Raw genomic sequence first — 42422 nt, forward strand, 5'->3', positions numbered from 1 at the left:
GTCATACTGCAATTCGGTGTGAGATTTTGAGCTTCTGAGAACACCAAAATAGCGAGAATTTGTGGTAAGCTCATTTCCGTACGCAAATGGATAGATCCGTACGGGATCGGTGTGCACGACGATCTACAGTTATCGAGGAGTCTAGTCGTCGGTGAGCTCCTACCGGTAAACTATAGTATATAAATTTTTCGCCGTTCAACGGCAATCTGCACCGGGACGACGCCGATGTTGAGCTCCAATCGCTGCCACAGTCCGGCCCATTTCTACACCGGACCAAGCATTTGCATAGGGACACCACGAACGAATAGTCGCTAAGAAGCCCGTCGAACGGTAACGAGCCGTCGAACGTCGACGGCATTAGTTCATCGAAGTCCCTGTTCGATGTTATAAATTGCAACGTGTGTGATTGGTTTGTCCAGGCCATCGACAACTTCGGTGGTAGTATAGTGAGTTCGTAATACTGAATTGAATTCTAACCATAGCCGGATGTCAGCACTTGAGCAGCTGCCGCTTCGCGATGTAGGTCCTAACGGTGGCCGACCGTGTTTAACCACCTGCCCCGACTTGGCTGAAGCCTTTAGTGGCGGGCATCCTCGCTATTTACGACCCGCTGCCCGTTTTTGGGGTCGTAGGTGCAGACTCGGGATTGAACAATCCATTTATCTCACCACCCTGGCGGATCCCTTACCACGCTGACCGTGCCGATTGGTGAGATTCCCCCACAATAAATGGGGTTCTACAACCGACGTCAAGATGCAGCGAAGATTGACCGGACTCGCCAGGCTGCTTGGACAAAACTTCGGCACGGTACGAAAGCTTGTCAATCTTGCCTGTATTGTGGCTGGCATGAAGAAGTGTACAAGCTCGGCTATTCGTCACCACAGCCCGTATTACCGCGGTGTCATCCACACCTACTAAAAGTTTCCTAGATCTTCTGTTTCAGAATGATCGAACAGATGCCGACTATAGACTCTGATAACTACTGGCCCTCTAGATCCAAACCAAAGAAAATAGGGCTGAAAATTAAGAATCTCATAGACACTAAACTGTTGCGTGACAATTCGAGTACTGCTACGGTTTGATCGCACACAAAATATATACGAAATATGCACAATTTTTTGCTCGGTCCCGAATGTAACTAAGTAAACTGTGCTGCCACACTTGAGGTCCCGGTCTTCGACTGAAGTCTTGCTCTTAATCTTCAAATTTTAAGTTATTATCGTCGATTTCCTACCCTGCTTACGCTACATTCACCGACGAGTTGAAATCTCCATTCTAAGCGGAGTTTCAAGGAGATTTGACTTATCCTGCTCTACTTTTCTTCTCGGCAGAAAATCATCATGAACGTCGAGGTAGTACTGATGGAATCTTATCCAGCAGCCGCAACTCAGGACAACACGTGCATCATCGGATGGAATCGAGTTCGCGTCTGATCTCATTGGTAGAGGTCGGCCCGTCGTCCTGCAGGGGCACAATACTGGATATTAAGGATGTCGTCACGAGAAACTTCTTGGGCAGCAATAAAATTCATCAGATTCAAAATAGTAGTCAACTGGTCCTATCTTGTGGCTCGTGCCCCTGTGTAATCAGGTAGCTGCCTATATTATCGAAGATAAAACCTACAACACCGTATGGATCAACGGTATTTTGAGGTAAATTCTGTTGTACCACTAGCTCATTGCAGTTGGTCAAGGAGTTAATCTTCAAGCCTGACCACTTCGAGTTTATAGGTCATCGGAGTCGTACACGGCATGCTGAACCGGAGCTCTTCATCGAGTTGAGCATCGATGTTCGTCAGTAGCTTACCGATACCATCAACTAAAATATCCAGTCAAGGTTGATTAGACGTTACAAACTTACCTACTGATTCGAAGTTTCGTCAGGGTAGGCGAGCATCTCAGCTTAAACGTAGTCAAACGACTCGCCACTCTCGACACCCAGCATCGTCGCGTCGAAGCAACTCCCGTATCGTGTTATGCCGACGTCCGCTGCACCTCTTCGACGCAATTAGGAACGTCTCATCCTCTTGAGCAATTTTCTTGGCGAGTTCTACACTAAAGTCTTAGTCTCAGTAGGTCCAAACATGTGAAAAATTCGCCTTGCTATAGCTCTAGGGGATACAACTGCCCACCTTGGGCGAACAGAAAGACAGAGCAACGGTTTGTTACTCTCTGGAATTGGACGATCAGTTAAGGTACGTACGGTACAGCTCTTACGCAGCTCAACTCCATTGCGTTCGCCTGGGTCAGGTAATATAAGTCGCCAGCCCAATCCATAACGCCGCACAGTCTTAATCGCCGATATTCCAGTATATTACAATTTCCCATTAAGCAACGCCGTGTCAGTTTCCGGGGCGACTAACACGTTTACCTTAATCGTTGTACCACAGCTCCCTTATTTCTACGGTCAGCGATGTCAATATACTTTCATATCGGGAAAACTACGCGGGCTGAATTTCCTTCCAAGTTGTACGCGAAAATCTCCTATCCGAATTATCTCCTGCTTCAGTATCATTTCGACCCAGAAGATACAGTAGCCATATTTGGACGAAACAGGTACAGATGCTTTTACGACCAATTTCTGACCTCCACGAGCGATCGTGTGCACCTTGCCATGCTTGCAGCAGCAGGATTTCCTGGCTGGACAAATTTCCAGTTTCATTAGAAAAGGTTTATTAAGCGCAATTGTCTAGCATTCCTGTGCTATGCGTTTAAACTCTATCGATGATTTCGTCGAGCGCGTCTATAGCTTGCCGGAGTGCATCGTTATTCTGACCACAACGCGGATTGTTCTTGATAACCAGGTAGTGCATTGATGGCACGGCTCATCATGACCGAGATTATTCTGTGCTCCGGTGGCCCCTAGGAATGCAAGACGCCGTTCGCCTGCGCACTCAACCCAATGCTTAACAGGTCCGGTTCGCGGCCGATTGATTCTGGTTCGTTGAGTCGTTCGCGTATCATCTGCCTGCAGACTTGCGGCGGCACCGGAATCTGCTCGGGCGGGGCGGGCTGCCTGCGGTTGCACGCGTGCTGCAAACGCCGCTGCAGTTTTTCACAGTCTAATCCATGTGTCTCGAAATCCAACCCCTGTTCCAAAATCACGTTCATGGCGTTGTCGATGAGCGTGCCGTCATCTGGATCCAAGTAGAGATCGGAAAAATCGGTCAATAATCTTCCTGCGTGACATCCATATCTTGTCCGCAGGGAGAGTAGAACCATTCGTGGACCAGTTGCTGGTCTTCGTCATCGATATATTTGAAATCGTCCCAGAACCGATCGAGATTGAGCCCGACGTGGGAGACGATGATCCCCTAGTTTTAGGCGTGACCGGGTGCCGCTCTATACGTTGGCGCACACGGTCCTACCGACGAACTGAATACAGGGACTTAGCGATCGGAACGTCCGGAATACGACGACGAAAGGGGGGGTGGATGATCGAATTCCTCGCCCAACATCTGCACCTGCACGATCGCATACAAGCTGCCGTTGTGCACTTAGTGCGGACTGTCCTCTTACTCTCTCTTTCCGATGGCTGTCCGCTGTGCATCTCTCGGGCTTCTACACCGCACTCTTGGTGCACACCGCGGATTTGACGCGCATGATTCACTGAGCACACCGCTGTTACCATCCGATGTCGTAACTCATCTTCGTAGAAGTGTCGTAGTCCTTGGATCGAATGATCAACTACAAACATAGAATTCTAATACGCAAATATTGCTACTACCCTCGCATCTGCATGACTTCGTCAAGAACGTGATGATAGTTATCTTCGCGATACGTAAAGAAAAGTTCACTGGGCACGCTGGGCGACGATATCCTGTTGCGCGATGCGCTGCATAATTTTGCGGAAGGTGTAGCAGTCTATCGATCCCCCCCTTCGATCGGATAGCTCTTCTGCCTTGAAATCCTGAAATAGAGTGGCTGTAAGGATCAAAACACGCTTTCGAGGGAAGCTGTCGAATACGTTCTGCTAGCCCGGCGCGGGGTTGTGATGTCTTTCGTCGACCATGATCCATCCGAATATGTCAGCCATGTTGTTTAACTAAACCAACTATGTTGCCAACCGATCACTGCAATTTTGTCAATCTTCGCTGCATCTCGACAACTGATGTCTATTACCTTGCCATATTGGTGAATCGCGACAAGTGCAGTTGATGCGCAACAGTGACTGTCTTGGTTGGGCCGTTGCGATGCTTGGCGAGAATCAAGTCCGCCTCGCCTCCACGCGGGTCGTCGCGATCGAAGGCATCCGGCCGATGCAGCAAGATCACGACGTCGGCATCCTGCTCTAGGCTTCCCGACTCCCGCAAATCAGACAACATCGGCTTCTTGTCGGTACGCTGCTCGGGACCACGATTCAGCTGGCTGATCGCCACCACCGGGACCTCGAGTTCTTTGGCCAACAATTTGAGATGGCGGGAGAACTCCGAGACTTCCACCTGTCGCGACTCGAACCGCTTGCCTGAAGTCATCAACTGAAGGTAGTCGACCACGACGAGCTTCAAGTTCGTCTTTTGCCGCAGCCGGCGCGCCTTGGCGCGGATCTCCATCATGGTCAGGTTCGGTGAATCGTCGATATACAGTGGCGCCTCACTGATTTCGCTCATCCGCCGCGCCAACCGTGTCCAGTCATCGTCGGTCATCCGGCCCGAACGCATATCAGCAAGCTTGATTTTTGCCTCTGCCGAAAGCAGCCGCATTACGATCTCGGACTTGCTCATCTCCAGCGAGAAGATAACGCTCGCCAGGCGATGCTTGATCGAACACGACCGCATGAAGTCCAGCCCAAGGGTCGAGTTGTGCGTCGGCACCATCCCGCGACCAGCCAGATACAGATGTGCAGTATTGTCCACTTCGACACATCGCACCGGAACGCTGCGCACCCGTCGTACTGAATTGATGCGCAGCACCGGAGCCATCAATGCGGCCGTGACCAGTCGCCCGGCATAGCGCGGTATGGACCCAGCCACAGCGATAGTGTCCAGCCCACAACGTAACTGGGCCGACGTCCGGATGCCGTAACTCGTCGGCCATTGGTGCTGGGCGTCTGCGACAATGACGGTACCGTCGGAAAACTCGATCTCGTAACATGGCCGACCCAGCATGACCTCGGTCGCGGCCACCACACGCGTCGGTGTTTCGTCGGCGGCCAGCAACTCATCACCGACAGCAACATCACCCATCGCCGTCCAGCCAGTCGGTGTGGGCAGCGGTGTATCCAGCGCGAGCGCCTTGCCCACACCTGGGCGAGCCGCCACGATGATCATCTGTCCCGGATGCAAACCGTTGGTTACCTCATCGAGTTCGGTAAAGCCAGTCGGCGCGCCACGCGAGATGCCCCCGTTGGAAGCGATAGCGTCGAGGTCATCCATCGTCGGCTGCAGTAGATCCTCGAGAGATACGTAGTTCTCAGAAAGCCGGCACTCGGCTACGTCGTAGATTTCTGCCTGCGCGCGGTCGACCACCTCGGCCACGTCGGCACCCTCAGCGCCGGCGTAGCCGTACTGCACCACTCGCGTGCCGGCCTCCACTAGTCGACGCAGCAGCGCTTTTTCAGCGACGATGCCCGCATAGTAGCCTGCATTGGCGGCGGTCGGCACCGTCGAAATCAAGGTGTGCAGATAAGGGGCGCCACCGATCCGGCGTAACAATCCGCGGCGGTCCAATTCGGCGGCCACCGTCACCGCGTCGGCCGGCTCCCCACGCCCGTACAGATCCAGGATCGCTTCGTAGATATTCTGGTGTGCTGGACGATAAAAGTCACCAGAACGCAGCCGCTCGAGAACGTCAGCAATGGCGTCCTTACTCAACAGCATCCCGCCCAACACCGACTGCTCAGCGGCTAAGTCCTGCGGTGGTTGACGGCCGAAATCTTCACTGGGTGGAACTGCGTCCATGCCTGGGCGCGCCAGATCATCTACGACCGTCACTGACCCTACACCTCCCCCGCCACAAACACCCTAACACAAGCATTCGAACAGGCATTCGATACGCCAATGTTCGAAGCGTAGGTCAAGGTCCCCACACCCGCGCCCCAAAGCACCCAGCCACGTCGCGCCGGGATGACGGTAGACGTTGCTGGCGAGTACTCCAAGTAGCTACTGTTCATGAAGCTGTGCATCGTGTGTGCATACCCGTCGACACTGTGTGAAGCGGGGTGTGGAGAAACTATGGATCAGTCTGGCGCGCTATCACATCACTGCAGATAAACGTCCCATAAGACAACAGATATTGTGTGAAAAAGAATCTCTTCGGCGTGTCGAGCCAGGTTACTGTGCCGGGCGTGTTGGATTTCAGCCAGATTTTGGAAGCGTTACGTATTGGTAACGATTAATGACTCTGTAGTTGCCAGAAATAGTTCGCCAGGAAAACCCGACGTCCCCCCAGAACCACTCTCTGAAGACTGTCCACGCACGAACAAAACCCGGTAACAGCCGATCAGCAACTGTCACCGTAGGTCAACAAACGTTGCGTTCTTACCTCGCCGCGACAACGTCGAGTGACACCACGACATCGATTTCAGGGTGCAAGTGCACCAATACCAGGTGCGTCCCGACGGCCTTGATATGGGTTTTGGGTAGCCGCACGATTCGCTTGTCGAGGTTTGGCCCGCCCGCCTTCTTGATGGCGGTGACAACATCACTGGCAGTCACGGAGCCGAACAGCTTGCCGGAGTCAGCTGCTGTCTTCACCGGCAGCGAGATCGCACCTAACGCCTCGATCGCCACCTTGATTTCGTTGGCGTGCTCGCGGTCACGCATCGCCTTCGTTTCACGGGAGCGGCGGATCTCGGCAGCCTCTTGCTGGGCACCTCGCGAGGCAAGAATCGCCAGACCGTGTGGGAGCAAGAAGTTTCGACCGTACCCATCTTTTACCTCAACAATGTCACCGACGGAACCAAGGTGGTCGACGTCGGCCGTCAGAATCAGCTTCATCGTTTTCGTACTTTCCGTTGGGCTTGTAGCGGTTACCGTCGGTTATCTCGCCGAGGAGGTAAAGGGCAGCAGAGCCACCTCGCGGGCGTTCTTCACCGCGATCGCGATGTCGCGCTGGTGTCGCACACAGTTGCCAGTGACCCGACGGGCCCGGATCTTGCCCCGCTCACTGATGTACGTGCGCAGTAGCGTGGTGTCCTTGTAATCGATTTGCTGGTTTTTCTTGGCGCAGAAGACGCATTTACGCGCTTTGGCCGGCTTCTCCGGTACTGGACGCCGCTTGGTGGACTTGGCCATGTGTGTAATTCTTTCCGTTTAGTTGCTAGAAAGGGGGTTCTTCGTCACCGCCGCCGAAAGAGCCCGACATTGGGGCACTGCCCCACGGATCGTCACCTACTCCGCCGCTCATTTGCGCCGGCGCCTGACGGGATCCGCTACCGAAGCCGCCGCCACCACTGCGGCTGACCTTGTTGACCTTGGCAGTGGCATACCGAAGCGACGGGCCGATCTCATCGACCTCGACCTCGACAACTGTGCGCTTCTCGCCCTCGCGGGTCTCGAAGGAACGCTGTTTGAGCCTACCGGTAACGATCACTCGCGCCCCCCGGGTGAGGCTTTCAGCCACATTCTCCGCAGCTTCCCGCCAAATATTGCACCGAAGGAACAGCGCTTCGCCGTCTTTCCACTCACCGCTTTGACGATCATAGATCCGCGGTGTCGATGCAACGGTGAAGTTCACCACGGCAGCACCGGACGAAGTGAACCGCAGCTCGGGGTCAGCGGTCAGATTTCCGATAACGGTGATAGTGGTGTCGCCAGCCACAATTTCCTCCCTAAATTTGGCCCTGTTCCTCAGCCTTGGCGCGGACGTTGGTCATGAGCGTGTTTTCGGAGAGCCTACGCAAGGGCGTCGACTGCGGACGGCCGTTCGATTGGTGCCGTATGCCTGACTCGCCCCCGCTACGCGGGCCACATCGTCGCCAGACTAGTGCTTGTCGATTCGCATTACCTTGGTGCGCAACACCGACTCGTTGAGGCTGAGCTGGCGGTCAAGTTCGGACACCGTTGCCGGCGCAGCCTTCAGATCGATGACAACGTAGATGCCTTCGGCGTGCTTGGCGATCTCGTAAGCCAGCCGGCGCCGACCCCAGATGTTGACCTTATCGATAGCTCCACCGTCCTTGCGGACGATGTTGAGGAACGTCTCCAAAGACGGCCCGACGGTGCGCTCGTCGAGCGTGGGGTCAAGAATGACCATGATTTCATACGGACGCATAGAAACCTCACCACCTCCTCTGGTCTATACGGCCACGGTCGATCCGCAGCAGGAGGGTCGCCTGCATCAGCAACTACACCACCCTACCGGACGACGGGCTTACCGGAAAAATCCGGGCCGCCAGCCAATCGGTCACAGTTCCAGCTGCGTCGGTATTCGTCAGTCCTGGCTTTTCTGTTGCCGCGGCGGCCTGTTCCAGCGTGCCAGAGCCGAATAGCGGCAGGTCGTATATCGATAAACAGCATGAGCTGCCTGCGCTACTGGTCGATCGACAAGGAGCCCAACCGGCTGCAAGGCCTTGTCGATGCCACTGAAGGTCACCACGGCGGTGATGATCCGCTGCGGGGTACTCAACGACACGTTCGGGCACGTAGCGCGCACCCGATTTGTTGAGCAGGTCCGCAGCACTCCGGTGCGTCACCGTGGATCAACTGACAAATTCCCGCACCCTCGGGGAACACCATCTCCATCGGGTGCGTCGACTTCGTCGAAATTCGCATCGCAGGTTAGACCTAGCATCACGTTTTCGGTGTGCATCTTTTCTCAATGGTGCCCGACAAACACTACATTGATCAACGGAATACTTTGCAGCACTTTGTAAGGGCCGACGGCGTCGGGCGCCGTCGGCCCTTACAAAGTGCTGCAAAGTATTCATCACGGCCGTCGGGGGCTAGAAGCTGTTGCAGTGGAGGCCAGCTCGGTTTCAGTTACCGATGATGCTGCCAGCGTGACTACCCGCCGCATCCCGGCCGGATGCAACCAGTCCGGCAGCCAACACGGCGGAGCGTACGGGGCGCGATCGAAAGGCCCGCCCGCCGGATCATCCACCCGTCCACCCAGCCGCACCGGATCCTCGTCGGGACGATAAATTTGACGAATCACCAGCACGCACAGCATCACGACCGCGATATCGCGCAACAACACAGTCGCGGTGAACCACTGCTCCGGGAGCGAACGACTTGGATTGCCGTACAGGTAATACATCCGCGGCACCCACACCAGGGCATCGATCGTCATCCATGCCAGCAGCACCCGGCGCTGCGGCAGGGCCAGCACTGCCAACGGCACCAGCCACAACGAAAACTGAGGGCTCCAGACCTTGTTAGTCAACAAGAATACCGCCACCAGCAAAAACGCTAACTGCACTACTCGCGGCCGTTGTACAGCAGTCAGGGCAATATAAACTATTGCTGCACAACACAATGCGAACAGCATCGTTACTACGACGTTGAGCACCAGAGGTGGCTCCCAGAAGCCCAGCTTGGGATCGAAACCGCGCCAGCCAGTAAACGATTTCACGACATTATACAACGAGTCCACGTCGTCCCCACGGCGGGCGTTGAACCGGAAAAACTCCGACCAGCCGCGCGGGAAAAATAATAGCACAGGAAGATTCACCAACAACCAGGTTGTTGCCGCGGTCACCGCGGTGCAAGCCACACCTCCGAGGCGCCCGGTTCGGACGCCCAAAACAAACAACGGGACCAAAAAGAGCAGCGGATAGAGCTTGGCCGCGGCACCTAACCCGATCAACACACCAGCAAATACCGGTCTGTTCCGCGCCCACGCCAGCAATCCACTAGTCGCGAATGCTGTGGCTAACGCGTCGAAGTTGGTGAACATCTGAAAGATCACCAACGGAGACGCGGCGACCAGGGCTGCGTCCCAAATCCGGCGGCCAGCCAGCTCCACGGTGGCCCAGATAGTCGCTAACCAGGCCAACGCCAGCCCGAATGCGGCGACGTCGAAGAACATCACCACCTCAGGAATCACCGGTAGACTGAGCGGTTTGCTTAGTGTCGTGTAGCTCTTAGCCACCGCCATCGATATATACTGATAGATACCGGTTAGCACCGGATACTCCATATACCGCACCACCGGACGACCGTCGTAGCGGGTCTGCGGTGTGCCGCTACTGTCGGTTTCGATCCAGCTCGATTTGTACGGAAACTTGCCCTGGCTCAACAACTCTGTGCCGTAAAGTGGCACGGTATCAGAATAACACAACTCGTAATATGCGCGTTGGTTATCCCAATTGGGGACCCGCTGATCGCCCGGTCCCGTTCCAGTGGTTTGCAGGCAAGCTGCCTTCGTAGACCAACCGAGCGCCAGGAATACCAGTCCAATGAGAAACATCACCCGGAGCGGTGTCATCAGCCAACTACGGCCGATCATCGCATGGCGACCTACCGATCCGCCGATCACATCTGCTAGGGCGGCACCCAAATAATCAGTGCGGCTGGGGCAATCGCGGTTGTCGGCGCTCCGGCGATCGGCGGCCAACGGCTGCGGCGAGGTAATGGCACTGTGCTTCTGAGCGTTGATCACGGTGGCGTTGTTGAAGTTGTCGGTTCGGGTGATTCCTGTGTCGGCGCGATAGTGACCGTCGTGGGCGGGCCGACCGGTATGATGATGCCCGGTGCCACCTCGATGGTGGGCTGAATAACCCTTTCCGAAGGCGGCGACAATACCGCTGGCGGCAGTGACGGCACGCCCGCGTAGCCACCTACTTCAGTCGGCTTGGGGAAACTCTCGTTAGGGGTGCCCTCCAGGGCGCCATCCATAGTCGACTTCCAAATGTCCGACGGCAGCCCGGAACCGTAAATCGCTGCGCCTGAAGCGGTTATCAGCGGCACATTGTCTTCGACGGTACCAACCCACACCGCCGTCGACAGCGACGGTGTGTAACCGACCATCCAAGCATCCTTGTTAGCGGTGGTATCGCCCAGCTGGACCGTGCCTGTTTTGGCTGCCGACGGCCGCCCGCCAGACAAATTGTGGCCATGCGAATAGCCTGCAATCGGCTGCATCGCCGCAGTAACGTTATCGGCAACGGCTTTGACGATGCGCTGCTCGCCGCTGTTATCCGCAGTGCTGGCATCGAAAAGTACTCGGCCCTTAGCATTAACAACTTTTTGTACCAAGTGCGGTCTGTGGTAAACGCCGGATGCGGCCAACGTGGCGTATGCCGATGCCATATCGATCACACGGGTTTCATACTGGCCCAGAACGATTCCGTTGTTGGGCGGTCCTCCGTTGCCATCCTCAGACAGGGTGTGCGCTACACCAGGGAAGCTGCTCGCGATACCAGCTTGGTGCGCGGCATCCGCAACAGCCTGCGGTCCATTCTTGAGTTTGAGCATCAGACGGTAGTAGGAGGTGTTCAACGAGAGCTTGAGCGCCTCAGCGATATTGCAGGTCCCACAACTCTCGCCTCCGTTGTTGGTGATCTTGATGCCGTCGACGGTAAGCGGGGAGCTGTCGACCCGATAGCCCAGGCCGATACCTTGTTCAAGCGCGGCAACGAGCGCGAATACCTTGAACGAAGAGCCAGTTTGCAGCCCAGCCTGGGCAAAGTCAAAACCGTTGGCGTCAGCACCGCCGTAGTAGGCGCGTATCGCACCGTTATGTGGATCGATTGAAACGATGGCAGCGCGCATGTCGGAATCCTGTCCGTCAAGGTATTTCGATACCGCTTTCTCAGTCACCCGTTGAGCCTGCGGATCGATGGTGGTAATGACTTGCAGCCCCTGAGTGTTCAGGGTTTGTCGGTCAATGTTAAATAGTTCGAACAGCTCTTTGACCACCTGACGCTCGATGAGTCCATTGGGTCCGGTGGTCTGATTTTGTGCACGAGCCTGGTCAGGCGGTACGGTAGCGGGAAACAGCTGTGCTGACCGATCAGTCGGCGACAGGGCCTTGATGTCCACCATGCCATCCAGTACCCAGTTCCAGCGGGCCGTAGCACCCTTGAGATCGATAGCCGGGTCTAGGACCGACGGCCGCCGAATTAGCGCCGCCAACAGTGCCCCTTCGGAGAAGGTGAGCTGCTCCACGGGCTTATCAAAATAGGCCTTGGCCGCAGCTGAAATTCCGTAGGCTCCCCTACCGAAATAAATAATATTCAGATAAGACTGTAGCACGTCGTCTTTGGACCATGCTTCCGACATTTTGATGGCTATGACCAATTCCTTTATCTTGCGCATCAAACCGTTAAACCCCTGGTGTGCAGAACCGACTAACGCGTTCTTCACATACTGCTGGGTGATCGTTGACCCGCCCTGCAGATCTCCGCTGCCGAAAAGGTTGTTTTGCGCTGCTCGCACGAAGGCTCTGAAGTCGAACCCCGGGTTCGAATAGAAGTTGCGATCCTCTGCAGCAATAACCGCCTGGCGTACATGCACCGGCACTTGGCTGAGATTGACATCAACCCGGTTACCTTCGGGTGGAACAATTTTGGCGATCTCCAAGCCATTGCTGGCTAGGATCGTCGAGACCTGGTTAGTACGGATGTCACCTGGCCTGGGAACGTCCACCATAAAGTAGGTCATGGTGAAGGTGACGATAGGCAACAACACCACCACCACGGTGAGATACACCAAGTACCGCACCCAGCGCCAGCTCACCTGCCGGTTGAGGGGCAGGAGCCATGCCCGATTCGACTGCGAGCCAGGCACTCTCCGGCCAGGCCCAGCAGGGCCGCCAGGCTGTTCGGGTGGCGGTGGCCCGCTTAGCATACAGCGTCCGTAAACCGGCCTGCCACCGCCAACGGTGGCTGCCGACCGACCGTCCAGCGTGGTCGTGACCTCATTAATAGGGTCGCGCCGCGAGTACATGGACATCGGGAACGCCGAGCGGAAGGGTGTAGTCGACGGGGGACTGTCCAAAGCGGCCTTGACGGCCTCGAGAGGATCCACCCACCCGGCCAATCGCTCGTCGATGACGGGCGGGACGATCGCCGTCATACGTTCATCAAGTGGAGCCTGAAGACGCTGACCCGGCTGATCAGAACTTGCACGGTCCTCCACCCGCTCAGTCGCTGGCCCGCTCACATTCTTAAGCGACTGATCGCGGTGGCTGTCGTTATTCAATGGCCATGCGGGCGCCATTGCGCGCCGTCCGGGTGGCCCGGGTATCTCTTGGGCGGCGGTGCTGGCCGTGCTGCACCGAGCACATAGGACCTAACCAAGTAATTCCAGCTACAGGTACAGCATACCTCCACCACGTAGACTGCGAACTCCTCGTAACGTGTAGCCAGCAAGACTAACTCCTCGGCGGTACGCGCCGAACCGGAAACTGCACCCAAGTGATTGCCGAACACCCACGACACAAGTGTGAGCTGTTCCTTTCGGCAAATCGGGCACATCACCTGGCTCGGTTTCCCGTGAAATTTGGCCGCACGGAGCAGATAGGAGTTTGCATCACACACTTCGGACACGTCTGTACGTCCCGAGTACACCTCGGTCAACAGAAAGCGCCGCCGAAGGGAGTAGTTTACCACCTGACGCTGCAGTCGCACGGTAACCAGAGTACGTGCTCAACCGCACCACCGAAACGCAAACTCGACGCCGTTACCCACCCGTTTCCGGACCTAAGTCGCGGGTATTTATCACCACCTTGGTCGCTGAACTGCATACCATCAACCCCATGACCAGATGGCCCAGAAGCCTGCCGAATGACAGCAATAACAAGGCAACCCAGGCAGGACCCGAGCTAAAGACAGCAACCGCCAGGATACCCGTATGATCCTTGATAACACCCTAAGTGATGGCGAGCCCTCCACGGAAGAACACCGGGAACGGGGCGCTAACGTGACCAAACGCCCTGAACATTAGGTGATCTGCGCCCCGTAGTGGCCTATCTGCACGCCAACTACACTTTTCTCCATCAGGCCGCGCCCTTTTACTACCCGGTACACCGCCCACAAGCACTATCCTCAGTCGCCCTAGAGCTCGCGGGTAGGCCCATCCTTGGAGGGCCCAATTTCGCAGTGTCGGTGCTGCTGGGCGTCGGCATCGGCTGAGACCGTATACGAGAAGGCCAGATCGCTACTAGACTGCACCACCGAATCCTGAAACTAAGCTCGACGGGGGCGCCCATGGTGACTGCCCCCGTCGGGGTAACATCAACCGCTCGGCGAGCTCACTGGCCTGATCCTGATGGAGTAGACCTGCAAAAGATTTGGCTACACCCTAAGCCGCCAGTTGATGATCGACCCGGATTACGCGGCGCTCGATCGCCCCGATCCCACCGACGACCACCGTATGCTGAGCTACACCTACCGCAGTAGATGGGGAGATCCTACCAGCGGCACCAAAAGCAACAGGGAGAAATCCATGCCGGCTTAACTCGGCAAATTCGACCCAAAAACGACCGTGGGCATGTTACTTACGAGGTACCCCAAAAACCTTCAAAAACTTTCGGCATCAAACAGTCCGACATCCAAACTAGGCACCTGGCCATCGAGCCGATCACCGATCTGACCACACCCGGTGCGCTGTCACACTGGATGCCTCCAGCGATTTACAGCACCGCTACCTCATTTTCACCGGTGACAGCACCGACAAGCAGATGAATTACCCCTCGTAGCGACAACATGCACCGGGTGAATGTTGTCGTAAATATATCGAGACGATATGATGTTGGAAAGCGTTGAAACATAATACCTAGCGTCACAACTAGCCAAGGGGGGTGACCCGATACTCGAGCTCGCCATCCTGGGTCTCCTTATCGAATCGCCGATGCACGGTTACGAGTTACGGAAACGGCTGACCGGGTTGCTCGGCGCATTCCGGGCTTTTTCGTACGGCTCGCTTTACCCTGCTCTGCGTCGAATGCAAGCCGACAGGCTAATTGTCGGGCACGTCGCACCGGCCGGGACCCCGGTGCGACGTGCGCGGCGAGTTTACCAACTGACAGACGCGGGCCGTCGGCGCTTCGGCGAACTGGTGACTGACACCGGGCCGGACAACTACACTGACGACGGTTTCGGGGTGCACCTAGCGTTCTTCAACCGTACACCGACGGAAGCGAGAATGCGCATCTTGGAAGGCCGCCGACGCCGGGTCGAAGAACGCCGTGAAAGTCTGCGCGAGGCAGTAACACGAGCCAGCAACTCGTTCGACCGTTATACCCGCCAACTGCATCAACTCGGGCTCGAGTCCAGCGAACGCGAAGTCAAGTGGCTCAACGAACTCATTGCCGCTGAACGGGCATTACTCGGCCACGCCGAACATACATAAAAACGCTGTACCACACCGATAACCGAGCAACACCCAAGATCATCCCGAGACAACTCGAGATATGAGGTTAGGAGAACGCCCTATGAGTGAGCACAACCCAGCAGGGGCACCGGGGACGTCGACTGAGGTAAGAGTCGCTATTGTCGGCGTGGGCAACTGCGCGTCCTCGCTAGTTCAAGGGGTCGAGTACTACCAGAACGCTGACGACGCATCGACGGTGCCCGGTCTCATGCATGTGCGGTTCGGGCCCTACCATGTGCGCGACGTCAAGTTCGTGGCCGCATTCGACGTAGACGCCAAGAAGGTCGGCGTGGACTTGTCGGAAGCGATCTTCACCTCAGAGAACAACACCATCAAGATCGCCGACGTGGCACCCACCAATGTGGTGGTGCAGCGCGGACCGACACTGGACGGCATCGGCAAGTACTACACCGACACCATTGAGCTGTCGGACGCTCCGCCTGCAGACGTGGTCCAGGCACTAACAGAAGCCAAAGCCGACGTGTTGATATCCTACCTGCCGGTGGGCTCTGAGGAAGCCGACAAGTTCTATGCCCAGTGTGCCATCAACGCCCGCGTGGCGTTCGTAAATGCGCTGCCGGTGTTCATCGCCTCCGATCCAGTGTGGGCCAAAAAGTTCGCCGACGCCAGGGTACCGATCGTGGGTGATGACATTAAGAGCCAGGTCGGTGCAACCATCACCCACCGGGTCATGGCCAAGCTGTTTGAGGACCGCGGTGTGCAGCTGGACCGCACCATGCAGCTCAACGTGGGCGGCAACATGGACTTCCTGAACATGCTCGAGCGCGAACGGGTGCAATCCAAGAAGATCTCCAAGACCCAGGCCGTGACGTCGAACGTGCATCGGGAATTCAATACCAAAGACATACACATCGGTCCGTCAGACCACGTCGGCTGGCTCGATGACCGCAAATGGGCCTACGTTCGACTGGAGGGCCGTGGTTTCGGCGATGTGCCGCTGAACCTAGAATACAAGCTCGAGGTATGGGACTCACCGAACTCAGCGGGCGTCATCATCGACGCGGTGCGGGCAGCAAAGATCGCCAAAGACCGCGGGATCGGCGGACCAGTGATCCCGGCTTCGGCCTACCTGATGAAAAGCCCGCCGCAACAGCTGCCCGACGAGATCGCGCGTGCCCGGCTCGAAGAGTTCATCATCGACGCCAAGTAAATGGCGCTCATCGAGTGGGTAGTTGGCGCCCATGGTTCGTAGTGTCAGAGATCGTGACCGTGCTGTCTGAGGACGAACTGGTGGAATCGTCTGGGCCTCGCTGTTATCCGAGAATGCTGAGCAAGACGACATGTTGTGTAAGCCGCCATCAGACAACGGGTCGCCGCGGACACAGTCGCCGGCAGAATCAGCCCATTGCGCTGGGTTAGCATATCCTTGTGCATCAGTCTTTTTGCACGGCGGAGGACGGGCACGCCCATACCTGTGACACCGTGATCGTCGGTGTCGGTGCGCCGGTGTTGGCGATTAACGTTCCCGGATACGGTGACTCTCCCTGGCATGCGGACGGCTACCACTCACATCGCAACAGCACCGTCATCTTGGCACCGGTGCTGCGCGACACTCACATCGAATGCCGAACTTGTTATGAGCATGTCGCAGGGCAGGTTGACTGCCATAAGGTTGGCTACAGCGCTGCCCGATCTGGTGAGTGAATTCGTCCTCGTCGATATCACCCCCCCTCGGCGTTTCCGAGGCACACTGAACTGACCACCAACCAGCATAGATAGGGTAGCTTGATGCACGGCGAGCGCAAGTTTCGTTGTTTTCTAGACCATACCGGACCTAATGATTGCCGCAACACTACACCGTGAGTGTGAAAATGTTACTTCCCGACGTGTTCTACAACTCCCGTCGACTTGACAAAGTCAACTGAACATGCCTAAATTCAGTTGGAACACCAAGCAATTTTTGATTTGAGGTGTATGCGTAGTTGATAAAGTCAGGGCATTCGGTGCAAAGCAACCAACCTGATGCGCTAGTGGAGGTCATTAGCAAAGTTCTCTACGAATGACCGCACAGCTTCATTATCCCATTCGCATTGGTGTGCAGCTACAGCCTCAGCATACTTCATACTACGGTAATATCCGCGACGCAGTTCACCGATGTGAGGACATCGGCATCGACATTGTTTTTACCTGGGATCACTTCTTCCCGCTCTACGGGGATCTCAACGGCCCGCACTTCGAATGCTGGACCATCCTCGCAGCCTGGGCCGAACAGACTTCACGTATCGAAATCGGCGCTCTAGTGACATGCAACTCCTACCGTAATCCGGAGTTGCTGGCCGATATGGCACGTACCGTCGATCACATTTCTGGCGGCCGACTCATTTTGGGAATCGGGTCGGGCTGGAAAGACAAGGACTACCTCGAGTACGGCTACAAGTTCGGCACCGCCGGCAACCGCCTCGACGACCTGGCCGCGGCGTTGCCCCGGATCAAAGCGAGGCTAGGCAAGCTGAATCCAGCGCCGATTCGCAGCATCCCGGTGCTGATCGGTGGCACAGGTCCGCGCAAGACCCTGCGCCTGGTTGCCGAGCACGCCAATATTTGGCACAGCTTCACCACCGCCGTAACCTACCCAACAGCCGCGGCCATCCTGGACGACCATTGCGCCACCGTAGGGCGGGATCCGGCCACCATCGAACGTTCCGCCGGGGTGGAAAACATCAGTGGTGTGCGTTGCACTGAAAGCAACGGCGAGCTGGTCGCCAGCGCTGAGGACTTGATCGCTGTTGGCGTGACACTACTGACGGTCGGTTGCAACGGTCCAGAGTACGACCTCACCGTCGCTGAGACGCTGTGCCGCTGGCGCGATGGCCGATGAGATCGAGTCCGTTTCATCCGCCAAATGTGGAATAAAAGGTGCTAATTCATTAATAAACTTGTCAACGCTAACAGTCGTATGGGCACTGCCTCAAAAAGGCTAGGCCAAAGAGGTATGAGGGCAAAGAGAGAGAGAGAGAGAATAGGTTATTGCGTACATTCTCAACCTGGCACTGACCGGTCGGTTCCGCAGTGGCGACCAAGTGGACCACAACGAGATCACGCACAAACTGGGGTAAGCCGCACCCCTATCCAAGGGGCAGTGGTCCCACTCGAACACGGAGGCATCGTGTCGACCCACTATCACACGGGACGCGTTCGTCAAGCAAGTTTAACGAAGCCACTGTTCTCGAACAGCACGAACTCGATGGGCTCATGCGAACCCTGTGCACCTCGATGGAATCGCGGACCTGTGCCGACATCGCGAACGAATACCGGCGCACTGTCAACGATGAGTACGTGAGCCCGCGGCTGCAAGCCACCATCCGCGCCTCGCATAATCTCATCCCGCGCAGGCGCGAAACGACCTAACAAAATTGGCCGCAATGATATTTGCCCGTTTCATGAGGACGATCACTTCGCAATTCACGGGCGTGACGCGGAAGTTGCGTTAGCCGCGCGCTGCGTAGGAGGCTCCCATCGGATGGCCCAGACAATATTGGCCGAACTCACGCGAAGCCAAGTGTTCGTCTCCACCCCGACAGCCTCCAGACAAGACCCCCCGACCCACTTCAGATGCCCGCAGGAGTCGATGTGGACTACTGCCCACCGTCGATCGCGCTGTTAAATAGACAGCGCTACCACCGGTTCGAGGTAGGTGGCAATAATAAGTTCCTGTAACGAGGGACGCGCCACAAGCCACGGAAAGCTACTCGGAGTAACCGAGACGATGCTGATGGTGTGCTTCGTGACATTGACTGCGCCAGCTGCGACCACGCACGTCGACAAAAACCAGTGCCGGGTCAGGGTAGAAACAGCGCAAAAGTGTTACCTAAGAACATCATCCAGGGGCGTAGCTACTGGCCAAGAACCAGTAGAACACGACGGCCACCGTCGCGAAGCCTAGTTCGGAACACATCGACACATTGGAGCTCGGCACGCCAGCCGTGCGGAAAACCGGCACCCTGTCCGACGCACCGCCGCACATCTGTATCAATCCCACCGGACAATTCAGCGACTTCGACAATCAGCTTTGGTGCACCATCACCGGCAGGCTGGGCCTACCAGTACACTTAGTCAGCACCAACTTCTCCGGGCTCTCACCCAGGTAGCATTCCGGCATCGATCAAAGCCACCCAAACGTGACGACGCACCGTGGCTTTTACCAACCCCAGTTACTACTTCGGCTACTTACTCACTCGTGGTGCCCGCTCCCCGGCTCAGCGTATTACCGGATTCGGTGACCTCGGCGCCGGACAAAGGATCGACGTTGTCCAGAACACCGACGAAGAATCATACGTCTTCGAGACGCTGCTGCTATAACGAGTGAAGTATCCCAGCTTCGTGACCCTGTACTCGAGTATCAAGAAGCCGACAGGTCGACGCCTAAATAGCCCCAGCCGCCAGTCGATACGCTCACTTCCAAGCTAGACGCCGTCATCGCCGACGGGACTTGGGCGAACCTGTACACTCAGTGAGTACCCTGCTCCTGCCGCCAGGCTGGAAGCCCGGGTTTCAAGCTGTGGCGTCGCCGAGACTTTCCGACTTCGCTACTATCGCCGCCAATCCCGCCGCAAGCAGGTGAGTTAGGCCGCGCGAAACCCGCACTGGCGCAATTGCGTGACTCCTTCTTCGAACAGGATGTTTCCCAGCAAGCCATTTCTAGCCTGTCCACCTTCACCACCGGGCTGCCTAACACGTTGATCCTGACCGGAAGTGCCAGCGCCATCGGGCTACTCCTTGGCATGGCGCTGGCAGCCGACTGGATTTCCCACTAACGTTGGTTGGAACGGATCTATATTGATCTCTTTCACAATGCTCCTGAAGTGGTGAATCACCATCAGACTGGGCATTGGTCCGCTTGCGGGCAGGCTGACGAATAACAACACCTACTCGCTCGGCATTGCCGCATTAGGGATCATGGCCGGCACCTATATCGGCGAAATTTTGTGCTCGGGTTTAACTACTCTTTCGCGATGCGACTGTTTATGGTAGTGCAGAGGATACGACAGGTGCTGCCGGCATTGGTCAATCAGTTCATCACGCTGCTGAAGGCCTCCGCACTAGTGTAATTCCTGATCTTGATCGCCCGGCAGCAGGAGCTGTTTCAGGGGGACACCGACATTGGCGCACAGACCGAAAACTCGTTATCACTGGTGGGGTCCGGCGCCTTCTACCTGAGATTGGCTTCCCTGTTAACGCATTTAGTGAATTACATCGACTCTCGACTCCACCGAGACCGCTACACAGTTCGACCACAAGAGACCATTGACATGGTCGTTTGACATTAGGTCAGGAGGTGAGGTGACCTCCATTGCAGCCGCACAATGTCAGTCAGTATGCTTGGAAAACAAAGATATTCACAAAAACTTGGCGGTACTGCGGTGCTCTGCAGTGTCGATATTGAGCATCCGCGAGCAGCACAGTGGCTACAATCGGACCTGTTGGATAAGGCAAGTCCACGCTGAACAGTTTGCACGAGCTTGATAACAGCGACATTCTGCTCGACGGTCGGCCAATGCTGCACTACGATCCCAACTAGCTACGTCAGAGCATTGACATGCTGTTCCAGCATTCAATCCTGCACCGCACAATGCTCTACAACGTTGCGTTAGCCCAGCGCAAATTGTTACGGCTATCCGCGGATGCTACGCGGAAGCTGGCACTAACGTAACTGGACTGAGTTAGCTTGAACAACAAGGCCGATGCCCGAACCAACGTATTGTCGAGAGGTCAACAACAACGAGTTGCGATCGCTCATCGCTATGGCGACGGCTCTGCAGATGATCTTCTTAGACGAAGCGAACTCGGCGCTAGATCCCGAAACAGTCAAGGAAATTACGAAACCTATCAGTCACCTCAGCAATGCGAGGATAATGGTTGTAGTGACCCACGAAATAGGCTTCGTACAGTCAACATCAGACACCATTGTTTTCATGTATCACGACAAGTCGTGGAATCCGGTAAACTAGAGAAGATATTCGAGACTGTGCAGACTAAGCGTCTACAAAGTTTTCTGTCCCAAGTACTTTGACTTCCTGATTTTGACGAACAACGACCCGCTGCAACCTGATCCGCCGCGCTTGCGATTGCCACTGCAACTCGCGCACACGAGATTCCTCAACGCCCAACACACCGCATTAGACTGCCGACTTCTGGCTGACAGCGAATTCACCGCGCACGAGGTGACGGAGCTGGCGAATGGGCTGCACCGTGTGCTGTCCAAACTGTTTTCGATCCTACGCCGCGGAAACCCCAATAGGACGGCGGCCGGTGACTTGACACTGGCGCAGCTTTCGATCCTGGTGACGCTGCTCGATCAAGGTCCCATCCGGATGACGGATCTAGCAGCCCAGGAACGGGTGCGTACTCCCACCACCACCGTGGCGATCCGTCGGCTGGAAAAGATCGGGCTGGTGAAGCGTTCGCGTGATTTGTCTGACCTGCGGGCCATGCTTGTCGACATCACCCCGCGCGGGCGCGCGGATCATGGTGAATCGTTGGCCAACCGGCGCGCCGCCTTGGCAGCGATGCTCAGTCAGCTCCCCGCCACCGATCTGGACATTCTGAAAAATGCGCTGGCGCCACTGCAGCGCCTGCCCTCCGGTAAACCGGTGTCCGGACCTGCCGGTGACTCAACCGCGTGCAAGCAGACATGAAAGTAGCTAATTCTCATGGAAATTGACCATATACGTATGCCTGGAGCATGCCCTCCTGGTGATGTGTTAGCCCGCCACGCGCACAAGTCACCAGATCACGCCGTGGATGGCTTTTATCTTCCTTCCGCGGTCGATCCCCACAAAAAGTCAAGTACTGCCCTAGGCTAGAGCACCGCCGTACGCGTCATCACCGGCTGCGAGGTCATCGACGAACTGTGAAACCAACACGGCACCAACACAGCCGGGGGCACACCGGCTGGCCGAGGGCCGGTGAACAAACAGACACCCCACAGCCATAGCATGCACCCGAAAGCGCCCCCAACACCCAGCGCCAACAAGATCTAGGCTAGCCCACCAAACTCCCGACCGTATCGGCCAGCGATGGCACACCAGAACACTACTTCACCTGCCACCTATGAAACCGACCAACAATTCCTGCCACAAACACCAACACCCCCGGCCACCACACAACAACAACGGCTCGGGCGAGCAGTTCAATGGGGGCACTGTGCCGCCAGTACGGTCCACGCAGTACCCCACAACTATTCCGATATTCTGAAGATGTTACAGGTGCCCCTGCGATTGCCGGGTTTTCCACCAAGCCAACAGCGCCACGGTGGCCTCCTCGTTGGTCAGTGGTCCGCGGTCTAGCCGCAGTTCCTTCAGAAAACGCCACGCTTCGCCGACTTGCGGCCCTGCCGGGATGTCCAGCAGAGCCATGATCTGGTTACCATCCAGATCGGGGCGCACCCGGGCCAGATCTTCCTGTGCGGCCAACTCTGCTATCCGGGCTTCCAGTCGACCATAGCTATCCTGCAGTCGGGCGGCCCGGCGCTGGTTGCGAGTCGTACAGTCAGCGCGGACCAGCTTGTGCAGCCGCGACAACAGTGGCCCGGCATCGGTGACGTAGCGGCGCACCGCCGAATCGGTCCACTTCCCATCACCGTAGCCATGGAACCGTAGATGCAAATGCACCAGCTGCGAAACGTCGTCGACTAGTTGTTTGGCATACTTCAACGCACGCATCCGCTTTCGGACCATCTTGGCGCCGACCACCTCATGGTGGTGAAAACTCACGCCGCCGTCCAGCTCATGGCGCCGCGTGGCGGGCTTGCCAATGTCATGCAGCAACGCCGCCCACCGCAACACCAAGTCCGGGCCGTCATCTTCTAGCGCGATCGCCTGGCGTAGCACGGTCAGTGAATGTTGGTAAACGTCCTTATGTCGGTGATGTTCATCAATGGCCATCCGCATGCCCCCGATTTCGGGCAACACCACTTCCCCCATCCCGGTCTGCACCAGCAAGTCGATACCGGCCGCCGGGTCATTGCCAAGCAGCAGCTTGTCCAGCTCGGCAGACACTCGCTCGGGACTGATGCGAGCCAACTGCGGAGCCATTTCTTCGATCGCGGCGTGCACCTGCGGGGCGACGGTAAAGCCGAGTTGGGAAACGAATCGTGCGGCGCGCAGCATCCGCAACGGGTCGTCGCCAAACGACACCGATGGGGCAGCCGGGGTCTCCAGCACTCGGGCCCGCAACGCGGCCAAACCGCCTAGCGGATCGAAGAACTCGCTCGGACCGTAAGATGCGATGCGCACGGCCATCGCGTTTACGGTGAAGTCGCGGCGCACCAAATCGTCGTCGAGGCGGTCACCGAACCGCACCTCTGGATTGCGCGACACTTGGTCGTAGCGGTCAGCGCGAAACGTGGTGATCTCCAGGCAATAGTCACCCTTACCAACTCCAAGGGTGCCGAACTCGATGCCCGTCTCCCACAATTTGTCGGCCCACCGCCGCACAATTTGTTGCACCTGCTCAGGGGCGGCATCGGTGGCGAAATCAAGGTCAGGCGAATTTAACCTACCTAACAGCGCATCCCGCACCGAACCACCCACTAGGTATAATTCGTGGCCTGCGGCAGCGAATGCCGAACCGAGGTCACGCAACACCGGGGTGTGCTGGTTCAGGGTGGCCGCAGCTACAGTAAGCAGATCAGTATCCTGGGCGGCTTCAGGCACGTTCAATCAGCCTAGTCGGGCGGTAGTAAGGGCTGGAAAGACCCGTTGCGGAACCCGACAATTCAAGCCTGAATCTCAACAGGCGAGCACAAGGCGCAATGGAGATCCAACTGACCCACTAAGTAATCCAGCCATGAACCTACTGTGCCGCTGCGTACCTGACTAGCGGCACGCATGTCCTTAAGACCGGCTCGTGCCAGCTACTATCGCTTGGGTGTCGGATGGCGAACAAGCCAAACCACGTCGGCGCCGAGGGCGACGGCGCGGTCGTGATGCCACTCGTTCAGCCGAGAACCACACAAACCGACAAGCTACTAACGACACAACCGTGACAAACGACACAACCGTGACAAAACCGCGCCGAAACCGTTCACCACGTCGCGCACCAGAACAGCTGCGCACAGTACACGAAACGTCCGCCGGAGGTCTGGTCATCTACGGTATCGACGGCCCACGCGACGCACAGGCTGCTGCTCTGATTGGTCGCATCGATCGACGGGGACGGATGCTTTGGTCGCTACCCAAGGGGCATATCGAGCCAGGGGAGACCGCGGAGCAGACCGCCATCCGTGAGGTCGCCGAGGAGACCGGAATCCGCGGCAGCGTGCTTGCCGCGCTGGGGCGGATCGACTACTGGTTCGTCACCGACAACTGTCGGGTACATAAAACAGTACACCACTATTTGATGCGCTTTTCTGGTGGCGAACTGTCCGACGACGACCTCGAGGTCACCGAAGTTGCTTGGGTGCCGATACGAGAACTGCCGTCCCGCCTGGCCTACGCCGACGAACGCCGCCTGGCCGAGGTCGCCGACGAACTGATCAACAAGCTGCAGACCGGTGGTCCAGCCGCGCTTCCGCCGTTGCCACCCAGCTCGCCTCGGCGACGGCCGCAGACGCATTTCCGCACGCGTCACTCCAACAATTCCGGAGCCAGCCGGAAGAATGGCCACGAACAAAGGCCGTGACTGCATCGAGACTTTGGTTGGCCGGCTTGCTGCGCGCTGCCGTAGTGGTCAACATCGTGGCCAGCTTTGCGATGCTGCTCGTTTCACCTACAGCCACACCGCACGCAGCAGCAGACGAGCCTAGTGTAACGCCGTTTGTCCGTGTCCGCATCGACAAGGTGACTCCGGACGTTGTCACCACCTCGAGCGAACCCGTCGTCACCGTTAGCGGCGCAGTCACCAATATCGGCGATCGCCCAGTTCGTGACGTGATGGTCCGGCTGGAACACGCATCGGCCGTTATCTCGTCGGTAGTGTTGCGTACCTCCCTGGATGACGGCGCCGACCAGTTCCAGACCGCCGCGGACTTCGTGACGGTGGCCGAGGAATTGCAGCGTGGACAAGAGGTTAGCTTCACCCTCGTTGCCCCCATCCGCTCGACGATCAAACCGTCGATGGCCATCCACCAGCCAGGGATCTACCCGGTCCTGGTCAACGTCAACGGAACACCCGACTACGGCGCACCGGCTCGGCTCGACAACGCGCGGTTTTTGCTGCCCGTCGCCGGCGTGCCCCCAGCCAAACTCGATGCGATGGACTCCGCCGTCGCGCCGGACACCACGAAACCCGTGTGGATCACCATGCTGTGGCCATTAGCCGACCGGCCTCGGTTGTCGCCCGGCGCGCCCGGTGGAACCATTCCGGTCCGGCTAGTCGACGACGACTTGGCGAGCTCATTGGCCCCCGGAGGCCGGCTGGATATCCTTTTGACCGCGGCCGAAACCGCCACCAGCCGCGACGTCGACCCCGACGGTGCGGTCAGTCGGGCACTGTGCCTGGCTGTCGATCCGGATTTGCTCGTCACCGTCAACGCGATGACCGGCGGCTATGTTGTGTCCAATTCTCCCGACGGCCCAGCGCAGCAACTGGGCACCCCGACACACCCGGGAACCGGTCAGGCTGCCGCTGTCATCTGGCTGAACCGGCTCCGTGCGCTCGCGCACCGGATGTGCGTGGCTTCGCTACCCTACGCGCAAGCCGACCTGGACGCGTTGCAGCGCGTTAACAATGCAGGGCTTAGCGCGGACGCCACCACCAGCGTCGGGGACATCGTCGACCACATCTTGAATGTCACCTCCATCCGCGGCGTTACCATGCTACCCGACAGCCCATTGACCAAACGCGTGGTCGACTTGCTGGACGCGAACAACGGCACGGTCGCGATCGCGGCTGCCGCGTTTTCAGCCCAAGACCCCACCAGCGGGTCCGTCGTCGATGTCGACCTCGAGCCTCGGCGGTTGTCCCCAAAGGTGGTGATCGCACCATTCGACCCGGCCGTCGGTGCCGCGCTAGCCGCTGCGGGGACCGACCCTATCGTTCCGACATATATGGATTCCTCACTAAACATCCGGATCGTCAATGATTCGGACACCGCTCGCCGCCAAGATGCCTTGGGCTCCATACTGTGGCGCGCCTTAGAGCGAGACGCCGCACCACGCAGCCAGATACTGGTGCCACCAACGTCGTGGCACCTACAGGCCGACGACGCCCGAGTCATGCTGACCACGCTGGGCACTGCAATCCGGTCTGGTCTGGCGGTGGCGCGACCGTTGCCAGCAGTGATCGCCGACGCCGTAGCTTGCACTGAACTATCCGATACGATAAGCGCCCACGCGTCGGCTCGTGGCCGATTCAACGACGACATCACCGCTGACATTGCCAGCCAAATTGGCCGACTGTGGGGACTGACTTCGGCGTTGACCGCCGACGGCCGCACTGGGCTGACCGGCGTCCAATACACCGCGCCACTCCGCGAGGACATGCTTCGTGCCTTAAGCCAATTGGAGCCGCCCGCTACCCGCAACGGATTAGCTCAGCAACGGCTGGCTGTCGTCAGCAAAACAATCACAGACCTTATTGGGGCGGTAACAATAGTCAACCCGGGCGGCTCCTACACCCTGGCCACCGAACACAGTCCCCTCCCACTGGCACTACACAACGGCCTTGCTGTTCCCATCCGAGTCCGGCTACAGGTCGACGCGCCACCCGGGATGACCGTTACTGACGTCAGTCAGATCGAGCTGCCACCCGGATACCTGCCGTTGCGAGTTCCGATCGAAGTCAACTTCACGCAACGAGTCGCTGTCGACGTCGCGCTGCGAACCCCGGAAGGCATGCAATTAGGCGAACCCGTGCGTTTGTCGGTGCATTCCAACGCCTACGGTAAGGCGTTGTTCGCGATCACTCTAACCGCGGCCGTGGTGCTGATGGCATCGGCCGGAAAGCGACTTTGGCACCACTTCCGCGTCCAGCCCGAACCGCCCGCTGCAGACGCCCACCCGCGGCACCAGTACGACGACCGGGTCAATGAAAAGAACCAAGTATGAAACCCGCTTCCCGGTGGACCCAGTCACAATCGGCGCACCATGTCACCCATGCGGTGCGTCTGGGTCAAGAGCTGTCCGCACGACAACCCGAACTGTCTGACGCTACGCTGGTTTCGCGGTCATGGGCGATGGCATTCGCCACACTGATCAGCCGGGTCACCGGCTTCGCCCGGGTTGTTTTGATGGCCGCTATCTTAGGCGCCGCCCTGTCCAGCGCCTTCTCGGTGGCCAATCAGTTACCGAATCTGGTCGCCGCACTAGTTTTAGAGGCGACGTTCACCGCGACCTTCGTGCCTGTGCTGGTCCGCGCCGAACGGAGCGACCCCGACGGCGGAGCAGCGTTCGTGCGGCAGCTGATCACCTTGACGACCACACTGCTATTGCTCTCCACAGCACTGTCGGTGCTGGCCGCGCCCCTGCTAGTGCAGTTGATGCTCGGCAGAAACCCACAGGTCAATGAGCCCCTGACCATCGCTTTCGCCTACCTGCTGTTGCCACAGGTATTCGCCTACGGCTTGTCGTCGGTGTTCATGGCAATCCTGAACACCCGCAATGTATTCGGGCCACCGGCATGGGCTCCTGTCATCAACAACATCGTCGCGATCACTGCTCTAGCAGGATATCTGGTGGCTCCCGGTGAACTTTCGATCGATCCCGTCCAGATGGGTAACACCAAGCTGCTGGTGCTCGGGATCGGAACCACCGCAGGGGCGTTTGCGCAGACCGCGGTGCTACTGGTGGCACTTGGCCGTGAGCACATCAGCTTGCACCCATTGTGGGGAATCGATCAGCGGCTCAAACGTTTCGGCGCGACGGCCGCCGCGATGGTGCTTTACGTGCTTATCAGTCAACTCGGCCTGGTGGTTACCAACCAGATCGCCAGCACAGCAGCAGCTTCCGGCCCCGCGATCTACAACTATACCTGGCTGGTCTTGATGCTACCGTTCGGCATGATTGGAGTGACAGTGCTGACCGTCGTGATGCCGCGACTAAGCCGCAACGCCGCCGCTAACGACACTCCGGCCATGCTCGGCGACCTATCGTTGGCAACCCGACTGACGTTGATCACACTTATCCCTACGGTAGCATTCCTGACTGCCGGTGGGTCAGCGATAGGTAGCGTACTGTTCGCATACGGCCATTTCGGTGAGGTCGACGCCGGGTATCTGGGTGTCGCGATCGTGTTGTCGGCGTTCACCTTGATCCCATACGGGCTCGTGCTGTTGCAGCTGCGCGTATTTTACGCCCGGGAACAACCCTGGACACCGATCATGATCATCGTCGTCATCACGACCGTCAAGATCATCATCTCAATGCTGGTACCTTACGTCACCAGTAACCCCGAGCTGGTCGCCGGCTACCTCGGGATGGCAAACGGCCTCGGATTTGCGGCCGGCGCGATCGTCGGTTATTACCTGTTGCGACGTGCGCTCCTGCCTGCCGGTGGGCACTTGCTCGGTGTCCAAGAAGCGCGGACCGTACTGGTGACGATCGCAGCGTCGTTGCTGGCAGGTCTGGTTGCCCATGTAGCCGATCGGCTGCTGCGGCTAAACGAGTTGACCGTGCACGGTGGCGGCGTGGGTTCGTTGTTGCGATTGACGGTGCTGGCGAGCGTCATGCTGCCGATCATGGCCGCGGTAATGCTTCACGGAAACGTCCCTGAAGTGCACGCGACACTGAGCGCCGTCAAAAGCCAGACCATGAATCGAAGCTGGATGGCGAAACTGCGGAAAGTGACTGTGCCAGATCAATCGTCCCGGCCCATCCCAGTCACGTACCCTGGGCAAAGCAATTCGTCACCATCGGGGGCAAATGCGGTCCAGGAACCCATCCGGCGCAGACCTCCGGAAAGGGTAGCCAACGCCCAGATAGCGAAAGGACCGGAGGTGAGTGACCGCCCAGTGGAGAGCGCCTCATCGCGTTCTGCACCAGACATCGAGCTGCCTGATCCGGTTACCGGCAAATTCCAACCTTATGTTTCAGCCAACTTTGAATCTGGACATGCCGCGCCGTTAAATCCACCCTACCAGCAGAAAGGCGATTTCCCGGCCTATCCCGCTTGCAAGCCGATTCGACTCGACGCATCCAACGAGCGGGGCGGGGAACAATCATCACCGACCGGCGATGTCCATTTGGTACCTGGCGCCTGCATCGCCGGTGGCCGGTATCGGCTGTTAGCTTTCCACGGCGGTGCGGCTTCACTACAGTTTTGGCAGGCGCTGGACACTGCGTTAGACCGGCAGGTAGCGCTGACTTTCGTTGATCCAGATGGGACCCTACCTGACGATAGCCTGCAAGAGATTCTGTCCCGGACTTTGCGGCTCAGCCGGATCGACAAGCCTGGTGTCGCTCAAGTGCTTGACGTCATCCATACCGGTTCCGGTGGCTTGGTGGTCTCAGAGTGGATCCGCGGTGGTTCGTTGCATGAAGTTGCCGACACCTCGCCATCGCCTGTCGGCGCCATCCGGGCGATGCAATCACTGGCAGCCGCAGCTGACGCAGCGCACCGTGCCGGTGTCACCTTGTCTATCGACCACCCTAGTCGGGTACGCGTCAGTGTAGAGGGTGACGTTGTGCTGGCCTACCCCGCGACCATGCCCGATGCCAACCACCATGCTGACATTCGCGGAATCGGAGCCACACTGTACGCTTTGTTGGTGAACCGGTGGCCACTGCCGGAGGCTGGGGTGCACAGCGGTATAGCGCCGGCCCAGCAAGATGCTACCGGCCAACCCGTCGAACCCGCCGTAATCGATCAGGATATCCCCTTCCAGATCTCCGAGGTAGCTGTCCGCGCAGTTCAAGAAGGTGGCAGGGTACTCAGTGCATCAACACTTTTGAACCTACTGCAGCAGGCGACAGCGGTGGCTGACCACACCGAGGTACTGAGTCCGATCGAGGACAGATCCCCGACACCAGTCTCTTTCCGCCCCACAACCGCACGGGACCCTGTGGTCTTCGCCCAGCGACGTCGCAACCTGATGATCGGCATCGGAGCGGCAGTTGCCATCTTGGTGGTGGCCTCGTTGGTGATGGCGTCAGTGGTCAACAAAATCTTCGGCCATCTCGGCAGTGGGCTCAACAACGACAAACTCGGCCTAAACACGCCGACATCATCGACGTCGTTGTCACCCACCAGTTCAGTGCCTGAGGTCAGCATTGTCACGCCCACGAAGGCCACGGTCTTCTCCCCCGACGGCGAAGCAGACCATCCTGATGATGCCGGGCTGGCGATCGACAGCAACCCGGCCACTTCGTGGCAAACTGACATCTACAACGATGCGGTCCCCTTCCCCGGTTTCAAAAACGGAGTCGGATTGATGTTGCAGTTACCCAAGTCCACGGTGGTCGACTCGGTCACCATAGACGTTGCCAGCACCGGCACCAAAGTAGAGATTCGCTCAGCTTCCACACCGACACCAGCAAAGTTGGCAGACACCACCGTGCTGATTCCGGCCACCGCGCTCAAACCCGGCCATAATGTTATCGAGGTCAACTCCGGCTCGCCGATGTCGAATCTGCTTGTATGGATTTCGACGTTGGGAAGCACTGACGGCAAGAGTCGCGCCGTGATCTCAGAGATCACAATTTATACCCCGCTCTAACAAGCAAGATTGTGGTGTGATGTTGGTATTGACCCAGCCAGGTGAAGTATCGCGCCACGATCGATCGGCTACTACTCGGCTGCGAGATTCACGAGAAACATATGGGCGAAAATGCACGAAGCCGAACCGGCCAGCTGCCCACATTGGCGAAACCCGCGCTACATCTTCAGCGAGCTGTTCGGTCATCATCAACTATAGTGATACCGCCTCATACCACTCGCCAGCCATATTCGCGAGAATACCGAAGTCGCGCTTAGGGACGTAATGCTTCAGCAAATTGCTCGTTGTTTTGGCGGTAAGACTCTACAGCTCACAGTTAGCTACACCGCATTGTGATTAACGCCTAACCGAGACCAGCTGCATCAGTCCTTAACCCACCCAACCAGCCCAATAAAGAATGTCGATCCGGTGGCTGATCAGACCACGCAGGTGGAGACAAGATTATGCTGCAAGCAGGTTACGGCTTCCCATCGAGCAACGCACCACGTTAGTCGCCGTTGACACGCAGAGTTACTCGATCGTGGGCACTGCTCAGATGCCGGGTAGTTGCTTAAAACACTGTAAAGAGCTGTTGCGTCCACCTAGTCAAGCTTTGAGGGGTATCCCGAACCAGTGCCCGCATCAAAACTGACTGAGCCGCTAGTTGCGGTTAGCCTAAAGCTAAGTCAACCTCGATCAAGGTTCGCTGCTTGACGGCCGGAGAATGCGTACGGCCATAGAAAATGTATTTATGACAGACACCGAGGCGGATAAGTAAATCCGACAAAATGTAATACCGGTGCGACGAGTCGCTGGCTATATAGTACACTGTGGATGGTGGAGCTCCTTACTTGAGCTGCAGGCCCAGCGGCTTGATGATGATGCCGCCGCTCGTATCTGTTGCTTGGTCCAGGCAGACTAAGAGGACATCGGGCAGCTTAGCACGCTAAACCGAGTGTGCAGCAATCTCGCCTCGGTGAGAGTCCATTTTTTGCATCGGCATCGAAACCATCTTCGGCTTTGACCGCCGAAATCTCCGCGGCGCCGAAATCAGCCAATGCACGCAGGCCACGCATCGGCGGTGCCGCTCACTCGGCACGACCGCAGGTCAGCATCACAAAACGATCGTGGCCGCCACCATTTTAGGCATCATGCACGATGGTCGCCACGATTAGCATCGACACGCCCGGGGCGAGTCGGCCACCACACAGCACATCATGGTGTCGACGCTCTCCGCGGTGATATTACTATCGAAAGCGTAGATCCTCGACCTGCTCCAGCACACTGCAGAGCAGGGCTTGCTCGGCGACGCCCTTCAACAACCTCAGCTATACGACGTCCACATTGGTGCTGAGCGTTTCTAACTGATTGACATCAATACCCAATCAGCCGTCTTGCTGGTGCTTCCCAACGACACACCCGACAAACCCACCGCTTTTCGATGACACCATATGACAACGAGATCGATACCAGACTGCTGGCTACCATCGGAATTCCGCGGACCATAGCAGGTGTGTGAGTTGTTGGGAAGCACGCGAGAACAGCAAAGCCTACGCTGGCGTTCGTAACCATTTACCAGATCCGCTTGATGTACCTGAAAGGCTCACATGACCACCACCCCCTCTGCGCGTGAAGCCATACACGAAGTAATCGTTATTGGTTCCGGTCCAGCCGGCTACACCGCTGCTTTGTACACTGCTCGTGCGCAGCTAGCACCGCTGGTATTCGAAGGCACTTCATTCGGTGGCGCGCTGATGACCACCACCGAGGTGGAAAACTACCCAGGTTTTCGCAACGGCATTACTGGGCCGGAGTTGATGGGCGAGATGCGTGAACAGGCAATGCGGTTTGGCGCGGAACTGCGGACCGAAGACGTCGAGTCGTTATCATTGCGTGGCCCGATCAAATTGGTCGTCACCGTTGAAGGAAAAATCTATCAGGCCCGAGCTGTCATCCTCGCTATGGGTACCACTGTGCGTTATCTACAGATCCCCGGTGAGCAAGAGTTGCTAGGACGTGGCGTGAGTGCATGCGCGACTTGCGATGGGTTCTTTTTCCGCGACCAAGACATTGCCGTCATTGGCGGGGGGGACTCAGCGCTGGAGGAAGCCCTCTTTTTAACCCGGTTTGCCCGCAGCGTCACGCTCGTGCACCGCCGCGACGAATTCCGAGCTTCCAAGATCATGCTCGCTCGCGCCCGTAACCACGACAAAATCAAATTCATCACCAACCACATCGTGGTCGCAGTAGACGGGCACACAACAGTGACCGGATTGCGGTTGCGTGACACCACAACGGGAGAGGAAACTACGCTAGTGGTGACCGGGGTTTTTGTTGCAATTGGTCATGAGCCACGTTCCAGCCTGGTGCGCGATATCGTCGACATAGACTCGGACGGCTACGTCCTGGTGAAAGGACGTACGACAAGTACATCACTGGACGGCGTTTTTGCGGCCGGCGACCTGGTAGACCGTACCTACCGGCAGGCGATAACGGCCGCAGGTAGTGGCTGCGCCGCCGCCATCGACGCCGAACGTTGGTTGGCGGAGCATTCCGAGTCAGAAACCGATGACACAGCAGAGACAACTGGAGACGTGGACAGTACCGAACACAACTGATTGGAGCACTGTGATGACCGACACCGAAAACGCCAGGTTCACAATAGAAGTTTCCGATGCTTCCTTCTCCGCAGACGTTTTATCCAGTAATAAGCCTGTGTTAGTTGATTTCTGGGCAACATGGTGTGGACCCTGCAAGATGGTAGCGCCGGTACTCGAAGAGATCGCGGCCGAGCAACGAAACCAACTCACCGTCGCCAAGTTGGATGTAGACGCCAACCCGGAAACGGCACGCGAGTTCCAGGTCGTGTCGATACCCACAATGATCCTGTTCCAGAACGGCCAACCAGTGAAACGCATCGTCGGCGCTAAGGGCAAAACAGCATTACTAAATGACCTCTCCGACGTGGTACCCAACCTCAATTAAACTATGTAGTTATCGCAAAACAGCCGTTATTAGCCTGGGGTTTTCCTGAAATCGACAAAGATCTGCGACAATACCGATTGAACTGCTGTGCATCTGTTAACGTGTCAGTTTGTCTTGGGGGCCCTTGGTATGCCGAGTCAGCGCCGCGAAGACGGCGACACGCTGCGCTGTGGTGACCGTAACGCCGCTGTTACCGAGGTTCGAGCTGCGCTGACTGCGCTGGGTCTCTTGCACGGTCCCGCGGACGACCTGACGACCAGCAAGCATGTAGCGCTCGATCTGTTCGATCCGCAACTCGACCACGCGGTGCGCGCTTTTCAACAGCATCGCGGGCTGCTTGTAGACGGCGTTGTCGACGAAGCCACTCACCGAGCGTTGAAAGAGGCTTCCTACCGACTCGGCACTCGCACACTGTATCATCGATTCGGCGCCCCGTTCTATGGGGACGACGTTGCCACATTACAGGCCCGGCTGCAAGATCTTGGTTTCTATACCGGCATGGTTGACGGACATTTCGGGTTGCAGACCCACAACGCGTTAATATCCTATCAGCGTGAATACGGACTTGCTGCTGACGGAATTTGCGGACCAGAAACGTTGCGCTCCTTGTGTTTTTTGAGTTCACGGGTCACTGGTGGTTCACCACATGCCATTCGTGAAGAAGAGCTTGTTCGTCGATCCGGGCCCAAACTGTCAGGCAAGCGAATCATTATTGATCCGGGTCGTGGCGGTGCGGATTGCGGTCTGATCACTCAAGGACCGACCGGACCCATCAGTGAAGCAGATATGCTGTGGGACTTGGCAAGTCGACTTGAGGAACGGATGGCTGCCATTGGTATAGAAACTTTCCTCTCTCGGACGACCAATGGTAGCCCGTCGGACTCCGAACGCGCTGCCATTGCCAATAACGTTGGCGCAGAATTGATGATCAGTTTGCGTTGCGAAACGCAGGCTAGCCCTGCCGCTAACGGTGTGGCCTCTTTCCACTTCGGCAACTCACACGGATCCGTTTCCACCATAGGCCGCAACCTCGCCGATTTCATTCAGCGAGAAGTAGTGGCCCGCACAGGTTTACGGGATTGTCGGACGCATGGTCGGACATGGGATCTATTGCGATTGACGCGAATGCCGACCGTTCAGGTCGACATCGGCTACATCACCAATCCACGAGATCGCGGGATGTTGGTCGGAGCGCAGAACCGTGATGCCATCGCTGAAGGTATCCTCGCCGCGGTCAAGCGGCTTTATCTACTCGGCAAAAACGATCGGCCCACTGGCACATTCACCTTTGCCGAGCTTCTTGCCCACGAACTATCGGTGGAAGGGGCAAGAAGACTCGGTGGCTCCTAACGTCTAAGCTCGACTATTGTGGCGTTCATGATGTTGCTAAATGCAGCCCCGGCTCCGACTGGCTGTTGCAGCTGAGCGTCCTTCAGCAAACGCTCCAATGCAGCTTCAACTTCGGCTTTCCATCCAAAGCCCTTGTCTAGCTCAAGGCGTAGCCGAGGGAAATATTGGTGTGGTGCAACAACGACGAAACCGACGGCCTTCAAAAAGTCCGCGTCGATGATGCAGTGGTCGACCGAACAATCACCGAGAGCTTCCAACACCGGCCGAACATCGGGGGTTACTGTCCGGGGATCCTGCAACTTGGTGGCCACTTCAGTGCGGCCAAAAGCCTCTAACGCCCGAACTCCACGCCGAACCAACTCGTCAATTACCTGGCTGATGAGACTCTGTGGCAGACCGGCTGCGATCTGCCCTGGCTCGACACCCATCGAAGTCAGCAAGATGGCGTCAGGGGATACGGGCGCAGTGGGAAATCGCCGTGCTCGTGGCACTACCAGCGGTGGGGCATATATTATATACCCTAAGCATGGAGGCTCTAAATAGTTGAGAGAGCTAGATTGGTGACATTCGTTTGGAATCGCCGTTGCAACCTGACCGCACGAGCCCCATTCCAACATCACCATCGACAACCAGGCTTCTTTTTCAAATTCAAGATCAACAAGATGATCTTGGTTACCCAGGGTCTCGGGGTCAACTTCCCAGAAGACACAACGGCGTACATGCTTAGGGAGCTGCTCGAAGGCTTCAAGACGTAGCGGCGTAATTTGGGCAGACACTAGTTTCCTGGCCTCCGTGCGCTACTACCGCTACTAGCCCCGTTCGTCCACAGGCGAACCCAACGAACCCGCGTCGCCATAAAGCACCAATAACCCGGCTTTCCCTGGCTGATATGCACGAGTAACCTCTACAGAGTTAAGAGAGCTTATCAACATCTGACCAGCGTTGACATCGCCAGTCAAGTTGATCCGCCAGAACAACTTTCGAACTACTCTAACTAGTAGTCGATTCTCGAAATATTTACCGCACACCAGTTTCCGTTAGATTACGGTACTAAAGTAAGTTGTGCACATCCAGAAACCACTGCAGTGTCACAGTGACTTAACTGCGAAATATCCCTCTCTTCGTTTACGTTTTGTACTACGTAGTCATCACGCCGACGATGCGCTGTAAATCATCAACTGAACTAAACTCCACCACAATCTTCCCTTTACGTTTGCCAAGGCTGACTGTAACCCGGGTGTTAAAGGCATTCGACAGTCGTTCAGCAACGTCTTGAAGGCCAGGCATGTAAATAGATTTACGCCGCTGCGGCACCGACGCAATCACTTCCCTATTGGCCTCATGATTAGCCAGCGTGACCGCTTCCTCAGTGGCTCGCACCGATAGACCTTCAGCGATAATCCGGCTGGCTAATTCCTCCTGAGCCTCAGGACCAGCCTCTAAGGACAGTAATGCACGAGCATGGCCAGCGGACAACAGGCCTGCCGCCACTCGACGTTGGACCGGAATCGGAAGCTTGAGCAATCGGATCATGTTAGTGATCAGTGGCCGCGAGCGGCCGATTCGGGACGCCAGTTCGTCATGAGTTACCTCGAACTCGTCAAGCAGTTGCTGATAGGCCGCTGCCTCTTCTAACGGATTTAACTGTACTCGATGAATGTTCTCCAACAGCGCATCGCGCAACAAGTTGTCATCACTTGTCGCGCGCACGATAGCTGGAATAAAACTCAGGCCTGCCCGTTGAGCCGCCCGCCAACGCCGCTCCCCCATCACGATTTGATACCGCGCATTGCTTCGTGATTCACCCACTGGCCGTACCACGATTGGCTGTAGCAAGCCAAACTCACGAATAGAATGCACCAATTCAGACATCGCTTCGTCGTCGAATACCTGTCGTGGCTGGCAGGGATTCGCCTCAATATCGGCTAGTGCAATCTCCCGATACACTGCCCCCATCACATTGTCTTTGTCCGCAGGACCTCCAATTAATACGTCAGCGGCCGCATCTCCCATTTGCGGACCACACGTCGCGGGTCCAGAGTCAACATCCACAGGACCGGTGGGAATTAATGAAGCCAAGCCCCGTCCGAGGCCACCTTTTTTACATAACGACTGCGTCATGCTCGTCCCTTCATGGATGATGGTTGATCACGTTCAGCGAGCTCTCGGCTTGCATCGAGGTAGCTCATTGCCCCACGCGAACCAGGATCATAATCGATGATAGTCATACTGTAACCAGGAGCCTCCGAGACTTTGACACTACGTGGAATCACTGTTTGCAACACCTTCGTCCCAAAATATCGGCGAACCTCTTCAGCCACCTGATCAGCGAGCTTTGTTCGACCGTCATACATCGTAAGGATTACAGTGGTCACCTCAAGCTGAGGATTGAGGTGGGCTTTAACCATCTCAATATTACACATCAATTGCGATACACCCTCGAGCGCATAATATTCACATTGGATCGGAATCATCACCTCTGATGCTGCGACAAGAGCATTTATCGTCAATAACCCTAACGACGGCGGGCAGTCGATAAAGACATAATCAAAGTCTAAACTGTCAAGTTCAGTTAAAGCGGTACGCAATCGGTTTTCCCGCGCCACCATGCCAACTAATTCAACCTCGGCACCTGCTAAATCTATCGCGGCCGGAAGACAAAATAAACGTTCATTGTACGGGCTACACCGCAAAACGGTCTGCAAAGAGACTTCACCAATAAGTACATCATACGACGACATGCCTGATTGCCGGTTGTTGATACCGAGTGCTGTACTGGCATTCCCTTGGGGATCAAGATCAATAACAAGCGCCTTAAGTCCTTGAAGTGCCAATGCTGCCGCAAGATTGACAGCAGTGGTAGTTTTTCCCACACCTCCCTTTTGGTTTGCAATAGTGAACAACCGTCGATGGTACGGACGACATAATGGGTCATGTGTGGTGTGAAGAACCCGCATAGCCCGTTCTGCGGCAGCTCCGATCGGAGTGTCAAGTTCATCTGTGGTTTCACGGGAAACATTCATTTTAATAACACACTCTGCGTCGTAGTAGGCTCCTTATTTAAACATTATCTCTGACGATATTTTTCAACATTTCACCCGATAACAAGGCCGACTAGGCAGTAAAATTAGCCAACTATAAAGCTGAGGTGTTAATCCGGCTTTGAAAAAACTCATTGTATTTTCCCATCCCTCATACGTGCTGGCTTGTACCGCATCTGCTGTCCATATCGAATCAAGACTACCGTTACGGGCGGACATAAATAATTCGCCCCACACATCACTAGCATGACATCGACGACACCCAATGCGGCCATCACACGCCGGTGTTGACGGATTTCATCAGAGGCACGTTCCCCTTTAATCGCAAGTACTCGACCATGCGGTCGTAACAACGGCATACTCCACTTTGTTAACTTATCTAAAGAGGCTACCGCTCGTGATACAACCACATCTCTTTCACCGATCCGATCATGCACCCACAATTCCTCGGCTCGGCCACGAACCACTTCAATATCGAGTCCAAGTTCAGCTACTACTTCTCGAAGAAAGAGGGCTCGACGTAACAGTGGTTCAAGCAACACAATTTGAAGATCTGGCCGGGCAATAGCCAATGGCAACCCCGGTAACCCTGCCCCGCTTCCAATATCCACCACCCGATCACCAGGATCAAACAGTTCGGCAACCGCCGCACTGTTTAACAGATGCCGACCCCAAAGCCGACTGGCCTCACTAGGACCGAGCAGTCCACGTTCAACTCCGGTATTTGCGAGTATATCAGCATACCGTTGAGCAATATCAAGACGTGATCCAAAAACTGTAAATGCGGCCTCAAACATAGCCTCAAATCCAACGCTACCTTTAGATGGTTTAAATAACGTTATAAGGCGCAACCTTTTCGCAAAAACCGATATGTTCCACGTGAAACATCGTCTAAACTTTCACATCTTCCAACTAGTGGCCACCAACTAAACCGAATTTCATTATGCTTACAACCGCCACTAATCATGCAAAACAATGACCCGCCGTGCTGTCCCTACACCTTCACTTTCACTGTGCACTCCAGGCACTTCCGCAACGGCGTCATGCACGATCTTTCTCTCAAAAGGTGTCATCGGAATGAGTTCTTCACACTCGCCAGTTGCGAGCACCCTCCACGCCACTGTGCCACCCAACGCTACTAGCTCTTCGCGACGTCGACGCCGCCATCCTGCAATGTCAAGTATTAATCGGCTCCGTACACCAGTCCTTTGATGTACAGCTAACCGGGTAAGCTCCTGCAAAGCATCGAGTACTTCACCTGTACGCCCAACTAATTTATTCAAATCATCACTACCATCGATACTGATTACTGCCCGAGTCCCCTCAACATCTAGATCAATATCTCCGTCAAAGTCCAACAAGTCCAACAGTTCTTCCAAATAATCACCGGCGATTTCGCCCTCAGCAACCAATCGCTCCTCAAGGTCGTCTAACTTAATTAGTGTTGACATCTACCGCCGCCTTATCGTCTGAAAGATCCTCCACCAACGTTTGCGTGTCTAACTGTGTATTAACACCACACTCGGTGATCTCGGTATCTGTCATGACCTCTCTCTCAATCCATGGATTCATGTTCTTTCGGGTCACTCAACTGACTCGATCCGGTAAAACTTTTGGCACCTTGTCAGCGCTTACGTTTCTTTATCCGTGACACGAGACGTGGGGTGTAAGAGGTAGGATTATTATCCTGGCTAGCACAATCCAACTCATCTATTGGAATGTTAGCTGTTTTCACTCCAGTCCCCCAGTCAATGTCAGTAGAGTCCACCTTCTGGGACACAAACTTTGTGCCATCGTCAGATACCACAGTGCTCTTCGAAGAAACATTCACGCTTGCCGGTACCGTCTTGGTGGCACACTTCGGTTTGGAACCGGGAGCAGGCGCGTTAGCCGTTCGACGTTCAATAGCTTTCTGCCTCTTAGCCTCGTCTTCTTTATCGATCATAGCAAACACGTAATGCTGTTGGCCGAACGTCCAAATATTGTTAGAAAACCAGTACAAAATAATCGCCAACGGAAGAAACGGGCCACCAACAATCACACCAAACGGAAACACATATAACGCAAGTTTGTTCATCAACGCAGTCTGCGGATTCGCTGCTGCTTCCGCACTCTGCCGATTTACCGAAGCCCGACTGTTGAAATAGGTAGCGATACCGGCCAGAATCATCATCGGACCGCCAACTAAAATTACGGCTGGACGGCTAAAATCAATAAACGCATCTAATCCGGAACGTTGCGTCATGTACGCACCAATTGGAGCACCCCACAGGTTAGCATCCAGGAAGTGCCCCACGTCAACTGAGGTGAACACATAATTCCCTGTCATCCGATTCTCAGTCACTGACATATGCGGCTGACCGAAACCTCCGGTCGTACGATTGAATGACCGTAAAGCATGGTAAAGCCCCAAAAACACCGGTATCTGCGCAAACATCGGCAAGCATCCTAGGATAGGATTGAACCCGTGCTCACGTTGCAGTTTCTGTATCTCGAGCGCCATACGCTGACGATCTTTACCATACTTTCTTTGCAACGCTTTAATTCGTGGTTGTAACTCCTGCATCTGGCGAGTAGTACGGATCTGGCGCACGAACGGCTTGTAAAGCAACGCTCGCAAGGTAAAAACCAAGAACATCACCGATAACGCCCATGCAAAAAAGTTTGATGGACCCAGCACAGCAGCAAATAGCTTGTACCAAACCCACATAATCCACGACACCGGGTAGTAAACGATGTCAAGACTGACAAAGTCAAACGGCAACAGACTCATCCTCCCCTAGCTTCGATGGGCAGCTCCAGGAGACGCCAGTGTCATCCAAACCGACCCAGTAATTCAACAGTTCCGATCGACGCTCCGGTATTGGATCCCATCCTCCTCGATGCCACGGCCCACACTTAACTAATCTGGCTATTACTAACCAACTACCCTTGATTAAGCCGTATTCGGTCAAAGCATCGATAGCGTATTGACTACAAGTTGGAACAAAACGACATACCGCCGGTTGCAACGGCGATATTATGTGCCGGTAAAGCTGGATCAGGAAAATCAGTCCACGCACCGCAGCCCTGCTTGCGCCGCAGATCTTAACCGCGGATTCTGTGAGTACCGATACCGACCGAGTCACCAGTCCGTCTCTGCTAGTTCAAGAGCACGTCGCAGACCGTTTCGTAGCTGCTGAGCTAACCATGCTGATGAGGCTTTCCGACTACTCGGCAACGCACGAATCACCACCTGATCGGCTTCGCCTAATTCCCCTAACATAGACCGAACAACATGCCGTAATCGACGCGCCACTCGATGACGCTCAACAGCAGAGCCCACCTTTTTAGGGATAATCAACCCAACATGAGGAACTTTCGCCTCATCCCTATTACACCCTCGCCAAACGTGAATGATAACATCAGACTGCACTGTGCGCAGTCCATACTTTACCGTTGTATCAAAGTCGGATGACCGCCTCATGCGGTTACATGCGGGAAGCACCGCTAAAAACCCGTCGTTCAGATCAAGCAGTCAATACGCGGCGGCCCTTACGGCGCCGATCGGACACAATCGACCGGCCAGCACGCGTGCGCATCCGAAGCCGGAAGCCATGCACGCGGGCTCGACGCCGGTTGTTCGGCTGGAAAGTCCGCTTGCCTTTGGCCACAGCATTCTCCCTCGGTGTGTTCGGCATCGTTTTTGGCAACGCCATCCTACCGCCCGCACTTCATAAACACGTCGATCGCGTTGGTCTTAACGCGGTCCCCCGAGAACATAATCCCAGTTCACAGCCGGATCGCCAACTTTTGGACGACTATTTGCTAGCGTACTGATCGGCCATCGCCGGGTCCAACCTGGCCCCGCCCCATCGGACCTGTTCAGACATTTGACAAAGTATATCGTTATCGAAAAGGTCGGTAGGCACAATCCCAACTGCAACCCCAACAACCCCTTCAAGAACAAGATTTGAATACAACACTACTGTTGGCAACCGGACAGAAAACTGTTAACTTCGGACAATAGCCATTTTCAGACTTGGAACGGCGGCCAACAACGAAGTAGGGATGACTGATCAACAGGTAATCTAGGTAACCTGAGCGGGCTACCTCCGGCATGGAAACCATGAACCGGGGCTATAAACTGCAGCCCACTTATCATCATACTTTCCACACCTGTACATAAGTCATGTGGACAGTTACTTCGTCGCAAACC

Annotated in this window: 31 protein-coding genes and 6 pseudogenes; 16 read left to right on the top strand and 21 right to left on the bottom strand. The window is 56.2% G+C overall.

What is annotated here, in order from left to right; translation table 11 throughout:
• Positions 1-2861: 2861 nt before the first annotated feature.
• The 10 genes and pseudogenes from MLPF_RS15190 to MLPF_RS15235 all read right to left on the bottom strand — a co-directional run bounded on the left by MLPF_RS15190 (position 2862) and on the right by MLPF_RS15235 (position 13512).
• Positions 2862-3170 (bottom strand): hypothetical protein, encoded by a 309-nt coding sequence (locus tag MLPF_RS15190; protein WP_045844004.1) that lies wholly within the window; start codon positions 3168-3170, stop codon positions 2862-2864.
• A 947-nt stretch (positions 3171-4117) separates the two neighbouring features.
• Entirely contained in the window at positions 4118-5932 is a 1815-nt protein-coding gene (gene dnaB / locus MLPF_RS15195; protein WP_045844005.1) for a replicative DNA helicase, read from the bottom strand.
• A gap of 546 nt (positions 5933-6478) precedes the next feature.
• The gene (gene rplI, locus MLPF_RS15200) at positions 6479-6937 is read right to left on the bottom strand and encodes a 50S ribosomal protein L9 (RefSeq protein ID WP_045844006.1); all 459 of its coding nucleotides are present in this window, start codon (positions 6935-6937) and stop codon (positions 6479-6481) included.
• 42 nt (positions 6938-6979) lie between these two features.
• A complete protein-coding gene (gene rpsR / locus MLPF_RS15205) occupies positions 6980-7234 on the bottom strand; it encodes a 30S ribosomal protein S18 (protein WP_045844007.1) in 255 nt (84 codons plus the stop codon).
• A gap of 25 nt (positions 7235-7259) precedes the next feature.
• Complete coding sequence (locus MLPF_RS15210; RefSeq protein ID WP_045844008.1) at positions 7260-7760, bottom strand: single-stranded DNA-binding protein; 501 nt, start codon at positions 7758-7760, stop codon at positions 7260-7262.
• Positions 7761-7922: 162 nt separating this feature from the next.
• A complete protein-coding gene (rpsF, locus tag MLPF_RS15215; RefSeq protein WP_045844009.1) occupies positions 7923-8213 on the bottom strand; it encodes a 30S ribosomal protein S6 in 291 nt (96 codons plus the stop codon).
• 175 nt (positions 8214-8388) lie between these two features.
• Positions 8389-8837: pseudogene (locus MLPF_RS18190) on the bottom strand (type 1 glutamine amidotransferase family protein); the annotation flags it as partial.
• A gap of 30 nt (positions 8838-8867) precedes the next feature.
• On the bottom strand, positions 8868-10541 hold the full coding sequence (locus MLPF_RS15225) for a glycosyltransferase family 87 protein (protein ID WP_045844011.1): 1674 nt from the start codon (positions 10539-10541) through the stop codon (positions 8868-8870).
• Positions 10538-13084 (bottom strand): transglycosylase domain-containing protein, encoded by a 2547-nt coding sequence (locus MLPF_RS15230; protein ID WP_420329668.1) that lies wholly within the window; start codon positions 13082-13084, stop codon positions 10538-10540. Before MLPF_RS15230 ends, MLPF_RS15225 begins: the two co-directional genes overlap by 4 nt.
• Positions 13077-13512, bottom strand: a pseudogene (locus MLPF_RS15235) (DUF5318 family protein). Before MLPF_RS15235 ends, MLPF_RS15230 begins: the two are co-directional and overlap by 8 nt.
• A gap of 333 nt (positions 13513-13845) precedes the next feature.
• On the opposite strand from MLPF_RS15235, the gene MLPF_RS15240 reads away from it, so the two are divergent.
• From MLPF_RS15240 to MLPF_RS15290, 10 genes and pseudogenes are all read left to right on the top strand, one after another.
• Positions 13846-14016 (top strand): hypothetical protein, encoded by a 171-nt coding sequence (locus MLPF_RS15240; protein ID WP_175266513.1) that lies wholly within the window; start codon positions 13846-13848, stop codon positions 14014-14016.
• Between the two features lie 676 nt (positions 14017-14692).
• Positions 14693-15235, top strand: coding sequence for a PadR family transcriptional regulator (locus MLPF_RS15245; protein WP_045844012.1), 543 nt, complete (start codon positions 14693-14695; stop codon positions 15233-15235).
• An 82-nt stretch (positions 15236-15317) separates the two neighbouring features.
• Positions 15318-16427: an inositol-3-phosphate synthase gene (locus MLPF_RS15250; RefSeq protein ID WP_050038888.1), complete on the top strand. Its 1110-nt coding sequence runs from the start codon at positions 15318-15320 to the stop codon at positions 16425-16427.
• Between the two features lie 218 nt (positions 16428-16645).
• On the top strand, positions 16646-16921 hold the full coding sequence (locus tag MLPF_RS15255; protein WP_050039422.1) for a hypothetical protein: 276 nt from the start codon (positions 16646-16648) through the stop codon (positions 16919-16921).
• 355 nt (positions 16922-17276) lie between these two features.
• Complete coding sequence (locus tag MLPF_RS15260; protein ID WP_045844015.1) at positions 17277-18095, top strand: LLM class F420-dependent oxidoreductase; 819 nt, start codon at positions 17277-17279, stop codon at positions 18093-18095.
• A 148-nt stretch (positions 18096-18243) separates the two neighbouring features.
• A pseudogene (locus MLPF_RS16670) lies at positions 18244-18934 on the top strand (GntR family transcriptional regulator).
• A 49-nt stretch (positions 18935-18983) separates the two neighbouring features.
• Positions 18984-20561, top strand: a pseudogene (locus MLPF_RS18195) (amino acid ABC transporter permease).
• 5 nt (positions 20562-20566) lie between these two features.
• Positions 20567-21287 (top strand): annotated as a pseudogene (locus MLPF_RS15280) (ATP-binding cassette domain-containing protein).
• Between the two features lie 121 nt (positions 21288-21408).
• Complete coding sequence (locus tag MLPF_RS15285) at positions 21409-21912, top strand: MarR family winged helix-turn-helix transcriptional regulator (protein WP_045844016.1); 504 nt, start codon at positions 21409-21411, stop codon at positions 21910-21912.
• 15 nt (positions 21913-21927) lie between these two features.
• Positions 21928-22080, top strand: coding sequence for a hypothetical protein (locus MLPF_RS15290; protein ID WP_175266515.1), 153 nt, complete (start codon positions 21928-21930; stop codon positions 22078-22080).
• On the opposite strand, the gene MLPF_RS15295 is transcribed toward MLPF_RS15290, so the two are convergent.
• Positions 22077-22247, bottom strand: coding sequence for a hypothetical protein (locus MLPF_RS15295; RefSeq protein ID WP_237817104.1), 171 nt, complete (start codon positions 22245-22247; stop codon positions 22077-22079). The two genes, MLPF_RS15290 and MLPF_RS15295, sit on opposite strands and share 4 nt — an antisense overlap.
• A 229-nt stretch (positions 22248-22476) precedes the next feature.
• Complete coding sequence (locus MLPF_RS15300) at positions 22477-23931, bottom strand: CCA tRNA nucleotidyltransferase (protein WP_045844017.1); 1455 nt, start codon at positions 23929-23931, stop codon at positions 22477-22479.
• A gap of 214 nt (positions 23932-24145) precedes the next feature.
• Between MLPF_RS15300 and MLPF_RS15305 the strand changes: the two genes are divergently transcribed.
• From MLPF_RS15305 to MLPF_RS15330, 6 genes are all read left to right on the top strand, one after another.
• Entirely contained in the window at positions 24146-24898 is a 753-nt protein-coding gene (locus MLPF_RS15305; RefSeq protein WP_156147344.1) for an NUDIX hydrolase, read from the top strand.
• Entirely contained in the window at positions 24895-27264 is a 2370-nt protein-coding gene (locus MLPF_RS15310; RefSeq protein WP_045844019.1) for a hypothetical protein, read from the top strand. The genes MLPF_RS15305 and MLPF_RS15310 overlap by 4 nt, the downstream gene beginning before the upstream one ends.
• Positions 27261-30869, top strand: coding sequence for a murein biosynthesis integral membrane protein MurJ (gene murJ, locus MLPF_RS15315; protein ID WP_045844020.1), 3609 nt, complete (start codon positions 27261-27263; stop codon positions 30867-30869). Before MLPF_RS15310 ends, murJ begins: the two co-directional genes overlap by 4 nt.
• A gap of 1586 nt (positions 30870-32455) precedes the next feature.
• Complete coding sequence (gene trxB, locus MLPF_RS15320; protein ID WP_045844021.1) at positions 32456-33466, top strand: thioredoxin-disulfide reductase; 1011 nt, start codon at positions 32456-32458, stop codon at positions 33464-33466.
• Positions 33467-33479: 13 nt separating this feature from the next.
• The gene (trxA, locus tag MLPF_RS15325; RefSeq protein WP_045844022.1) at positions 33480-33833 is read left to right on the top strand and encodes a thioredoxin; all 354 of its coding nucleotides are present in this window, start codon (positions 33480-33482) and stop codon (positions 33831-33833) included.
• Positions 33834-33962: 129 nt separating this feature from the next.
• A complete protein-coding gene (locus MLPF_RS15330) occupies positions 33963-35183 on the top strand; it encodes an N-acetylmuramoyl-L-alanine amidase (protein ID WP_045844023.1) in 1221 nt (406 codons plus the stop codon).
• On the opposite strand, the gene MLPF_RS15335 is transcribed toward MLPF_RS15330, so the two are convergent.
• The 9 genes and pseudogenes from MLPF_RS15335 to rpmH all read right to left on the bottom strand — a co-directional run bounded on the left by MLPF_RS15335 (position 35180) and on the right by rpmH (position 41877).
• Positions 35180-35959: a hypothetical protein gene (locus MLPF_RS15335; RefSeq protein WP_045844024.1), complete on the bottom strand. Its 780-nt coding sequence runs from the start codon at positions 35957-35959 to the stop codon at positions 35180-35182. The two genes, MLPF_RS15330 and MLPF_RS15335, sit on opposite strands and share 4 nt — an antisense overlap.
• A 361-nt stretch (positions 35960-36320) precedes the next feature.
• A complete protein-coding gene (locus MLPF_RS15340; RefSeq protein ID WP_045844025.1) occupies positions 36321-37304 on the bottom strand; it encodes a ParB/RepB/Spo0J family partition protein in 984 nt (327 codons plus the stop codon).
• Positions 37301-38206, bottom strand: a complete 906-nt coding sequence (locus MLPF_RS15345) for a ParA family protein (protein WP_082082457.1) — start codon at positions 38204-38206, stop codon at positions 37301-37303. Before MLPF_RS15345 ends, MLPF_RS15340 begins: the two co-directional genes overlap by 4 nt.
• A 149-nt stretch (positions 38207-38355) precedes the next feature.
• A complete protein-coding gene (gene rsmG / locus MLPF_RS15350) occupies positions 38356-39021 on the bottom strand; it encodes a 16S rRNA (guanine(527)-N(7))-methyltransferase RsmG (protein ID WP_082082458.1) in 666 nt (221 codons plus the stop codon).
• 162 nt (positions 39022-39183) lie between these two features.
• A pseudogene (locus MLPF_RS15355) lies at positions 39184-39654 on the bottom strand (Jag family protein); the annotation flags it as partial.
• Positions 39655-39848: 194 nt separating this feature from the next.
• Complete coding sequence (yidC, locus tag MLPF_RS15360) at positions 39849-40997, bottom strand: membrane protein insertase YidC (RefSeq protein WP_045844027.1); 1149 nt, start codon at positions 40995-40997, stop codon at positions 39849-39851.
• Positions 40978-41352, bottom strand: a complete 375-nt coding sequence (gene yidD, locus MLPF_RS15365) for a membrane protein insertion efficiency factor YidD (protein WP_420329669.1) — start codon at positions 41350-41352, stop codon at positions 40978-40980. The genes yidC and yidD overlap by 20 nt, the downstream gene beginning before the upstream one ends.
• A complete protein-coding gene (gene rnpA / locus MLPF_RS15370; RefSeq protein WP_082082460.1) occupies positions 41349-41711 on the bottom strand; it encodes a ribonuclease P protein component in 363 nt (120 codons plus the stop codon). Before rnpA ends, yidD begins: the two co-directional genes overlap by 4 nt.
• Positions 41712-41733: 22 nt before the next feature.
• A complete protein-coding gene (gene rpmH / locus MLPF_RS15375; protein WP_082082461.1) occupies positions 41734-41877 on the bottom strand; it encodes a 50S ribosomal protein L34 in 144 nt (47 codons plus the stop codon).
• Between the last annotated feature and the right edge of the window lie 545 nt (positions 41878-42422).

This window comes from Mycobacterium lepromatosis, assembly GCF_000975265.2.
GTDB classification, from domain to species: Bacteria; Actinomycetota; Actinomycetes; order Mycobacteriales; family Mycobacteriaceae; genus Mycobacterium; species Mycobacterium lepromatosis.

Coding starts and splice junctions, on each gene's coding strand:
- MLPF_RS15250 (WP_050038888.1), top strand. CDS start 15,318: ATGAGTGAGCACAACCCAGCAGGGGCACCGGGGACGTCGACTGAGGTA.
- MLPF_RS15345 (WP_082082457.1), bottom strand. CDS start 38,206: ATGAATGTTTCCCGTGAAACCACAGATGAACTTGACACTCCGATCGGA.
- murJ (WP_045844020.1), top strand. CDS start 27,261: ATGAAACCCGCTTCCCGGTGGACCCAGTCACAATCGGCGCACCATGTC.
- trxA (WP_045844022.1), top strand. CDS start 33,480: ATGACCGACACCGAAAACGCCAGGTTCACAATAGAAGTTTCCGATGCT.
- rpsF (WP_045844009.1), bottom strand. CDS start 8,213: ATGCGTCCGTATGAAATCATGGTCATTCTTGACCCCACGCTCGACGAG.
- rpsR (WP_045844007.1), bottom strand. CDS start 7,234: ATGGCCAAGTCCACCAAGCGGCGTCCAGTACCGGAGAAGCCGGCCAAA.
- MLPF_RS15330 (WP_045844023.1), top strand. CDS start 33,963: ATGCCGAGTCAGCGCCGCGAAGACGGCGACACGCTGCGCTGTGGTGAC.
- MLPF_RS15260 (WP_045844015.1), top strand. CDS start 17,277: ATGACCGCACAGCTTCATTATCCCATTCGCATTGGTGTGCAGCTACAG.
- rsmG (WP_082082458.1), bottom strand. CDS start 39,021: ATGTTTGAGGCCGCATTTACAGTTTTTGGATCACGTCTTGATATTGCT.
- MLPF_RS15290 (WP_175266515.1), top strand. CDS start 21,928: ATGGAAATTGACCATATACGTATGCCTGGAGCATGCCCTCCTGGTGAT.
- yidC (WP_045844027.1), bottom strand. CDS start 40,997: ATGAGTCTGTTGCCGTTTGACTTTGTCAGTCTTGACATCGTTTACTAC.
- rplI (WP_045844006.1), bottom strand. CDS start 6,937: ATGAAGCTGATTCTGACGGCCGACGTCGACCACCTTGGTTCCGTCGGT.
- MLPF_RS15340 (WP_045844025.1), bottom strand. CDS start 37,304: ATGACGCAGTCGTTATGTAAAAAAGGTGGCCTCGGACGGGGCTTGGCT.
- trxB (WP_045844021.1), top strand. CDS start 32,456: ATGACCACCACCCCCTCTGCGCGTGAAGCCATACACGAAGTAATCGTT.